General features: G+C 57.9%; 49 protein-coding genes (1 of these 49 running past the window's edge). 35 read left to right on the top strand and 14 right to left on the bottom strand.

The window, feature by feature from the left end:
* From nrdR to J4P02_RS28870, 12 genes are all read left to right on the top strand, one after another.
* On the top strand, positions 1–176 hold the final stretch of the coding sequence (nrdR, locus tag J4P02_RS28925) for a transcriptional regulator NrdR (RefSeq protein ID WP_426196836.1). The gene continues 289 nt to the left of window position 1, outside the view; 176 of the gene's 465 nt are visible here — the last part of the coding sequence; its start codon lies off the left edge, out of view; its stop codon occupies positions 174–176.
* Entirely contained in the window at positions 173–1,306 is a 1,134-nt protein-coding gene (gene ribD, locus J4P02_RS28920) for a bifunctional diaminohydroxyphosphoribosylaminopyrimidine deaminase/5-amino-6-(5-phosphoribosylamino)uracil reductase RibD (RefSeq protein WP_426196834.1), read from the top strand. Before nrdR ends, ribD begins: the two co-directional genes overlap by 4 nt.
* A 47-nt stretch (positions 1,307–1,353) precedes the next feature.
* Positions 1,354–2,019, top strand: coding sequence for a riboflavin synthase (locus tag J4P02_RS28915; RefSeq protein WP_426196832.1), 666 nt, complete (start codon positions 1,354–1,356; stop codon positions 2,017–2,019).
* Positions 2,020–2,035: 16 nt separating this feature from the next.
* Entirely contained in the window at positions 2,036–3,127 is a 1,092-nt protein-coding gene (ribBA, locus tag J4P02_RS28910) for a bifunctional 3,4-dihydroxy-2-butanone-4-phosphate synthase/GTP cyclohydrolase II (RefSeq protein ID WP_426196830.1), read from the top strand.
* Between the two features lie 91 nt (positions 3,128–3,218).
* The gene (gene ribH / locus J4P02_RS28905; RefSeq protein WP_011063735.1) at positions 3,219–3,695 is read left to right on the top strand and encodes a 6,7-dimethyl-8-ribityllumazine synthase; all 477 of its coding nucleotides are present in this window, start codon (positions 3,219–3,221) and stop codon (positions 3,693–3,695) included.
* Complete coding sequence (gene nusB, locus J4P02_RS28900) at positions 3,692–4,192, top strand: transcription antitermination factor NusB (protein ID WP_426196827.1); 501 nt, start codon at positions 3,692–3,694, stop codon at positions 4,190–4,192. Before ribH ends, nusB begins: the two co-directional genes overlap by 4 nt.
* 18 nt (positions 4,193–4,210) lie before the next feature.
* Entirely contained in the window at positions 4,211–5,176 is a 966-nt protein-coding gene (gene thiL / locus J4P02_RS28895; RefSeq protein WP_426196825.1) for a thiamine-phosphate kinase, read from the top strand.
* Positions 5,173–5,676 carry a phosphatidylglycerophosphatase A family protein gene (locus tag J4P02_RS28890; protein WP_426196823.1) on the top strand — a complete coding sequence of 168 codons (504 nt, stop codon included), beginning with the start codon at positions 5,173–5,175 and terminating at the stop codon, positions 5,674–5,676. The genes thiL and J4P02_RS28890 overlap by 4 nt, the downstream gene beginning before the upstream one ends.
* 10 nt (positions 5,677–5,686) lie before the next feature.
* Positions 5,687–6,436, top strand: a complete 750-nt coding sequence (locus J4P02_RS28885; RefSeq protein WP_426196821.1) for a substrate-binding periplasmic protein — start codon at positions 5,687–5,689, stop codon at positions 6,434–6,436.
* A 112-nt stretch (positions 6,437–6,548) separates the two neighbouring features.
* A complete protein-coding gene (ribA, locus tag J4P02_RS28880; protein ID WP_426196819.1) occupies positions 6,549–7,166 on the top strand; it encodes a GTP cyclohydrolase II in 618 nt (205 codons plus the stop codon).
* A complete protein-coding gene (locus J4P02_RS28875) occupies positions 7,163–7,582 on the top strand; it encodes an MFS transporter (RefSeq protein ID WP_426196817.1) in 420 nt (139 codons plus the stop codon). The genes ribA and J4P02_RS28875 overlap by 4 nt, the downstream gene beginning before the upstream one ends.
* On the top strand, positions 7,582–8,379 hold the full coding sequence (locus tag J4P02_RS28870; protein WP_426196815.1) for a cobalamin-binding protein: 798 nt from the start codon (positions 7,582–7,584) through the stop codon (positions 8,377–8,379). The genes J4P02_RS28875 and J4P02_RS28870 overlap by 1 nt, the downstream gene beginning before the upstream one ends.
* A gap of 63 nt (positions 8,380–8,442) precedes the next feature.
* Here the strand turns inward: J4P02_RS28870 and J4P02_RS28865 are convergent, their stop codons facing one another.
* From J4P02_RS28865 to J4P02_RS28845, 5 genes are all read right to left on the bottom strand, one after another.
* Positions 8,443–10,341, bottom strand: a complete 1,899-nt coding sequence (locus J4P02_RS28865) for a TonB-dependent receptor plug domain-containing protein (RefSeq protein WP_426196813.1) — start codon at positions 10,339–10,341, stop codon at positions 8,443–8,445.
* A gap of 104 nt (positions 10,342–10,445) precedes the next feature.
* A complete protein-coding gene (dxs, locus tag J4P02_RS28860) occupies positions 10,446–12,344 on the bottom strand; it encodes a 1-deoxy-D-xylulose-5-phosphate synthase (RefSeq protein WP_426196811.1) in 1,899 nt (632 codons plus the stop codon).
* A 111-nt stretch (positions 12,345–12,455) separates the two neighbouring features.
* Entirely contained in the window at positions 12,456–13,343 is an 888-nt protein-coding gene (gene ispA / locus J4P02_RS28855) for a (2E,6E)-farnesyl diphosphate synthase (protein ID WP_426196809.1), read from the bottom strand.
* A complete protein-coding gene (locus J4P02_RS28850; RefSeq protein WP_426196807.1) occupies positions 13,340–13,582 on the bottom strand; it encodes an exodeoxyribonuclease VII small subunit in 243 nt (80 codons plus the stop codon). Before J4P02_RS28850 ends, ispA begins: the two co-directional genes overlap by 4 nt.
* 108 nt (positions 13,583–13,690) lie before the next feature.
* Positions 13,691–14,854 (bottom strand): Fic family protein, encoded by a 1,164-nt coding sequence (locus tag J4P02_RS28845; protein WP_426196805.1) that lies wholly within the window; start codon positions 14,852–14,854, stop codon positions 13,691–13,693.
* 391 nt (positions 14,855–15,245) lie between these two features.
* On the opposite strand from J4P02_RS28845, the gene J4P02_RS28840 reads away from it, so the two are divergent.
* The 7 genes from J4P02_RS28840 to nirK all read left to right on the top strand — a co-directional run bounded on the left by J4P02_RS28840 (position 15,246) and on the right by nirK (position 26,668).
* On the top strand, positions 15,246–16,037 hold the full coding sequence (locus J4P02_RS28840) for a YfaP family protein (protein ID WP_426196803.1): 792 nt from the start codon (positions 15,246–15,248) through the stop codon (positions 16,035–16,037).
* 37 nt (positions 16,038–16,074) lie between these two features.
* Positions 16,075–17,787, top strand: a complete 1,713-nt coding sequence (locus tag J4P02_RS28835) for a DUF2138 domain-containing protein (RefSeq protein ID WP_426196801.1) — start codon at positions 16,075–16,077, stop codon at positions 17,785–17,787.
* Positions 17,772–18,431 (top strand): DUF1175 domain-containing protein, encoded by a 660-nt coding sequence (locus J4P02_RS28830; protein ID WP_426196799.1) that lies wholly within the window; start codon positions 17,772–17,774, stop codon positions 18,429–18,431. Before J4P02_RS28835 ends, J4P02_RS28830 begins: the two co-directional genes overlap by 16 nt.
* Positions 18,428–23,005 carry an alpha-2-macroglobulin family protein gene (locus J4P02_RS28825; protein ID WP_426196797.1) on the top strand — a complete coding sequence of 1,526 codons (4,578 nt, stop codon included), beginning with the start codon at positions 18,428–18,430 and terminating at the stop codon, positions 23,003–23,005. The genes J4P02_RS28830 and J4P02_RS28825 overlap by 4 nt, the downstream gene beginning before the upstream one ends.
* A gap of 1 nt (position 23,006) precedes the next feature.
* Entirely contained in the window at positions 23,007–24,650 is a 1,644-nt protein-coding gene (locus tag J4P02_RS28820) for a DUF2300 domain-containing protein (RefSeq protein ID WP_426196795.1), read from the top strand.
* A 3-nt stretch (positions 24,651–24,653) separates the two neighbouring features.
* A complete protein-coding gene (locus J4P02_RS28815; protein ID WP_426196793.1) occupies positions 24,654–25,472 on the top strand; it encodes a YfaP family protein in 819 nt (272 codons plus the stop codon).
* Positions 25,473–25,576: 104 nt separating this feature from the next.
* Entirely contained in the window at positions 25,577–26,668 is a 1,092-nt protein-coding gene (gene nirK / locus J4P02_RS28810) for a copper-containing nitrite reductase (protein WP_426196791.1), read from the top strand.
* A gap of 59 nt (positions 26,669–26,727) precedes the next feature.
* Here the strand turns inward: nirK and J4P02_RS28805 are convergent, their stop codons facing one another.
* From J4P02_RS28805 to J4P02_RS28795, 3 genes are all read right to left on the bottom strand, one after another.
* Complete coding sequence (locus J4P02_RS28805; protein ID WP_426196789.1) at positions 26,728–27,810, bottom strand: dienelactone hydrolase family protein; 1,083 nt, start codon at positions 27,808–27,810, stop codon at positions 26,728–26,730.
* A gap of 125 nt (positions 27,811–27,935) precedes the next feature.
* On the bottom strand, positions 27,936–28,385 hold the full coding sequence (locus J4P02_RS28800; protein ID WP_426196787.1) for a DUF3828 domain-containing protein: 450 nt from the start codon (positions 28,383–28,385) through the stop codon (positions 27,936–27,938).
* Positions 28,386–28,395: 10 nt separating this feature from the next.
* Positions 28,396–28,767, bottom strand: a complete 372-nt coding sequence (locus J4P02_RS28795; RefSeq protein ID WP_426196785.1) for a CHAP domain-containing protein — start codon at positions 28,765–28,767, stop codon at positions 28,396–28,398.
* Positions 28,768–29,334: 567 nt separating this feature from the next.
* Here J4P02_RS28795 and J4P02_RS28790 point away from each other — a divergent pair.
* The 10 genes from J4P02_RS28790 (at position 29,335) to J4P02_RS28745 (ending at position 42,942) form a co-directional block, all read left to right on the top strand.
* Positions 29,335–30,306, top strand: a complete 972-nt coding sequence (locus J4P02_RS28790; RefSeq protein ID WP_426196783.1) for a glycosyltransferase family 2 protein — start codon at positions 29,335–29,337, stop codon at positions 30,304–30,306.
* Between the two features lie 553 nt (positions 30,307–30,859).
* Positions 30,860–31,690 (top strand): ABC transporter permease, encoded by an 831-nt coding sequence (locus tag J4P02_RS28785; RefSeq protein WP_426196857.1) that lies wholly within the window; start codon positions 30,860–30,862, stop codon positions 31,688–31,690.
* Complete coding sequence (gene cysC / locus J4P02_RS28780; RefSeq protein ID WP_426196781.1) at positions 31,680–32,237, top strand: adenylyl-sulfate kinase; 558 nt, start codon at positions 31,680–31,682, stop codon at positions 32,235–32,237. The genes J4P02_RS28785 and cysC (J4P02_RS28780) overlap by 11 nt, the downstream gene beginning before the upstream one ends.
* A 104-nt stretch (positions 32,238–32,341) precedes the next feature.
* Positions 32,342–33,658: an ABC transporter ATP-binding protein gene (locus tag J4P02_RS28775; RefSeq protein ID WP_426196780.1), complete on the top strand. Its 1,317-nt coding sequence runs from the start codon at positions 32,342–32,344 to the stop codon at positions 33,656–33,658.
* On the top strand, positions 33,658–38,361 hold the full coding sequence (locus J4P02_RS28770) for a glycosyltransferase (protein WP_426196778.1): 4,704 nt from the start codon (positions 33,658–33,660) through the stop codon (positions 38,359–38,361). Before J4P02_RS28775 ends, J4P02_RS28770 begins: the two co-directional genes overlap by 1 nt.
* A gap of 267 nt (positions 38,362–38,628) precedes the next feature.
* Positions 38,629–39,477 carry an NAD-dependent epimerase/dehydratase family protein gene (locus J4P02_RS28765; protein ID WP_426196776.1) on the top strand — a complete coding sequence of 283 codons (849 nt, stop codon included), beginning with the start codon at positions 38,629–38,631 and terminating at the stop codon, positions 39,475–39,477.
* 32 nt (positions 39,478–39,509) lie between these two features.
* Positions 39,510–40,541, top strand: coding sequence for a GDP-mannose 4,6-dehydratase (locus J4P02_RS28760; RefSeq protein WP_426196774.1), 1,032 nt, complete (start codon positions 39,510–39,512; stop codon positions 40,539–40,541).
* 58 nt (positions 40,542–40,599) lie between these two features.
* A complete protein-coding gene (locus tag J4P02_RS28755; RefSeq protein WP_426196772.1) occupies positions 40,600–41,625 on the top strand; it encodes a dehydrogenase in 1,026 nt (341 codons plus the stop codon).
* Positions 41,626–41,668: 43 nt separating this feature from the next.
* The gene (locus tag J4P02_RS28750; RefSeq protein ID WP_426196770.1) at positions 41,669–42,253 is read left to right on the top strand and encodes a D-sedoheptulose 7-phosphate isomerase; all 585 of its coding nucleotides are present in this window, start codon (positions 41,669–41,671) and stop codon (positions 42,251–42,253) included.
* The gene (locus tag J4P02_RS28745) at positions 42,253–42,942 is read left to right on the top strand and encodes a nucleotidyltransferase family protein (protein ID WP_426196768.1); all 690 of its coding nucleotides are present in this window, start codon (positions 42,253–42,255) and stop codon (positions 42,940–42,942) included. The genes J4P02_RS28750 and J4P02_RS28745 overlap by 1 nt, the downstream gene beginning before the upstream one ends.
* A gap of 219 nt (positions 42,943–43,161) precedes the next feature.
* On the opposite strand, the gene cysC (J4P02_RS28740) is transcribed toward J4P02_RS28745, so the two are convergent.
* The 6 genes from cysC (J4P02_RS28740) to J4P02_RS28715 all read right to left on the bottom strand — a co-directional run bounded on the left by cysC (J4P02_RS28740) (position 43,162) and on the right by J4P02_RS28715 (position 50,911).
* Positions 43,162–45,051, bottom strand: a complete 1,890-nt coding sequence (gene cysC, locus J4P02_RS28740) for an adenylyl-sulfate kinase (protein ID WP_426196766.1) — start codon at positions 45,049–45,051, stop codon at positions 43,162–43,164.
* Positions 45,052–45,053: 2 nt separating this feature from the next.
* The gene (locus J4P02_RS28735; protein ID WP_426196764.1) at positions 45,054–46,475 is read right to left on the bottom strand and encodes an FAD/NAD(P)-binding protein; all 1,422 of its coding nucleotides are present in this window, start codon (positions 46,473–46,475) and stop codon (positions 45,054–45,056) included.
* Positions 46,475–47,926 (bottom strand): sulfate adenylyltransferase subunit CysD, encoded by a 1,452-nt coding sequence (gene cysD, locus J4P02_RS28730; RefSeq protein ID WP_426196762.1) that lies wholly within the window; start codon positions 47,924–47,926, stop codon positions 46,475–46,477. Before cysD ends, J4P02_RS28735 begins: the two co-directional genes overlap by 1 nt.
* Positions 47,927–48,101: 175 nt before the next feature.
* A complete protein-coding gene (locus tag J4P02_RS28725; RefSeq protein ID WP_426196760.1) occupies positions 48,102–49,277 on the bottom strand; it encodes a diguanylate cyclase domain-containing protein in 1,176 nt (391 codons plus the stop codon).
* A 155-nt stretch (positions 49,278–49,432) separates the two neighbouring features.
* Positions 49,433–49,906 (bottom strand): hypothetical protein, encoded by a 474-nt coding sequence (locus tag J4P02_RS28720; protein ID WP_426196758.1) that lies wholly within the window; start codon positions 49,904–49,906, stop codon positions 49,433–49,435.
* Positions 49,907–50,050: 144 nt separating this feature from the next.
* A complete protein-coding gene (locus tag J4P02_RS28715) occupies positions 50,051–50,911 on the bottom strand; it encodes a LysR substrate-binding domain-containing protein (protein WP_426196756.1) in 861 nt (286 codons plus the stop codon).
* A 113-nt stretch (positions 50,912–51,024) separates the two neighbouring features.
* Between J4P02_RS28715 and J4P02_RS28710 the strand changes: the two genes are divergently transcribed.
* From J4P02_RS28710 to J4P02_RS28685, 6 genes are all read left to right on the top strand, one after another.
* Complete coding sequence (locus tag J4P02_RS28710) at positions 51,025–51,438, top strand: VOC family protein (RefSeq protein WP_426196754.1); 414 nt, start codon at positions 51,025–51,027, stop codon at positions 51,436–51,438.
* A 205-nt stretch (positions 51,439–51,643) separates the two neighbouring features.
* The gene (locus J4P02_RS28705) at positions 51,644–52,630 is read left to right on the top strand and encodes an amino acid ABC transporter substrate-binding protein (protein WP_426196855.1); all 987 of its coding nucleotides are present in this window, start codon (positions 51,644–51,646) and stop codon (positions 52,628–52,630) included.
* Positions 52,631–52,695: 65 nt separating this feature from the next.
* On the top strand, positions 52,696–53,877 hold the full coding sequence (locus J4P02_RS28700; RefSeq protein WP_426196751.1) for an amino acid ABC transporter permease: 1,182 nt from the start codon (positions 52,696–52,698) through the stop codon (positions 53,875–53,877).
* A 10-nt stretch (positions 53,878–53,887) separates the two neighbouring features.
* The gene (locus J4P02_RS28695) at positions 53,888–54,985 is read left to right on the top strand and encodes an amino acid ABC transporter permease (protein ID WP_426196749.1); all 1,098 of its coding nucleotides are present in this window, start codon (positions 53,888–53,890) and stop codon (positions 54,983–54,985) included.
* 13 nt (positions 54,986–54,998) lie between these two features.
* Positions 54,999–55,763, top strand: a complete 765-nt coding sequence (locus tag J4P02_RS28690; protein WP_426196747.1) for an amino acid ABC transporter ATP-binding protein — start codon at positions 54,999–55,001, stop codon at positions 55,761–55,763.
* A gap of 138 nt (positions 55,764–55,901) precedes the next feature.
* Positions 55,902–57,185, top strand: coding sequence for an amidase (locus J4P02_RS28685; RefSeq protein WP_426196745.1), 1,284 nt, complete (start codon positions 55,902–55,904; stop codon positions 57,183–57,185).
* Positions 57,186–57,671: the final 486 nt, after the last annotated feature.

Here is a 57,671-nt window from a genome sequence, read left to right as displayed (position 1 = left end):
CCACCGGCGAGCGCGAGGTGAAGTCCCTGGTTGTGGGTGAACTGGTGATGGGCGAGCTGCAGAAGCTCGATGAAGTCGCCTACATCCGCTTCGCCTCGGTCTATCGGCGCTTCCAGGACCTCAACGAATTCCGCGAAGAGATCGACCGTCTCGCTCGCGAGCCGGTCAAGCCATGAACCAGTCTGCAGAGCAAGTGGTACTCGACGCGCATTACATGGCCCGGGCCCTGGAACTGGCGCGCAAGGGCCGCTACAGCACCCATCCCAACCCCCGTGTCGGTTGCGTCATCGTGCGCGACGGCCAGGTGGTGGGCGAGGGCTGGCATGTGCGGGCCGGCGAACCCCACGCCGAAGTGCATGCCCTGCGCATGGCCGGCGAGCAGGCCCGGGGTGCCACGGCATATGTGACCCTGGAACCCTGCAGCCATCACGGGCGCACGCCGCCCTGCGCTGATGCCCTGGTGAGTGCCGGGGTGGCGCGGGTGGTGGCGGCGATGCAGGACCCCAACCCGCAAGTGGCCGGCCGTGGCCTGCAGCGTCTGGCCGAGGCCGGTATCGCCACCCACAGCGGGGTGCTGGAGGGCGAAGCGCGGGCCATCAACCAGGGCTTCCTCAAACGCATGGAGCAAGGCCTGCCTTATGTGCGGGTCAAGCTGGCGATGAGCCTCGATGGGCGCACCGCCATGGCCAGCGGCGAGAGCCAGTGGATCACCGGGCCCGCCGCGCGTTCCGCGGTGCAGCGCTTGCGGGCCGAGTCCAGCGTGGTGCTGACCGGTGCCGACACGGTGCTGGCGGATGACGCCCGCTTGACCGTGCGCGCCGCCGAGCTGGGCCTGGATGCCGAGCAGACCGCCCTGGCCATCAGCCGTCCGCCATTGCGGGTGTTGATCGACGGGCGCCTGCGGGTGCCCCTTGATGCACCGTTCTTCCAGGCTGGCCCGGCCCTGGTGGCCACCTGCGCCGCGGTGGAAGAGCAGCATGCCAATGGTCCGGAGTGCCTGGTGGTGCCCGGCGCCGATGGCCAGGTAGATCTGCACCGCTTGCTGCTGGAACTTGCTGCCCGGGGCGTCAACGAGGTGCTGGTGGAAGCCGGCCCGCGACTGGCCGGAGCTTTTGCCCAGCAGGGCCTGGTGGACGAGTACCAGATTTTCATTGCCGGCAAGTTCCTTGGCTCCTCGGCGCGGCCCCTGCTGGACTGGCCGTTGGCGCAGATGAGCGAGGCGCCATTGCTCAAGATCATTGAAATGCGCGCGGTGGGCGATGACTGGCGAGTCACTGCCATCCCCGCTCCAGCCACGAGCGTATAATTCCCGACTTTCGCCTACCCGGCGGCCCTGTTCTCGAGGAGGACTCCATGTTCACCGGCATCATCGAATCCATCGGCAGCATTCGCGCATTGACCCCAAAAGGCGGAGATGTGCGGGTCTATGTAGAAACCGCCAAGCTCGATCTGGCCGACGTCAAACTGGGCGACAGCATTGCGGTGAACGGCGTCTGCCTGACTGCGGTTGAACTGCCCGGGGATGGTTTCTGGGCCGATGTCAGCCGCGAGACCCTGGATTGCACGGCGTTCCATCAGTTGAAGGCCGGCAGCCGGGTCAACCTGGAGAAAGCCCTGACCCCGACCACCCGCCTGGGCGGTCACCTGGTCAGCGGCCACGTCGATGGCGTCGGCGAGGTGGTGGCGCGGGAAGATAATGCCCGGGCCATTCAGTTTCGCGTCCGCGCACCGAAGGAACTGGCCAAGTACATCGCCCACAAGGGCTCGATCACCGTCGACGGCACCAGCCTGACGGTGAATGCGGTGAACGGCGCGGAGTTCGAACTGACCATCGTTCCTCACACCCTGGCGGAAACCATCATGGCCGACTACCGGCCGGGCCGGCAGGTCAACCTTGAAGTCGATCTGCTGGCGCGCTACCTGGAGCGCCTGCTGCTGGGCGACAAGGCGGCCGAAGCCACCACTGGCGGCAGCATTACCGAAAGTTTTCTGGCCGCTAACGGCTATCTCAAATCCTGACTCAAGGGGGTGCCGAGTGGCGCTCAACAGCATCGAAGAACTGGTTGAAGACATCCGCCAAGGCAAGATGGTCATCCTCATGGATGACGAAGACCGCGAGAACGAAGGCGACCTGATCATGGCCGCCGAGTGCTGCAAGCCCGAGCACATCAACTTCATGGCCAAGCACGCCCGCGGCCTGATCTGCATGCCCATGAGCCGCGAGCGCTGCGAGCTGCTCAAGCTGCCGCTGATGGCGCCGCGCAACGGTTCCGGTTTCGGCACCAAGTTCACTGTGTCCATCGAGGCCACCGAAGGCGTGACCACCGGCATCTCCGCCGCCGACCGTGCGCGTACCGTGCAGGCCGCCGCGGCCAAGGATGCCAAGGCCGAGGACATCGTCAGCCCGGGCCACATCTTCCCGCTGATGGCCCAGCCCGGTGGCACCCTGGCTCGCGCCGGCCACACCGAGGCGGCCTGCGACCTGGCGCGCATGGCCGGGTTCGAACCCAGCGGGGTGATCTGCGAGGTGATGAACGACGACGGCACCATGTCCCGGCGTGCCGAGCTGGAAGCCTTCGCGGCCGAGCACAACATCAAGATCGGCACCATCGCCGACCTGATCCACTACCGGATGATCCACGAACGTACCGTTCAGCGGATTGCCGAGCAGCCCCTGGACAGCGAACTGGGCCAGTTCAACCTGGTGACCTATCGTGATTCCGTGGAAGGCGACGTGCACATGGCCCTGACCCTGGGGAACATCTGCGCCGAAGAACCGACCCTGGTGCGGGTGCACAACATGGACCCGCTGCGCGACCTGCTGATGGTCAAGCAACCGGGCCGCTGGAGCCTGCGTGCCGCCATGGCCACCGTGGCCGAGGCGGGCAGCGGCGTGGTGCTGTTGCTCGGTCACCCGCTGGATGGCGACGTGCTGCTGGCGCATATCCGCGAGACCGCCGAACATCAGCCGCCGAAGAAACCGACTACCTACAGCATCGTCGGTGCCGGTTCGCAGATCCTGCGCGACCTGGGCGTGCGCAAGATGCGCCTGATGAGTGCGCCGATGAAGTTCAATGCGATATCCGGTTTCGACCTGGAAGTTGTAGAATACGTGCCCTCCGAATAAAAGCCGGTCGTTTCCAGCTTGAAATTCGCGGCTAAAACATCACTCAAGAGCGTGTGCTAGACACGCTCTGGCTCTTTAAGAGAATTGTCGAATGACCCTGAAGACCATCGAAGGTACCTTCATCGCCCCTAAAGGCCGCTATGCCCTGGTGGTCGGCCGTTTCAACAGCTTCGTCGTCGAAAGCCTGGTCAGCGGCGCAGTCGATGCCCTGGTTCGCCACGGTGTGAGCGAAAGCGACATCACCATCATCCGCGCACCTGGCGCCTTCGAGATTCCGCTGGTTGCGCAGAAAGTCGCGCAGAAAGGCGAGTTCGCGGCGATCGTCGCCCTGGGCGCGGTCATTCGTGGCGGTACCCCGCACTTCGAATACGTGGCTGGCGAGTGCACCAAGGGCCTGGCCCAGGTGTCCATGGAGTTCGGCGTGCCAGTGGCCTTCGGCGTACTGACCGTCGACTCGATCGAACAAGCCATCGAACGTTCCGGCACCAAGGCCGGCAACAAAGGGGCTGAAGCTGCCTTGTCCGCCCTGGAAATGGTCAGCCTGCTGGCGCAGTTGGAGGCCAAGTGATTAGCGACGATAGCGATCGTTTCAACCCGCGCGATCCCAAGCCTGCCGATGCCGGCAAGCCATCCAAGAGCGCCAAGCGCCGCGAAGCCCGTCAGCTCGCGACTCAGGCTCTCTACCAATGGCACATGGCCAAGCATTCGCTGAACGAGATCGAAGCGCAGTTTCGGGTCGACAACGATTTCACCGACATCGACGGTGCTTACTTCCGCGAGATCCTGCACGGGGTTCCGGCCAACAAGAACGAGATCGACAACGCGCTCGTGCCTTGCCTGGACCTGGCCATCGATGAGCTGGACCCAGTGGAGCTGGCGGTGCTGCGCCTGTCCACCTGGGAGCTGCTCAAGCGTGCCGACGTGCCGTACCGCGTGGTGATCAACGAGGGTATCGAACTGGCCAAGGTCTTCGGTTCCACCGATGGCCACAAGTTCGTCAACGGTGTTCTCGACAAGCTGGCCCCGCGTCTGCGCGAAGCTGAAGTCAAGGCGTTCAAGCGCTGATCCGCGCTTGCAGCTGCCATGGGCGAGTTTGAGCTGATCCGTAACTTCTTCGCTGCCGCGCCCTGTGCGCAAGGCGGCGAGGGCGTTGCCCTGGGGATCGGCGACGACTGCGCCCTGCTGGCGGTTGCCCCCGGCGAGCAACTGGCGATTTCCACCGACACCCTGGTGGCCGGTGTGCATTTCGCCGACCCTTGCGAGCCCTTTCTTCTTGGCCAACGCTCCCTGGCGGTGGCTGTCAGCGACCTGGCGGCGATGGGCGCCAAGCCGCTGGCCTTTACCCTGGCCCTGACCCTGCCGACGGTGCATGCCGATTGGCTGCAGGCCTATGCCCGCGGTCTCAATGCCATGGCCCAGAGTTGCGGCGTGCGCCTGATCGGCGGCGATACCACCCGTGGGCCACTGACCCTGACCCTGACCGTGTTCGGCAGCGTGCCGGCCGGCCAGGCCCTGACCCGCAGCGGCGCCCGCGAAGGCGACCTGCTGTGTGTTGGCGGCGAGCTGGGCAATGCCGCCGGTGCCCTGCCGCTGGTACTGGGCCAGCGCAGCGCCGAGGCGACAGTGGCCGAGCCGCTGCTGGCCCATTATTGGTCGCCGCAACCGCAGCTGGCCCTGGGCCAGGCGCTGCGGGGCAAGGCCAGTGCGGCCCTGGATATCTCCGATGGCCTGCTGGCCGATTGCGGGCATATTGCTGCCGCCTCGGCGGTGGCCTTGCAGGTGGAGCTCGAAAAGCTGCCCCTGTCCCCGGCGTTGCTGGGCTTGCTTGGGTTGCAGGGCGCCCGTGCTGCCGCCTTGAGCGGTGGTGACGACTATGTACTGGCCTTCACCCTGCCACCGGCCGAGTTGGCGCCATTGCTGGCGGCAGGCTGGCCGGTGCAGGTGGTGGGGCGAGTGGTGGCCGGGCAGGGGGTGACCCTGCTGGACGCCGATGGCCAGGACATCACCCCCGGCATCCGGGGTTATCAACACTTTCCGGAGACACAGTGACAGATCATCCGAAACAGGTCCCGGCGGAGTTCGTACCGCCGTCGGTCTGGCGCAATCCCTGGCATTTCCTGGCCTTCGGTTTTGGTTCCGGCACCTTGCCCAAGGCACCGGGCACCTGGGGCTCGCTGGTTGCGCTACCCTTTATCCCGCTGTGGCAGATGTTGCCGGACTGGGGCTACTGGCTGATGCTCGGCGTGACCATGCTGTTCGGCTTCTGGCTGTGCGGCAAGGTCGCCGACGATCTGCGGGTGCATGACCATGAAGGCATCGTCTGGGACGAGATGGTCGGCATGTGGATCACTCTGTGGCTGGTGCCCGAAGGCTGGTACTGGCTGCTGGCGGGATTCCTGGTGTTTCGCTTCTTCGACATACTCAAGCCCTGGCCGATCCGCTGGGTCGACCGGCATGTGCATGGCGGGGTCGGCATCATGCTCGACGATGTGCTGGCCGGTGTCTTTGCCTGGCTGACCATGCAGGGGCTGGTGTGGTGTTTCCATTGAGGGATTAGGCATGGCGGTCAGCCGCGCGCTGCTGATATTGCTGGTGCTCTTGAGTTGCAGCGGCGCCCGTGCCGGTGAGCTGCCGCAGCAGGTCCGTATCGCCAGCGAAGAGTGGAGCCAGTACACCGAGGCCGATGGCCAGGGCCTGGCCTGGGACATCCTGCGGCAAGTGTTCGAGCCGCAGGGGATCAAGGTCGAGCGCAGCAGCATGCCCTACACCCGTTCTGTGGGGCTGGTGCAGCGCGGCGAGGTGGATGCGCAAGTGGGGGCCTACCGCGACGAGTCCGTGGGGGTGCTGTACCCGCACTGGAATTACGACACCGACCACATCTATGCCCTGGGCCTGGCCGACAGCCCTGAGCTGACCCTGGTGAATATCGGCAACTACCGGTTGGTCTGGGTCCGCGGCTACCAGTACCAGGAATACCTGCCCAATGTTCGGCGCTACAACGAAATTCGCCGTCGCGTCGGCATCTTGCCGATGTTGCTGCACGGTCGCGCCGACTATTACATCGATGCCCAGACCGAGATCGACTACGTGCTCGGTGAGGCGTCCAACCCCTCCCAGTTCAAGCGCTCCCACCTGGCCGAACTGCCACTGTACCTGGGCTTTGCCGACAATCCCCGAGGTCGCGCGCTGCTGGCGTTTTACGACCGACGCATGGAGCAGCTGGTGAAGGAGGGCAGCCTGCGGGCAATTTTCCAGCGCTGGCAGCAGCCCTATCCCTTTGATGCCAGCTCGCAGCCGGCCCTGCGCTAATCTAACTTTTCGATCCATATCTCCGAAAATTCAGCCTAAGCGCCCCGGGGAGGCTGCTGTTACAATGCCGCCCCAGTGAATCTCCCGTCCTCATACAGATCAGGAGCACACAGTGCCCGTCGTTTTTGTTGCCGCTTGCAAGCTGCCCACGCCTTTTGCGCAATTCACCATGCATGGTTTTCTCGATGAAGCCACCGGCCGCGAGCATGTGGTGCTCAGCCTGGGGGATATCGCCGATGGCGCCCCGGTTCTCGGTCGCCTGCACTCCGAATGCCTGACCGGCGACGCCCTGTTCAGCCAGCGCTGCGACTGTGGCTCGCAGCTGGAAGCAGCGATGCAGGCTGTGGCCCGTGAAGGCCGTGGGGTGATCCTCTACCTGCGTCAGGAAGGTCGTGGCATCGGCCTGTTGAACAAGGTCCGCGCCTACGAGCTGCAGGATGGCGGTGCCGATACCGTGGAAGCCAACGAGCGCCTGGGCTTTGCCGCCGACCAGCGTGACTATGCCATGTGCCTGCCAATGCTCGAGCATCTGGGGGTCAAGTCGCTGCGGCTGATGACCAACAACCCGCGCAAGGTCAAGGCCCTGACCGGCATGGGCATCCAGGTCGCCGAGCGCGTGCCGCTGCACACCGGTCACAACCCGCACAACAAGCTGTACCTGGCGACCAAAGCCAGTAAGCTCGACCACATGATGGGCAACGAGCACCAGGGCGAGGTCGACCGCGCGTGACCCGGGGCCAAGTGCGACGGCGCCTGGCCGTGAGTTGGTGGCAGTACCTGGCCCTGGCCTTGCTGCCGCTGTTGGTGATCAACCTGGTGTTCGGCCAAGGCGAGGCGATCATGCCGGTAATGGCGATGCCGATTTTTATCGCCGGCACGGCCTCGATGTTCGTCAGTCTGCGTTTCTTCAACGGCTACAAGCATGCCTTGATCGCCACTGGCAAAGCCCTGGATACCCCTGACGAACCGGCGGCCTGGATCACCCTGGCGGCGCGGCGTCGGCAGGCCTTCCTGGCGGCCTCGTTACCGGCCTGGATCGGCGCCTTGGCAGTATTCGTCGGCCTGGAAGCGGTGCCACTGGTGTTGCTGGCGCTGTCCAGCGCGGTGCTGTTCTACCTCTACCGTATCCCGCGTCAACTCGCCTGATGCGGCGTTGGCTGGCGCTGCTGTGCCTGCTGGCCAGCGTCCCCGCACTGGCGGCGCAGCGGGTGGTCAGCCTGGCGCCATCGCTCTCGGAAATCGTTGTCGAACTGGGCGCCGCCGAGCAGTTGGTAGGCGTGCTGGATGCCGGCGAGCGTCCGCCACAGCTGGCGGCGCTGCCGTCGGTGGGGCATTACGGCCAGCTGGATATGGAGCGCTTGCTCAGCCTCAAGCCCGACCTGCTGTTGCTCTGGCCCGCCAGCGTCGGCCCGGCCCAGCGTGATCAGCTGAAACGTCTGGGCATTGCCACCTATGTCGCCGAACCCCATGACCTGCAGCAGTTACTGGCGCAGATCGCCGAACTCGGCGAGCGCCTGGGCCGGCCTGTGGCCGGACGGCAACTGGCCGCGCAGTTGGGCGAGGAACTGGCGCAGTTGCGCCAGCGCTATCGGCGCCAGCCGCCGTTGCCGGTGTTCTATCAGGTGTGGGATCGGCCGCTGTACACCCTGGGCGGCGGGCAGATCATCAGCGATGCCTTGGCCGTCTGTGGGGCCCGCAATGTATTTGCCGACCAACAGTTGCCAGCCCCCCAGGTGAGTGTCGAGTCGGTGTTGCAGCGCAATCCGCAGGCCATCCTGGCCACGGTCCAGGAACAGTTGGAGGCCTGGAAGGCCTGGCCGCAGATCGCCGCGGTGCAGCAGGGGCGCTTGCTGCTGGTGCAGGACAAGGGTCTGGAGCGGCCCAGCGGGCAGATGATCGCGGCCACCGCCAAGCTCTGTGCGCTGATTGCGCCCGAGCGCTGAGCCGGTAAGCCGGTTCCTTCGGGAAGGCTGTAGGAGCCGGCTTGCCGGCGCAGGCGCCTGGCCTTAGAGCTCAGGTGTCCAGGTCACGCCGAGCATCCAGGTGCGGCCTTCTTCGCGGTAGTTGTAGTTGTTCTGGTATCCAGGGTCCAAGTGGCTGTACCGCGTGCGGGCGTAGGCTTTATCCAGCACATTGTCGACTTTCAGGGACAGCTCCAGCTCGGAAGCCACTGCCCAACTGCTGCGCAGGCCGAGCAATCCATAGCCACCCAGGCGCTTGTTGTTGTCCCTCTCTCCATAGCTGCTGCTCGCTGCCTGCCAGCTAGCCCCTAGGGCGAGGCGATCGAAGCGTCGGTCCAGGTCGAGGCTCAGGGTTCGGCGTGCTCGCTGTTGCAGGGTTTTCCCGGTCTTGCGGTCGCGGGGATCAATGACCGACAGCCCTAGACTGCTCTGCCAGCCGAACAGCTCCTGCTTCAATGCCGCTTCAAAACCATTGATGCGGGCCGAGGCGATGTTCTCTGGGCGTCGTGCTTCATTGTTGTAGAGAATTGCCTGTTCGATGTCGGTGCGATACAGCGAGGTTTCCAGACGGCTGCTTGCTGTCAGTTGGCTGCGCCATTGCAGCTCATAGCTTTTGGAGTGTTCGGGCTTGAGATCGGGATTGCCGTTTTCCGGGAAGTACAGGTCAGTGAAGGTAGGCGCACGGAAACCTTCGCTGTAGGACAGCAGCAGGTCGTTGTCCGGATTCAGCGGCAGGGTCAGGGTGCCGCTCCAGGTGTTCTGGCTGCCATATTGCTGGTTCTGGTCACGGCGCAGGCCCAGTTCCGTGGAGAAGTTGTCGCCTTGGTAGCGGTGCTGGATAAAGGCTGCCCGGTTCCAGCGGCTGTCCTCGTCATAGGCGCTGCTGGCATTGACCCGGTCCTGATACCAGTCCGTACCCAGGATCAGGCTGTTGTGTTCATTCAGGGTCAGGTCGTTTTGCCAGCTCAACGAGTCGCGGTAGGTGTTGAAGGTGGCGCGCTCGTCGCTGAGTTTGTCGTACTTGAAGTCGCGGTTCTCGGCGTGGCCGATTTCCACACGGGATTGCCAGCGCTCGTTGATCCGCGCGTCGATAAAGCTGCTGGTACTGCTGACGGTGAAATCGGTATAGGGCTGCTGCTCGACGGTTTGCCTGGTGCTGCTGATGTAGCGCCCGAATGGGCTGTCGTATTCGCTCCGCCCGCGATTATCCAGGAGGTTCAGGCCGGCCTCGAGATCATCGTTGAAGGCGTGACTCAGGCTCAGGCTCAGGGATTGATTGCGATAGGCATCATGGTCCTGGTCGCTGGGATAGGACTCCCGGGTTGAATCAATTCCCGCCGTTTCATCCAGGCTGGCACCGAGGCTGAATCGAGTCTGCCCGTTGCCGCCGGAAAGCCCCAAGCTGCGTTCCCAGGTCTGATTGCTGCCGAATCCCAGGTGCATGCGTCCCTGCAGGCCTTGCTGCGCGCCGCGGCGGGTGAAGATCTGGATCACCCCGCCAATGGCGTCGCTGCCGTAGATCACCGAACGCGAGCCGCGCAGCACTTCCACCCGTTCGATTTGCTGGATATTCAGGTACTGCAAGTTGCTGTCGCCGGAGGAAGAACTGCTGATGCGCTGGCCGTCCACTAGCACCAGGCTCTGGGCCGAACCAGTGCCGCGCAGATAGATGCCCGGGAGGCTACCGCGGCCGCCGCTGCGTGCGACCTGTACCCCGGGCACCCGTTGCAGCAGGTCGGTAAGGCTGGTGGGCTGCAGGCGGTCGATGTCTTCCCGGGTAAATACCGTGTTGGCGGCACTGCTGTCGTTGCGCGCTTCGACCTGGCGGTTGGCACTGATCAGCATTTCGGGCAGTTTCAGCGCCTGGTCGCGGTCGAGGGTATCGGCCAGCAGTTCGCAGCAGGGCAGGAGGCAAAGGGGTAGGACAAGGCGGGCGACTTGCATGGCTATTCCATTAGCACGGTGCGGCCTTGGCCGCAGACGGTAAAGGGACTGGGCGGGGTGCTGCGGACGCCCGGGTGATGGGCGTCCGTAGTTACGTGTGGCGGTTACAGGCCCAGCAGTTGCAGGCGCTGGCGTACCGAGGCTTCGATACCGGCCTCGTCGAGGCCGCATTCGGCGAGCATCTGCGCCGGCTTGGCGTGCTCGACGTAGGCGTCCGGCAAGCCCAGGTGCAGGATCGGCTTGAGGATGTTCTCGCGAGCCAGGAATTCGCTGACCGCGCCACCGGCGCCACCCATGATGGCGTTTTCCTCGACGGTCACCAGCAATTCGTGGTTGGCGGCGATCTCGCGTACCAGGGCTTCATCCAGTGGCTTGACGAAGCGCATGTCGACCACCGTGGCGTCGAGCTTCTCGGCCACCTTCAGGGCTTCGGCCAGTTGCACGCCGAACACCAGCAGGGCCACTTGCTTGCCCTGGCGACGGACTATGCCCTTGCCGATCTCGATCGGTTCCAGGTCCTTGTCGATCGGCGCGTTGGGGCCGCTGCCCCGTGGGTAGCGCACCGCCGCCGGGCCGTTGTACAGGTGCCCGGTGCTGAGCATCTTGCGCAGCTCGTTCTCGTCGCTCGGGGTCATCACCAGCATGCCGGGGATGCAGCGCAGGTAGGACAGGTCGAAGCTGCCGGCGTGGGTCGGGCCGTCTTCGCCCACCAGGCCGGCGCGGTCGATGGCGAACAGCACATCGAGGTTCTGCACCGCCACATCGTGGATCAGCTGGTCATAGCCGCGCTGGAGGAAGGTCGAATAGATCGCCACCACCGGCTTGGCACCTTCGCAGGCCATGCCGGCCGCCAGGGTGACTGCGTGCTGTTCGGCAATCGCCACATCGAAGTAGCGCAGCGGGAAGCGCTCGCTGAAGGCCACCAGGTCGGAACCTTCCTTCATCGCCGGGGTGATGCCCACCAGGCGCGGGTCGGCGGCGGCCATGTCGCACAGCCATTCGCCGAATACTCCGGAGTACTTGGGGCCACCGGCCTTTTTCGGCGCGGCTGCCGGAGCGTCCAGGGGCTCCAGCTTGGTGATGGCGTGGTAGCCGATCGGGTCGACTTCCGCCGGGGCGAAGCCCTTGCCCTTCTTGGTCACCACATGCAGGAACTGCGGGCCCTTGAGGTCACGCATATTGCGCAGGGTGGCGATCAGGGTCGGCAGGTCATGGCCGTCGATGGGGCCGATGTAGTTCCAGCCCAGTTCCTCGAACAGGGTGCCGGGCACCAGCATGCCCTTGGCGTATTCTTCGGTGCGGCGGGCGATTTCCCAGGCACCCGGCAGGCGCGACAGCACTTTCTTGCTGCCTTCGCGCATGCTGGCGTAGGTGCGGCTGGAGAGAATCTTGGCCAGGTAGTTGGACAGGCCGCCGACATTGCGCGAGATCGACATGTCGTTGTCGTTGAGCACCACCAGCATGTTGGCGTCCACTTCCGGCGCGTGGTTCAGCGCCTCGAAGGCCATGCCCGCGGTCAGGGCGCCGTCGCCGATCACCGCGATCGCCTTGCGCTCGCTGTGCTGCAAGCGGGCGGCGATGGCCATGCCCAGGGCGGCGCTGATGGAGGTGCTGGAGTGGCCGACGCCAAAGGTGTCGTACTCGCTCTCGGAACGCCGGGGGAACGCTGCCAGGCCGTCTTTCTGGCGCAGGCTGGCCATCTGCTCGCGGCGGCCGGTGAGGATCTTGTGCGGATAGGCCTGGTGACCCACGTCCCACACCAGCCGGTCGTCCGGGGTGTCGAATACGTAATGCAACGCGATGGTCAGCTCGACCACGCCAAGACCTGCACCGAAATGCCCACCGGTCTGGCCGACCGTGTAGAGCAATTCCAGGCGCAATTCATCGGCCAGGGTTTCCAGCTCGGCTTCGCCTAACCGGCGCAGGCCGTCCGGCGTCTGGGCACGGTCGAGCAGCGGCGTGGTCGGGCGTTTGCGGGGAATCTCATGAAACGTCGTGGGCATCAGGCGAATCGTTATAGGTATAGAAAGAGGCGGCAGTTTACCTTAAGCATCGCAAGCTGCCCACGCGGAGCGCCGAACTTGGCCGATATGCGGCCGCTTATCGGCGCCCCGTCAGTTGCGGCGCTCGACGATATACCGCGCCAGCTCGCGCAGTGGCTCGGCCGCTGCGTCAAACGGCCGCAGGGCATGCAGCGCCTGGTCGCGCAGCTCCAGGGCGTACTCCTTGGCGGCGTCCAGGCCCAGCAAAGACGGGTAGGTCGGCTTGTCTCGGGCAATATCGGCGCCCTGGCGTTTGCCCAGGGTTGCGGTATCGCTTTCAACGTCGAGAATGTCGTCCTGCACCTGGAACGCCAGGCCAATGGCCTGGGCATAGGTTTGCAGGGCCTTGAGCTCGTCCTTCTCGGCCCGGCCGCTGGCCAGGGCACCGAGGATCACGCTGGCCTCGATCAGGGCACCGGTCTTGTGCCGGTGCATGTATTCCAGGGCTTGCTGGTCGAGCTTGAGGCCTACCGAACCCAGGTCGATGGCTTGGCCACCAACCATGCCCGCCGGGCCTGCGGCCTGGGCCAGGGTGGTGACCATGCGCAGGCGGATCTCGGCGCTGGCGTCGCTCAGGTGTGGCGCCAGCAGGGCGCTGAAGGCCAGGCTCTGCAGGCCGTCGCCGGCAAGAATCGCGCAGGCTTCGTCGAAGGCCTTGTGGGTGGTGGGCTGGCCGCGGCGCAGGTCGTCGTCGTCCATCGCCGGCAGGTCGTCATGCACCAGGGAATAGGCATGAATCAGTTCCACTGCGCAGGCCGCGCCGTTGGCCTGCTCGGGCTGGCCGCCCAGGGCCTGGCAGGCGGCGTAGGCCAGCAGCGGGCGCACCCGCTTGCCGCCGTTCATCACGCTGTAGCGCATGGCTTCATACAGGCGCGCCAGCTCCGGGCTCGGGGCGTTGAACAGGGTCTGCATGGCAGCATCGACGCGGGCCTGACAGGCGGCCTGGTAGGCGGCGATCATTCTGCCGGTTCCGCGTCGAAGGGTTGTTCCGCCAGTTCGCCATCGCGCTCCAGCAGGATCTGCACCTTCTGCTCGGCCTGGGCCAGGGCGGCCTGGCAATCACGGGTCAGGCCGATGCCTTGTTCAAAGGCGGTCAACGAGTCTTCCAGCGACAGCTCGCCGTTCTCCAGACGCTCGACCAGGGTTTGCAGGTCGGCGAGGGATTGTTCGAAATCTAAGGCAGCTTTTTTGCGGGCCATGGCGGCTATCCCGGGTGACGTTAAACCGGCGCGACACTAGCAGACAGCGGGTTTCGGGGCAAATGACAAGCGTTTGCCGGCGGTCCTTGCAGGCGCTGGCGAGAGCCTTTAGCCAGGGCCTCGCCAGGGGCTTGAAGGGGGCGGGAGATTCAGCGCATAGCGGGTACTGCGACCGCCACCGGGCAGGCGGCTGAGGCAACCCTTTTCCAATAGGTCGCTCAGGTGTCGGGTGGCTGTAGCCTTGGATACTTTCGCCAGCGCTTGGTATTGGGCAGCGCTGATGCCATGGCTAAAGCCGTGTTCATCTGCATCCAGCAAGCGGTTGAGTACCTTGACCTGCTCTGCGCTGAGCGCCTGGCTACGGTGGTGCTGCCAGAAACGCGCCTTGCCCAGTACCTGTTCGATACGTGACATTGCTTGATGCAGGCTGCGCAGCAGAGTCTGCAGGAACCACTCAAGCCAGGGGCTGATATCCAGGCCGCCTTTCTGGCTGCTCTCCAGCACCCGGTAGTAACCGGCACGGTCATCGAGAATACTGGCGGACATGGCGTAGAAGCGGATGGCCTGGTGTTCCGCCTGGGCCAGGGCCAGATCGGTAACGGCCCGCGCCAATCGCCCGTTGCCATCGTCGAAGGGATGCAGGGTGATGAACCAGAAATGCGCGATCCCGGCCCGCAGCAGCGGATCGAGCCCGGGTTGGTAGCGACTGGATTCAAACCAGTCGAGAAACTGCTGCAACTGTTGTTCAAGCCCAGCCCTGGGTGGGGCCTCGAAGTGCACAGTGGGTCGCTCGATACGCCCGGAAACCACCTGCATCGGTGCCTCACCGCGAAGTTCACCGACACGGATCGGCATGCTCATCAGGCTTTGGTCCTGAGACGGAAACAGCCAGTGATGCCAGCGCATCAGGCGGGCCAGCGTCAGGGGTTGGGCAAAGTGCTGGGCGGCATCCAGAGTCAGTTCCGCCAGCCCCTCGCTGCGTGGATTGGGGCGGTTTGCCGGCGGCGATTCCAGGCCCAGGCGCCGGGCCAGGGATGAACGGACCGAGCCGACGTTCAGCCGTTCGCCTTCGATGGCGGATGAGGTGAGGATGTTCTGCAGCAGGGCATCAAGCTCGCTCTGGCTGCTGAGTTCCTGATCCACCACTGCCGACATGCCCAGCAAGCGTCCTTGAGCCTGAGCGCATTCGCGAAGCAAAGGCGCAACACGTTCGACCTGCCAATCGAAGCTGTGCCAGGTCGAGTGTTGCCAGATCCAGCGAGGATGATCCATGGGTGGAACTCCGTCGTGAGCCGAATAAATGGTTTATTCGGCTCATTGAATGAGCTGATTGTGCGATTTATTCGGCTCGGCTTCCAGTGCAGTTATCAGGTCCGGAGTTGCCTCGATTCCAGTCGGGCAGCTAATAGGCGGGCCTGTGATGCCGTTGTCGCGCTGGCGGTTATGAAATCCGTGATGTCGCCGTAATAGCACTGTCTGCGGGGGTTTCAGGCCATTGCCGATTGCCTCGCAAAATCCCTGTCGGACAATTGTGCAACGCTTGCCAAGTCGCTAATCTGCGGCCTTTGCGACGGCCCTTGCGGCGTGTCCGTTTCTTTCTCTATCGACAGCCGCGCCGAGGATCTGGCGCCAGGGTTTCCCCATGCATGGCAGGACGCAATACATGCGCGCTTTCTTCGCTCTGGCGCTTGCCTGGTTGCTGCTCGATACGGCGCAGGCCGAACCTGGCGCAGAGCTTCAGGAGCCCCTGGCCGGCTGGCGCTATTCCGGGCTGCTGGACCGTACCGAGCAAGATCGGGCGGCCTATCCGACGCCGCCCATCGACCGTGGTATCCAGCGCAACCGCACCATGATCGAGGGCCGGCTCAAGGCCATCGGCCATTTGCGTCAGCCCCACAGCCTGTCGGTCAATGGCAATCCGCTGAACCTCTACACCGACGAGCAGGGCCGCTTCGGCCGGCCCTATGCCTTTGGCGCCGGGTCCAACAGCGTCGAGGTACGTAGCTCCGAGGGCAAGTCGCTCAAGCGCGTGCAGTTCTATGAAGCCAACCCCGACAAGACCCCGCCGCGAATCCGCGTGGTGCTGGGCTGGGACGACCCCAAGGCCGAGCTGGACATGCACATCATCACCCCCGACGGCCAGCACGCCTTCTTCGGTCACCCCGGCCTGAGCAATGGCGGCGGCCTGGACCCGGACGGCGTCGATGGCCCGGGCCCGGAAATGTTCACCATGACCGCGCCGCTGCGTGGCACCTACCTGATCTACGTGAACTACTGGGGCAACTACGGCAGCGGCGGCTACAACTTCGACGAGGGCAGCAATCAGAACGAGGTGATCACCTCGCAGATCAATCTGATCCTTAACGAAAACACCGTCGATGAGAAACGCGAGACCTTTATCGTGCCCATGCGGGCCATCGGCGACCTGTTGCTGGTCAAGTCTTTCAACTATTGAACATCCCGCACCACGGATGAATTGGGCTTTGTGAATCATGAGCGAAAACACCGCATCCCCGGCGACCGGCGTTCCCGGCACTGAACAACCCGGCAGCCAGCGGCGCTGGCCGATCCTGGCCGCGGGCCTGTGCCTGGTGGCGCTGGCCGTCACCGGCGTGGGCTGCAAGCCCAAGACCACGGCGCTGGAACTGACCGGCGACAAGCTGGGCCTGAGCCGCCCCGACGGGCTGCTGGAAACCCATTCCCTGACCCAGTTGCCCAAGGACCTGCTGGCGGTGCCTTTCCTCAAGGAAACCCTGACCGAGGACTTTGTCTTCTATTACCAGGCCCATGCCGACCGCCTGGGGCTGATCGGCAGCCTGCGGCGGATCATCTACGAGCATGACCTGAAATTGCAGGACAACCTGATCGAGCAGCTGTTCGACCAGCCGGCCGACGTGGCCCTGTGGCGCGGTGCCGATGGGCGCCTGAAGGATTTCCTGCTGGTGATGGACCGCGGCGGCCTGGCCAAGCTGCTGGAGCCCCTGGCCAAGGTGGCCCTGGACGATACCCAGTTGAGCAAGCTGGCGGAGCTCAAGGTCGGCGGCGACGCGGTGACCCTATATCAGCTGAACTACAACGCCAGCAAATCCCTGGCGTTCGCCTCCCATGGCGACAAGCTGGTGGTGCTGTCCAACCCGGCCAAGCTGTACGACCCCGCCAGCGGCGCCGACGATGAGCATGGCGCGGTGTCCACCACTGCCCTGGAGGCCCTGCTCAACGGCGACAAGCTGTTCCCCGAAGCCTTCGGCCTGGAAGCGCGCAAGCCTGAGGTGCAGCAGCGGCTGGCGGTCAACGCCGGCGTGCTGGCCATGGGTTACCAGCGTTTTATCCCCAACTTCGCCGGCCTGCGTTTCGATATGGACGACAAGGGCTGGCACAGCTACCTGGCCCTGGAAGAGCAGGACAACCAGCCGGACTTCGACTTCAAGCCGATCTGGCAGGCCATGCCCATGGGCGCCAGTGCCTGCGTGGCGTTGCCGGTGGCGGCGCAGCAGCAGAAGCCGCTGCTGGTCAAGCTCGGCGCCGAGGAGTCGGTGGCCCAGGCCCTGACCGAACACATGGCCGGCACCGCCGGGCTGTGCTGGTACGCCGATTCGCGGCTGTATACACCGCTGCTGGTGGCCAGCCTGAAAGACCAGGACAGCGCCAAGCTCGATGCCGACCTGGGCAAGCTGTTCGGTTCCATGGTGGGCTCCCGCGAGGCCAAGGTGGCAGAGAAGATCTTCCCGGTGGTGGAGCAGCAGAACGGCGATGTGCACCAGTGGCAGCGCCAGGTCAGCTCGAACTTCGGCCCGTACCCGGCCAAGCAAGCCAAGGACCCGCAGGCCATCACCGGTCGCGCGTTCATGCAGGTCAGCCTGGCGCGCCACGGCTCGACCCTGGTGTTCTCCCTGGATGACAAACTGGTGGACAAGGCCCTGGGCACCCTGGACAAACGTTTCCCGCCCCTGGCCGATGTCGTGCCCAAGGATGCGCTGATGCCGGTGTATCTGGGCCCGCAATCCCTGGCACAACTGATCCAGCAGGAAACCTTCGACAGCCTGCCCCAGGACATGGAACCGGTGTTCAACAACGCCGCGCAGACCTACCTGGTGCCCAAGCTGCGCACCCTTGGCGGTTATGGCAAATATGCCCTGACCCTGCCCGAGGGCAGCGAGCCCAATGGCCACTGGCAATGGTTGCCCCTGCAATGGCGCGCGCTGTGAGTGCACTGCGCAGAAGCCTGAGCGGGCTTGGCCTGCTGGCCCTGCTGCTGAGCGGCGCCGTGGCCGCGAACCCGGTACCGGCACTGGACGTGCAGCAGTCCCAGGTGTTCCGCGCCTGGTTCGTGCGTATCGCCCAGGAGCAACTGAGCCAGGGCCCGAGCCCGCGTTGGTACCAGCAGGATTGCGCCGGGCTGGTGCGCTTTGCCGCCAACGAGGCGCTCAAGGTTCACGACAGCAAATGGCTGCGGGCCAATGGCCTGTCCAACCGCTACCTGCCGCCGGAGTTGCAACTGAGTGAGGGCCAGCGCGCCCTGGCCCAGCAGTGGCAGCAGGGCGGCGGCAAGCAGGGGCCCTATGTCAATGCGATCAAGCTGATCCAGTTCAACAGCCAGCTGGTCAGCCGCGACCTGGGCCAGGCGCGCCCCGGCGACCTGCTGTTCTTCGATCAGGGCGACGACCAGCACCTGATGATCTGGATGGGCCGCAACATCGCCTATCACACCGGCACCACCACCCCCACCGATAACGGCATGCGCTCGGCCAGCGTGCAGCAACTGATGACATGGAAGGACACCCGATGGATACCCGACCCCGCCAACCCCAACTTCATCGGCATCTATCGACTGAACTTCCTCACCCAATGAGCGAATCGCGTATGTGGCGTTTTCTGTTTCGACTGACTGTTGTTCTGACCCTCGTGGCCCCCATGAGCCTGGTCAATGCCGAAGACTCGGTGCCCTCCAGCGATTACGCGGCGGTGTCCGGCGAGAGTTTCTTCCTCCTGGCCGACAGCAGCTTTGCCAGCGACGAGCAGGCCATGGTGCGCCTGGAAGCCCCCGGTCGCGACTACCGGCGCTTTCGCATGGAGCCTTATGGCGGTGCCGATATCCGGGTGTACCGGATCAACCAGCCGCTGGATTTCCTCAAGCGCCAGAAGAACCTGCACCGAGTGGTCAGCGATGGTCAGTTCAAGGGCGAGGGCCTGTCCAACACCCTGGCCTACCTGTGGGACAACTGGTACCGCAAGTCGCGGCGGGTGATGCAGCGCGCCTTCTCCTACGAGTCACGCAAGCAGGTCACCGAAGAGGTGCCGGAACTGAAGGTCGGCAACGCGCTGCTGGCACCCACGCCGTATGACGCCCAGCCACAGTTCGCGCTGATTCCGGGGCTGCCGCTGGTGACCCAATTCCGCTACCCGCTGTGGCAGGCCAAGCCGATCCAGCCGCCGGCCGGGGTCGATCTGTCCGGTTCTTCCAGCCAGTTCATCAATGTTGCGCCGGGCAACGTCTATATCCCGCTGGGGCAGCTCAAGCCGGGCCTGTACCTGGTGGAAGCCCTGGTGGGCAAGTACCGCGCCACCACCATGGTCTTCGTTTCCAACACCGTGGCGGTGAGCAAGATCGCCGGCGACGAACTGCTGGTGTGGGCCGCGGGCAAGCATGAAGGCAACTCGGTGCCCAAGGTCAATGTGCTGTGGACCGACGGCCTGGGGGTGATGAACAGCGGCGCCACCGACGACCAGGGCCTGCTGCGGCTGAAGCACGTCAGCCCCGAACGCTCCTATGTGATCGGTGAGGACCAGGAAGGCGGGGTGTTCGTCTCCGAGAACTTCTATTACGACAGCGAAATCTACGACACCAAGCTCTATGCCTTTACCGACCGGCCGCTGTATCGCCCGGGGGACTGGGTGTCGCTGAAGATCGTCGGTCGCGAGTTCAAGAATGCCCGCGACTCGGTGCAGCCTGGCGCCGGTGCGGTGCAGGTCAGCGTGCTGGATGCCGCCGGCACCACCTTGCAGAACCTGAGCCTGAACCTGGATTCCAAGTCCGGCACCCAGGGCCGCTTCCAGTTGCCGGACAACGCCGTGGCCGGTGGTTATGAGCTGCGGTTTGGCTACAAGGACCAGGTCTACAGCAGCGCCTTCCGCGTGGCCGAGTACATCAAGCCGCACTTCGAGATCTCCCTGGCCCTGGCCAAGCCGGACTTCAAGACCGGCGAGCCGGTGAAGGGCAACCTGGTGCTGCTCTATCCGGACGGCAAGCCGGTGGCCAATGCCCGCCTGCAACTGAGCCTGCGGGCCCAGCAGCTGTCGATGGTGGATAACGAGCTGCAATACATGGGGCAGTTCCCGGTGGAACTCACCAGCGCCGAGCTCACCACCGACGCCAAGGGCAACGCCACCCTAGACTTGCCGGCGGCGAACAAGCCGAGCCGCTACATGCTCACCGTGTTCGCCAGCGATGGTGCGGCGTATCGGGTCAAGACCACCAAGGAAATCCTGATCGAGCGCGGTGCCGCAAGCTTCAGCCTCGGCGCACCGCAGCGCTTCAGCGCGGTGGGCGACAAGGTGCAGTTCAGCTACGCCAACCAGAACGCCAGCGAGCAGAGCAAGAAGGTCACGCCTAACCGCTACAGCTGGGTGCGCCTGGAAGACCAGAGCACCGGCGAGGGCAAGCTGGCCACCGGCGACAAGGGTTTCGCCCTGGCTTTCGAACGCCCCGGCACCTACAACCTGACCCTGCGCGACGAGCACGACCGGGTACTGGGCGGCACCAGCCATGCCGTTACCGGTGAAGGCGTGAAGGCCGTGCCGGGCACCGTGGAAATCGTCCTCGACAAGCCTGAATACAAGGCCGGCGACGAAGCCCTGGCGCTGATTACCTTTCCCGAGCCGATCAACGATGCGCTGCTGTCGCTGGAGCGCGACAAGGTCGAGGCCACCGCGCTGCTGTCCAAGGGCGGTGACTGGCTGAGCGTGGAAAAGCTCAGCGCCACCCAGTACCGCGCCCGGGTGCCGGTGAAGGACAGCTTCGCGCCGAACCTGACCTTCTCCGTGCTCTACACCAAGGGCGGCGAGTACAGCTTCCAGAACGCCGGGATCAAGGTGCTGACGCCGCAGATCGATGTGGCGATCCGCACCGACAAGGAAAACTACCAGCCGGGCGACACTGTGACCGTGGACCTGTCCACCCAGTTCGCCGGCAAGCCGGTGCCGGCGCACCTGACGGTGAGCGTGGTGGACGAGATGGTCTACGCCCTGCAACCGGAAGTGGCGCCGAGCATCGACCAGTTCTTCTACCACCCGCGGCGCAACAATGTGCGCACCAGCGCCAGCCTGTCGTTTATCAGCTACGACGTGGCTCTGCCGGGCAGCCCCACCGCCCCGGGCAAGGCCAACCGCAGCGAGCGCGGGGTCAAGGTACTGGAGCGGCCACGGCGTGAAGACGTCGACACCGCCGCCTGGCAGCCGGAACTGCTGACCGATGGCAGCGGCAAGGCGCGTTTCACCTTCCGCATGCCGGATTCCCTGACCCGCTGGCGTATCACCGCCCGGGCCATTGCTGACGACGGCCAAGTGGGGCAGAAGAAGCAGTTCGTGCGTTCCGACAAGGCCCTGTACCTGAAGTGGGGCGGCCCGACTCGCTTCCGCAGCGGCGACAAGCCGGAACTGGGGCTGTTCGCCTTCAGCCAGTCCGAGCAACCGGCCAAGGCCGAGCTGGTGATTCATTACGCCGGGGAGACCCAGCGCCTGCCGCTGACCCTCAACAGCGGTATCAACTATGTGGCGCTGCCGGCCATCGCCCCGGGCAATGGCCAGTGGAGCGCCGAGCTGGTACAGGGCGGCAAGACCGTGGACAGCCTGGCGGTGCGCCTGGTGAGCGACGCGGCCGGCTGGCAGTCGGTACAGACCCAGAGCCTGGACGTGGTCACCATCAGCACCCCGCTGGGCCTGCCCGCCGATGCCGGGCAGATCCGCCTGCGCCTGGACGACAGCCCGCAAGCGCTGTTCCGTTCGGCCCTGGATGACTTGCTGGAATACCCCTATGGCGGTGTCGAGCAGACCGCCAGCCAGTTGCTGCCATTGAGCGTTGCCTATCCGGCATTGGCGAGCAATCCGCAGATCCGCGACCGGCTGCGGCTGATGATGCAGAACAGCCGCCTGCGCCTGGTGCATATGGCCGGGCCGGAAGCGGCCTTCACCTGGTGGGGCGAAGACGCCGAGGCGGATGCGTTCCTCACCGCCTATGCCTATTACGCCGACTGGAACGCCAGCAAGGTGCTGGGCCTGGACCTGCCGCCGGAGCACTGGCAGCGGGTGCTGGAGGTCTATGCCAAGCAGGCCGGTAACACTCCGTTGCTGCAGCGGGCGCTGATCCTGTCGTTTGCCCGGGAAATGAAGCTGCCGATCAACACCCTGGTCAGCGGGTTGATGGACGATCTGGTCAAGGCCGGTGCCGGTCCGGCCGCCAGCATGGACGACGACAGCAGCGACAGCCTGGTGATGGAGGACCCGGATTCGGCCCTCGGCCTGGCCAGTGCGCGGGTGCTGACAGCCGCCCTGGCACGGGAAGCCAAGGTCACTCCGCCGCCAGCCTTCGTGACTCAACTGGAGGCTGCGCAACAACAGCTGGACACCAGCTCCCAGCCCTTCACCCAGGCCCTGAGCCTGTCGCTCAAGCCTTTTGACCAGGGCGCGGCGCGGGCCTTGCTGGCGCGTCTGCTGCCATCGCAATCGACCCTGGAACGGGCCCTGGCCCTGACCTGGCTGCAACGCAGCGTCGCCCAGGCGGCACCGGCCATGGCCTTGAACCCGGGGCAGGGCTGGCAAGCCCAGCAGGGCGCCAGCGGTGAAAGCTACTGGCAGTGGCAGGGGGCGCAGTTGCCGACCGTACTCAACCTCAACAGCGTGCCGGAGCGTCCGCTGCGGGCTTCGTTGAGCTACCTGAGCAAGCAGGAGGCGGGCACCCCGCTGCCGGTGAATATCAGCCGGCGCCTGCTGCGCCTGGTGCCGGGTGACGAAGCCTTCACCTTCAAGCTGGAGCCGGTGGGCAACAAGCCGATCGCCAGCGATGGCCTGTACCTGGATGAAGTGATCATCGCCAATCAGGGCAGCCGGCCGCTGCTGTACGGCATGCTCGAAGTGCCGCTGCCGCCGGGCGCTGATGTCGAGCGCACCACCTGGGGCATCAAGCTGGCTGGCCCTGGCGGAACCGAAGCGGCGTCCCTGGAGAAGGCCCGTTCCGAGCCTGGGCAGATGAGCTACGCGGTGCCGCTGGATGCGCTGAACGACAACAGCGAAGTCCGTCTGCGGCACTTGGTGCGCTTCTCCCAGAAGGGCCAGTTCAACCTGCCGCCGGCGCGTTTCTATCAGGTCTATGCGCCCGAGCATCAGGCACTGGAGCGCACGCCGGCCCTGGGTCAGGTGTCGGTCAAGTAGCATGACGCGGCGTTGGGCCTGGTTGACTCTGTGTTTGCTGCCTGGGCTGGTTTCAGCCCAGGACGAGCCCCTGCGCCTGGCCTGGAAAGCCGCGCCGGACAGCGAGCTGATGAGCCTGAGCAAGACCCAGGTGCTGGCGCGCGAGCCCCTGCCCAAGGATCTGCAGGCGCCCCTGGGCAGTGTGTGGAAGCTCTTCGTCTACGCCTGGCTGGTGGACACCGGCGCCCGCGAGGCGGATTACGCTTGCCAGGGCAAGTCCAAGGACGAGGTCTATTGCTGCACCGTGGGCGGCAGCATTGCCCGGGACCAGGCCCTGGTGCGTTCCTGCGGGCTGTATTTCGAACCCCAGCGCCTGCAGTTGTCCGCCGCCGACTGGCGCCAGTACTGGCAAGCCCGCAATGCCCCGAACTGGTTGCAGGACCTGAACCAGTTACAACCCCAGACCCGGGTGCCGGTGGCTGAGCTGTTGCAGGTGCTGGCGCTGTTGCCGGCCCGGGATACGGCGCGGCGGGTGCTGTTGGATGTGGTGCTGAATGCCGCTGACGGTGCCGTGGTGGGGGAAGTGGGGGCACGCCTGCGTGTCAAGACCTGGAGCTGGCTGGCGGACCGCGACCCGCAGTCGCGCCAGGGCGGTTTTGCTGGTTGGCTGGTGGACGGCACGCCGCTGTGGGTGGGCGGTCGTGGTACCAGCCAACGGGTGCTGAAGGACTATGCCCAGGCCCTCAACCAGGTGCTGCCGGATAATCCGCCTGTGGATAAAGGCCGTTGCGTGGAAGTCAGCCTGTTTTCCCGCTACCCGCTGCAAAGCCTCAGCCAGAACGCTCAGCCGGTAAAACCGGGGGCCCTGCAAGGGGATTACCGGGTGACGTTCGCCAATGGCAATCAGCTGGATATCCACAGCGGTGGCGAACTTTTCCTGCTCGGCGACGCCTCCGGGCAACGCCTGGTGGCGCGCCTGGACCGCGAGGAATACGTGGCCCGGGTGCTGCAGCGCGAAGCCAGCGCCGAGCCTGTGGAAGCGGCCAAGGCCCTGGCCGTGGCCATTCGCACCTACCTGCTGCAGAACGCCGGGCGCAGCGGCGAATGCCTGAGCATCGACGACAGCAGCAATCGCCAGCGGGTGGCGCCGCGTCCGGCCACTGCCGAGGCCCGGGCGATTGCCGCCTGGACCAGCGACCTGGTGCTGGCCGGCACCCAGGTGACCTACCACTCGGACCTGCGCGCGCCGGACAAGCTGTCCTGGCAACAGGCGGTGGAACAGGCCCAGGCTGGGCAGCGCTACGATGCGATCCTGCTGCATGCCTATCCACGGGCCAGCCTCAGTCGCTGGGACAACCCGGTGGCTTCCTGCGAACCCTTGCCCGCGGCCCAGGACTGGCTGCTGAAGCAACGTCGGCGCTGGCGCCAGCCTTTGCAGCAGGAGGTTGGCTATAACGAGATCAGCCAGTTCGCTGTCTGCCGCCTGGGCTTTGGCCGGCCTTACGTCGACCGCGAGCGGCAACGCATCTATGTGCGCGGTGTGCTGTCGCTGCAAGACCGCCTCGACCTGACTCACGAATACCTGCACCTGGCCTTTGAAGCTCATCCCAATGGCCAGGATGAAACCTACATCGAAGGGCTTGCCCGCCACCTTTTATTGGAATAGGCCATGAAATTTCCTGCTCCCCCGGTTCTCCTGTTCCTTTGTGGAATCTTCAGCCTGCCCATGGCCCTGGCCGACAGCGGCATCCAGCTCGACACGCCCAAGGGCGGCTGGCGTACCCGTGCCGTTGATGGCGAGCAGTTCCGCCAGGAGGTCAACTACCCGGCGTCCTCGGTGAATACCCCACAGGGCCAGGCCGACACCGCGCGGATTCGCGGGCAGATCAAGGGTGTGCCCAAGGCGAACAAGGCGCCGGGCAAGCTGATCGTCAATGGCGTCAGCATGCCGCTCAAGGTCGATGAGCAAGGTGGCTTCGACCGGCCTTACTCCTTTCCCAATGGCAGCAACAGCGTCGAGGTGCGCAGCCCCGATGGCCAGCAACGCAAGCGCGTGCAGTTTCTCAATACCGGCGGTGGCGTGACCCCGCCGAAGCTGCGGGTGCTGCTGTCCTGGGACAGCGACAACACCGACCTGGACCTGCACCTGGTGACCCCCGACGGCGCCCATATCTGGTACGGCGACCGGGTGGCGCCCAATGGCGCGGCCCTGGATGTGGACGTGACCACCGGTTATGGCCCGGAAATCTTCTCCATGCCGGCACCGCTCAAGGGCCAGTACCTGGTGTATGTGAACTACTACGGCGGTGGTTTTCGCAGCGATGAGGATGACGACGGCGGCCAGGAAAATGCCGTGCAGCCATTGACCACGGCCCAGGTGACGGTGATCACCGAAGAGGGCACGCCGAATGAGAAGAGTGAATCCTTCATCGTGCCGATGCGTGCGCCAGGGGAGCTGACACTGGTGCGCAGTTTCAGTTATCCGTGATCGATTCCGGCCTGGTGCTTGTAAGTTTATTGCCTTGAGACAATACGAAGCCCCGGCGTTTGCCTTGCAATGAATCACCATTCATAGGCAGGGAAACGCAGAGCATGGGTGCTTTTCAATCGTGGTTGAGGTGTTGTGTGGTAGCCGGCGGCTGTGCTTCCGGCCTGGCGTTGGCGGCGGGTGCGGATGGCCTGCAGCGGGTCAAGGTGGAACTGGCGACGCCGCCCCTGGTGCATGCGCATGAGCAGGTGGTCAGTGGGCCGCCGAAAGTGATGCAGTTCCATATGCGCGTCGAAGAGAAAAAGATGGTGGTGGACGACCAGGGCACCACCCTGCAAGCCATGACCTTCAACGGCTCCATGCCCGGCCCGACCCTGGTGGTGCATGAGGGCGACTACGTCGAGCTGACCCTGAGCAATCCGGCCAGCAACAGCATGCCCCACAACATCGATTTCCATGCGGCTACCGGCGCCCTCGGCGGGGCGGCGCTGACCCAGGTCACCCCGGGCCAGGAGGTGGTATTGCGCTTCAAGGCCGACCGCAGCGGCACCTTCGTCTACCACTGCGCCCCTTCGGGCATGGTGCCCTGGCATGTGGTCTCGGGCATGAGCGGGACCCTGATGGTACTGCCCCGCGATGGCCTGAAGGACCCGGCCGGCAAGCCGCTGCACTATGACCGGGCCTACACCATCGGTGAGTTCGATCTCTACATTCCCAAGGACAAGGACGGCCAGTACAAGAAGTATCCGGACCTGGCATCCAGCTACCAGGACACCCGCGAGGTGATGCGTACCCTGACCCCGAGCCATGTGGTGTTCAACGGTCGGGTGGGCGCCCTGACCGGCGCCAATGCACTGACCGCCAAGGTCGGCGAAAGCGTGCTGTTCATTCATTCCCAGGCCAATCGTGACAGCCGGCCGCACCTGATCGGCGGCCATGGCGACTGGGTGTGGACCACCGGCAAGTTCGCCAATGCCCCGCAACGCAATCTGGAGACCTGGTTCATCCCCGGCGGTTCGGCGCTGGCGGCGCTCTACACCTTCAAGCAGCCGGGTACCTATGTGTACCTCAGCCACAACCTGATCGAGGCCATGGAGCTCGGGGCCCTGGCGCAGGTCAAGGTGGAAGGGCAGTGGGATGACGATTTGATGACCCAGGTCAAGGCGCCGGGGCCGATAGCGCCGGCCAAGCCATAGCCTGAGGTGGATGCTGCGCCGGGGCCCGAGCTATCGAGCCGCGGCGCGGTGGTTCGCCATCAGAGGTTGAGGGCGAACTTGAGGTAGCCCGGATACACCTGGAGCCAGTCGTCCTGGAAACGGTGGCCCTGATCGTGTTCATGGCTCTGCAACTGATTGCCGGGCTCCAGGGCCTGTTGCGTGGCGGCGGTGAGCTTCTGGTTGCTTTCATGCTCCTGGGCGCCGTGGACGATGACGATGCGCTTGTCCCGAGCCTTGGACTCGGCGAAAGGAATCCGGTAGCCACCGGGCGACAGCAACAGCGCGCCGCTGTAGTGCTGCGGGTATTCGGCGATCAGGTGCGATGCATGCTCGGCGCCCTGGGAGAAGCCCATCAGGGCGATGCGCGAGCGATCGATGCGGGTCTGCTTTTCCAGCTTGTTCAGCGCCGCGCTGACCGCTTCCTGGGTCGGCGCCACCGACTTCTGCTTCCACATGAACTGATGCTCGTCGCGCTTGAGGGTGCCGTTGATGCCCACCAGCACGGCTTTTTCTCCCAGCAGGCTGGCGCGCATATCCAGGTCGTCGCTGCCTTCGGTGCCCAACCCCGACAACCAGACCACCACTGGCCAGCCCGCGGCCGGGGCCTTGCCCTGGGGGATGCTGAAGGCCGCCAAGCCAGCATCCTTGGCCTTGGCCGGGTAATTTTTCTCGGCGGCTTGCAGCAGCTTCTTGTAGGCCGGGCTCTGCTGCAGGCCTTGCAGTTCGTCGTCCTCCTTGAGAATCACCAGTTGCCAGAAACCCCTCTCGCGGGCCTGGTCGAGAAGCTCGGCGGCGCGCTGGTTCTTGTTCATGGCCGCCAGGCTGCCAGCGGCCTGATAGGAAGCGAAGGCATTCTTGGGGTCGAGGCGGGCGGCGGTCAGGTAGTAGGCCAGGGCACCGGCGTAGTTGTCGTGCTGGCTCTTTTCATTGTCCCCGGCGTCGATGAAGTCCTGGGGCGAGGCGTCGTCCAGGTACAGATTGGCCATGGCCGCCATGCCCTGCCAGCGGCCCTTGGCAACCTCTTGCGAGTCTTCTGCGTGGGCGCCGATGCTGCTCAGGGTGAGGATGGAAACAACGGAGAGAAACGACAGGGGCAGGCGTACTGCGGCCGGCAACGACATGACTGGAAGTCCTTTTTCAGAGAGATACGCCCCGGGAGCCTGCCCGGGGCGGCGCGCAGCTTAGCATGGCTTTATGCCGGCTTCGATGGCCGGCAAGTCGAGCAGGCTCGCTGGTTGCTGCGGGTTCAGTCGCTCTGGTCGGCGGTGGAGATCACTTCGTCGATCTTCCAGCAGCCCTTGTCCTTGATCATGCGCACGTCGACCACCTGGGTGGTGTCCGGGGTGCTGCCCAGGGTCACCTGTTCCTTGGCACTGGAGCCCTGGATCTGTGGTTCGCTGACCTTGATCTGGGTCAGCCACTCGTCCATGTAGTCCTGGGCCTTGAGGAAGTAGTCTTCTTCCAGGCCGTCGGGGCTGGCCATCTGCTTCTTGATCTTGGCGATCAGCGACTCCGAGACGTACTGCTTCATCTGCGGGGCGTTGTCGGTGATAGGGTCCTTGTCCTGGCTGTAGCTTTGCAGGTACCAGCTGTAGAACGCCTGGGTCGCGGGCTTGGGCGAGCTGGCGCAATCGGCCAGGGCGAGCGGCTGGTGCAGGGCGAGCGCGGCCAGCAGCGAGCAGAAAAGCATTCTCATGGGGAACCCCTTACGGATGGCGATAGATTTTGTAGTCGGGCTTCTGCACCCGGTAGGAGTGACCCGGGTAGAAACCATGCAACTGCTTGAAGTCTGACACCCAGAGCTTGCCGTTGAACATCGCCATATGGCCGTGAGGGTGGCCGGGAATCGGCTGGATGATCACCACGTCGCCCGATTGGGGCGCCTGGCCAGCCGGCTGCTCGACAAAGCCGGCGGAGGTCAGGGAGGAGCCGAAGTCCTTGGCCGAGTGCTTGCGGTGCAGAATCACGCCACCGCCACCGGCTTCGATCGCCTGTCGGGTGTAGGCCGCACAACGGCCGGTACTGCCCGCGTGGGCGTGGCTGTTCAAGTGATCGATTGCGGCTTCTTTATTCCACATGCCTGGTCATCCGTGAGTCCTGAAGAGCGGCGATTTTATTCTCGTGCAGGCTAGGCGGAAATACTGGCTAAATGCCCTGTTATGAGATCCAAGGGAAATGCACTAAGGTACTTCCAGAGTCGATGAGGTGTGACGACTTGGCAGGGCGGAGAGGTGTTGCTTGCATTGTCCGATGCGGCTCATTGCCGTATATCGTCGTGTTGCTAGCACCACATGTTCATTTTTTTTGAAATCTGTAACATATTGTCGCTCAACATGTCTCGGTAGACTGCGGCTCTATCGAATAGCGTAAAAAATTAGCAGTTTATAGGTGATTTTTAGACGCTTAGCATGGGTTGCTAAAATTTATGAGAAACAACCCTGTTACGAAAGAGAAATTGGAGTAAATAAGAAATCATCTTATTAGGCGGAGGGACGAAGAATGAAATGGGTCAGATGAATTATTTGTCTCGCGAACGTTAAATGACGAAGTGTTCAAGTGTGGCTTGTCGTAATGGTCGTTGTACATGCTCTGGGTGTTTTAATGTATTCATGGATTAAAGCCAAAAGTAGTGAAAAAGGAGACTTGTGAATAATCATTCTCTGCATTCTTTCGATGAGCTTCGCGAGGCTTCGTCTAGCGATTGCGATGGTGCAAAGGTCGCTATAATGATGTGTTCTTTTAATGGTGTTTCATTTTTAAAAGAGCAACTCGATTCATTTGAGCGGCAGCATCATCGGAATTGGGAATTGTATGTGTCAGATGACGGCTCTCAGGATGATACCTTAGAGCTTATTAAGAGGTGGGGTTGCGAGCGAGTTAAGATTTTTGACGGGCCCAGGAAAGGGTTCTCTGCAAACTTTCTTTCTCTGACCTGTCGGGAAGAAATTAATGCGGACTATTATGCTTGGTCCGATCAGGATGATATATGGAGGCAGGAGAAGCTTCAGAGAGCACTGAGTTATCTGCAAAAGGTTCCTGCAAATGTACCGGCTCTGTATTGCGGACGTACTGAACTAGTTTCTGAAACTGGCTTACATGTTGGTTACTCTCCAAATTTTTCTCTTGCGCCACACTTTAATAATGCACTGGTTCAAAACATTGGTGGTGGTAACACTATGGTGTTCAATCAGGCTGCGCGTCTTCTTCTTCAGAAAGCCGGGGGAGATGTAATCGTCCCTTCCCACGATTGGTGGGCTTATCAACTAGTCTCCGGTTCCGGAGGGGTCGTTCTATATGATTCGGAACCTATGGTGCTGTACAGGCAGCACGGCGATAACTTAATTGGTGCCAACTCGAGTTGGCTCGCAAGGCTTCGGCGCTTGCGCATGATATTTAAAGGCCGTTTTTACGAGTGGAATGGACAAAATATTATTGCACTTGAGTCAATGTTTTCTTGTTTAAAAGATGAGCATCGAGCGACCCTGTCTCGGTTCAAGAATTTGCGCAATAAGTCACTTTTTGCCAGGGTGTTTGGCTTTTTTCGCCTCGGCTTGTACAGGCAGACACTGATGGGGAATTTGGGTTTGGTTCTTGCGGTGTTGCTGAAAAAAATATGAAAGCATCAAAGTGAGTTGTTGGTGTCTGAGTTTTCTGGAAGGTGCAACTGTATGGAGGCGTTCAATGCAGGTGTTTAGTTGTCTTTCTGCAGCTTTTGGCTTATTGTCGGGGCATACATTGTGCTGGAGATTTAAAAAGTGAGATCGTTGGTTTCTTGTTTACGCTTTAGGCGTTTCTTGGCTTCTGACTTTTCTCTTGAAGTTTATGGCGCTTTTGGAGTTAGAAAATACTCAGGTTTTGGTGGCGTCTCGCAGGGCTCCATTGTTCGAGTGGCAGGTGCTTCGCATTCTTTCTAAAGAGACATGTTTATATGCGTGGTCGTCTTGTGCATAGCGTTATGATTTTTTCGTGTATTATTCTATGTCTGTATAGTAGGTTCGGTGTCAAGGTAGGCTTGGGTCAAAGTATCCTCTGGTACATTTCGGTGCTTGGTAGTCAGTTGCCTATTAGGGCTTTACCGGTATTTTCTGCCAGAAACCCACAAGTCGGTTCATTTGCCAGGACGGAGCACTTCATATGATTCCAGGTCCACAATCATCTATAAGGCGGGAAATCAGCCCTGATACTGTTCCTTCTGGATCCTTAGCAGCATTGATAAAAAGTCTGTGGCTTCATCGGCAGTTGATCGGGCAAATGACCAAGCGCGAGGTGCTTGGACGCTATAAAGGTTCGGTTATGGGGTTGGCGTGGTCTTTTATAAACCCTATTTTTATGCTTGCGGTGTATACATTTGTCTTTTCTGTGGTGTTCAAGGCTCGTTGGGGAGGGGGAGGGGGAGAAAGCAAAACCCAATTTGCGTTAGTGCTTTTCACAGGGATGATTGTGCATGGTTTGTTTGCTGAGGTGCTCAATCGAGCGCCCAGCCTGATTCTTTCTAATGTGAATTATGTAAAGAAAGTCGTTTTTCCATTGGAGATTCTGCCCGTCGTCAGTATGGCAGCAGCTCTGTTTCACAGCCTAATTAGTTTGGGTGTGCTGCTGGTCGCCTTTACCTTATTCAATGGCTTTCTGCATTGGACTGCCATTTTTATCCCCTTGGTATTACTACCTTTGGTCATCCTTACTCTTGGCCTGGCTTGGATACTGGCATCCTTGGGGGTATTTTTACGTGATGTGGGCCAAACCATTGGTCTTCTAATGACAGTGATGTTGTTCCTCGCTCCAGTTTTCTATCCGATAACGGCTTTGCCGGAAGACATGCGGTCTTGGATCCTGCTAAACCCAATCACTTTTATTATCGAGCAGACAAGAGAAGTGCTTATATGGGGGAAGGGGCCAAGCTGGGCTGGGCTATTTATCTACACGGTAATAGCTAGCGCTATAGCATGGATAGGTTATATGTGGTTTCAGAAAACTAGAAAAGGTTTTGCTGATGTCCTCTAAGATTGATAAGTCCACTATATCGGAGTTATCTCTTACTTTATCCAATCTAGTGTGGCATCAAGCTAGTGTCACTCGCGCTCGCCGTGAAGCAAAAAATGGGCATCGTGGTGCGATCATTTGGTTTGCTGGGTTATTTGGTTCGGGGAAACCTACATTGGCCCATGCTATTGAGGAGTTTCTGCACCTACATGGTTGTCAGACCTTTGTCTTGGATGGTGACAATGTGCGCCATGGACTCTGTAGTGATTTGAGTTTTTCAATGCAGGACCGTCAAGGAAATATACGTCGAATTGGCGAGATGGCGAAACTTTTTATAGAGACGGGAACTGTTGTTCTGACAGAGTTAATTTCTCCCTGCCGAGCTGATCGTGTTAGAGGAATGGTTGAACGTAATAACTTTATTGAGGTTTATTGTAATGCACCAATTGAAGTCTGTGGGTCGCGCGACTTAAAGGTGATGTATAAGAAAGCGCGTGCCGGAGAGGTTTTGGGTTTACGGATGTCTCAGCTTCAATTGAAATTCCTATGGGGCCGGAAATTGTTGTGAGTAGCGGAGCGCTCGAACTTGATGCATGTGTGCATCAAGTTATCGATAAGATAACTTGGTGTTTTTTTCTTTAGAAAATTAAAGAATTACAACTGGCATAAAATATGAACGATATCGCCATAAGCGTTAGTAATCTCAGTAAATGCTATCAGATCTACGATTCGCCACGTGACCGCTTAAAGCAATTTTTTATACCTCGGTTGGGCAGGTTTGTTGGCTGCGCAGCTAAACAGTATTTTCGTGAATTTTGGGCGCTAAAAGACGTCTCGTTTGAAGTAAAAAGAGGCGAAACGATTGGTATCGTTGGTCGTAATGGAAGTGGCAAGTCAACCTTGTTGCAAATGATCTGTGGTACGCTCAGTCCGGAAGTCGGAACTATACAGACCTATGGGCGGATTGCTGCCCTGTTAGAGCTTGGCTCGGGTTTCAATCCTGAGTTTTCTGGACGCGAGAACGTCTATATGAACGCCTCGGTACTTGGTCTGACAAGAGATGAGATAAATTTACGTTTTGACGAGATTGCTGCATTTGCTGATATTGGGGAGTTCATAGAGCAGCCTGTTAGGTCGTACTCAAGCGGAATGATGGTGCGCTTGGCATTTGCAGTTGCAATAAATGTTGAACCCGATATTTTGATTGTTGATGAGGCGCTTGCAGTTGGTGATGCTGCGTTTCAGCGCAAATGTATGAGAAAAATTAATGAGCTGAGCGACAGCGGCGTTACGCTTTTGTTTGTTAGTCACGATATAGAAACAGTAAGAAAAATATGTAGCCGAGCAATTTATTTTAATCGCGGTGTGATGCTTGGTATAGGTTCAGCTAAAGACATTTGCATTGAGTATGAGCGTGACTTGTTTGGCGCTGCGAAGGGAGTTGATGCATCCTCAGCCAACGACGTTGATAAAGGCGAGCCGTCTGAATGTGGTGCGCTAGATCCGGAGCTGCTTTCGGTTAGCGAAAAAGTTTATGGAGATGGTCGTGCTCAAATATTTGATATTGAAATAACGAATGAATACAAACAAAGAGTAAATGTACTAGAGTCAGGTATCGATGTGTTTATATCATATCGTGCAAGATTTCTCGAAGCTTCAGAGTTTCCTGTATTTGGAATGATGCTGACCAATCGAGAAGGTGTGTGCGTATTTGGTACCAATACGCAAGGGCAAATACTCTCGGCGCGCCGTTATTCTGCTGGCGATGAGCTTGTAGTTAAGTTTCACCTTACCAATAATCTTGGGCCAGGAATTTACTACCTAACGTGTGGGATTCATTCTGGTGAAGGTGACGAAGGCTTGATTTACTTGCAGCGACGCATGGACGTGTTGATGCTGAAAAGTATAGTGTCCGAAGGTTTGAGTATTGGAGGAACCTCTAATCTTTATCCTAGAATTGAAGGGTTTTATGCTGGGGGCGGTTTGTAATGACGGAGATGAAAGTGGAAGGCTCAGTTGTGAAACAACCCGTTATCTTCGTGCATTCGTTGTTTCGCTCGGGCAGCACATATCTATACAACGTGCTTAAGCGTACTGGAAAGCTTCATGTCTATCACGAGCCGATGCATGAGATGATAGAAACTCTTCATGAGTCCTGGGAGGCGTTGGCCGATCGAAGAGATGAGTTGAAGAGTATTTTGCGTCACGGTTTTTTGGTTGGAGGATATTTTGATGAATTTTCTCATCTGCTACCAGAAATCAAAAAAACGTTTGACTCGAGCTTAAGCTTTGGTAGTTATTTTATTGGGCAAGATGATTCTGATTCTAAACTAAAAGCATATATAGACCTCCTGCTTGAAGGCGCGCTTAATGCTCCGGTGCTACAGTGTACTAGAACTGTGGGGCGAATCGGTTGGTTAAGAAAAAACTACGATTCAAGGCATGTTTTCTTGCTTCGGAATCCCTGGTGCCAATGGTACTCATACAAGTCAGATCCATATATTTCGGTTACTCCGCGATTGATTTATTCGCAAGAGAGAATTCCGGCGGTTCTGAGTGATGTATTGAATGTTAGGGGGATTTTGCCGTTAAAGGGTGATAGCGTACAGGCGAAAGTTGCTTTTGCGTTTGAGAATCCAATTTCTCCGGCTGACGATTATTTCCTTTTCTTTGCTATTTGGCTTCATTCTTTTTTGTCCGGAACACAAGAAAGTGAAGTTGTTATTGATATGGATGCATTGAACTCAAATGTGACCTATCGAGAACAAACAATCAATAACTTGGCGGGTGTGGGTATTACATCTGTCGATTTCTCAGATGTCAATTTGCATCGTATTGTTTTTTCTCTTCGGGAATTAGCTACCTATAGCGTCATTGAAGATCAGGTTATTGAGATTTTTAGGAGGCATGAATACAGCGCTGAGGTTTTGGCTAAAGTATCTGGGTATCTAGCAATAGAGCGTCGTGTGACGTTCATATCTGATAAGGCGCTTAGTGAGCCTGCTTCCGGAGTCCTCGAGGACGCATATAGGATGCGGGAAGCGCTGTTTGCACGCGACGAGCAGAGCTCTAAGTTGATAGCCCGGCTTAATTTGGCCCTGAATCAGGGTAATTTACAGGTCGATATGCTGAGTCAGTTTGTGACCGAGCGTGACTTGGAAATTCAGCGCCTTAGTCAGACTGTTGCTGAGCGTGATCTAAAAATTATTGGTTTTAATGAAGCCTTGGCTGGTCGAGGCTTAGAGATCATTAGTCTTAATCAAGCTATTGTTGAGCGTGATCTGCAGATCAATGATCTCAATGGTATGGTAAGCGAACTAAGTTTAGAGATTGACAATCTCAGTCGTGCTCTGGTAGAACAAGTCGATATTGTCAATGCATTTAAACGAAACTCTTCAGGGAAAGATAAAGGCCTCCTTTCGAAAATGAATAGCCTATTAGCAAGCGCAGGGAGTAATGGCATGGTGCAGGAATTAAGTTCTGTGGCCGGAGCTGAAGCGTTTTTTACTATTTGCTCTAAGAATTTTTTAGCTCATGCGCGAGTGCTCTATAATTCAGTACGCCCGCATTATCCTGACGCTAGATTTTTTGTCGTGCTGTGTGACCGTGTTGATGGGATGTTCGATCCGGCAAAAGAACCTTTTGAATTTATCTTTCTTGAAGATTTGAATCTTCCAAATCTTTCCGATATGGCGGCGCGCTATAATATTACCGAGTTTAATACGGCGGTCAAACCTTTTGCTTTCACGCATCTATTGAAAAACTTCGGTTTCGGTTCGGTGGTATATCTCGATCCGGATTTATATTTTGTAAATAAAATGGAGGAGTTAGATCTACTACTTCATGATGGCGCCGAAGCAGTATTGACACCACACATATTGCAGCCAGCCGAGAATGACGAAGTTCATGATGGAAAGATGCTTCTGTTCGGTATCTACAATCTTGGCTTTCTAGCTTTGAGGAACACTCCTGCTGTACTCACTTTTCTTGCTTGGTGGGGAAGGCGCCTGGAACGTGATTGTGTGATCCGTTTGGAGGAGGGGCTGTTTGTCGATCAGAAATGGGCAGACTTGTTACCTGCCTTTGTCCCTGGAACAAAAGTCATTCATCATCCAGGTTATAATGTTGCATATTGGAACCTTCCACAGCGGAAAATTGTACGGGATGGCGAACGTTGGCTGGCAAATGGTGAGGCGTTACGTTTCGTGCACTTTAGTGGCAATAAACTTGACGACCTGAAGGTATTCTCGCGCCATAGTCAGCAAGTTACGATAAATAGCATTGGCGATTTGCGCCATTTACTTGATACCTACCGTGAGGAGGTTTATGCACAGGGCCATGCGTTTTATCGTAAGTTTCCATATGCTTACAGCTGGAATGGAGAGGCAGGCGTTAACCTGCATACGCCATCGCAGCTAGATTTAGCCGCATCAACTGTCAGTGCAGAAGTTTCATCGCCGCCTATACATAAAGAGCCTCAAGGTACCTTGAGTCATTTCATGCGGCGTGTGACCCTCATTAAGCAAGCAGCACCAATAGCCAAACAGCTTTCAGGTGGTTGGGGCCCCTTTGCCCAACGGGCTTGGCGTGCTTATAGATTGCATGGCTGGCATCACGTTAAGGTGAAGGCTCTTGAGCTTACCAGATATAGAGTGCCGCCGACTCTTAGGAATAATGACGTTATACGTGCTGAGCAGATTGGTTCCGTATCTCCTCGTCTGTTATATCTCGACTGGGCAATTCCCAAACCTGATCAAGATGCCGCTTCAGTAACTGCAAAGTTGCTGATGGAGATTTTCGACTCCCTGGGTTATAGGGTGACTTTTATTCCTTGTGGACTTAAGTATGAAGAAGGGTACTTTGAGGAGTTGGTCGCTGCTAACGTTGAAGTGATTGTTTATCCTGAAATTACTTCTGTTCGAGATTGGCTGGCAGAGAATGCCCGTAATTTTGACGTTTGTGTACTTGCTCGGGGGCCAGTTGTCTGGCCTTATTTTGAAACAATCAAGACTCATGCTCCGAATGCGCGGTTGATCTTTAATACGGTTGATCTCCATTATCTAAGAGAGCAGCGACAGGCAGAGTTGACAGGAAATAAGAGTGCGTTCGAGGCCGCACTCAAAACTCGTGATCAAGAATTCGAGCTGATCGAAAAGTGCGACCTGACGATACTTTTAAGTCAAGAAGAAATGTATACCGTACGTGAGGTCGCTCCTGAGGCTTCGGTAGTGAACTTGCCAGTTATTTTTAGCGATATACCTGGATCAAAATCATCATATTCCGAACGAAGTGATATTTTGTTCATAGGTAGTTTTCCTCATCAACCTAATATTGATGCGGTTCTGTATTTTGTCGAGTTCGTATTTCCTATTGTTCGTCAAAACATCCCAGATATACGCTTCAAGGTGATTGGTGCTAATCCTCCCGAGTCTATTCGACATCTTGCTGAAGTACCTGGTGTCGAAATTCTTGGTTTTGTGAAGGATCTTGAACCGATCTTCTCGGAGATTCGCCTTTCTGTAGCGCCGTTGAGATACGGTGCAGGTATCAAGGGCAAGATTGGTACCAGTCTCTGTTACGGGGTTCCTTGCATGGCCACTCCTATTGCCTTGGAGGGAATGGGGCTGGTTAATGGCAAAAACGTGCTTGTGGGAGAAACCCATGAGGAACTTGCTGAGGCTATTTGCAGAGCCTACTCGAATGAAGAGTTGTGGAATGAACTGAGCCGGGAAGGACATCTTTTTGCGCTGAATAATTATTCTGTTTCAGTCATTCGAGACCGGGTTGAGAGTTTGCTATCGGCTACAACCAAAGGCTGGAAGCAGATCCAGTCTGCCGTAGAACTAGACGGCTGGGATGCTTTCCAGAAACACTCGAAACGGCTGGAGAAAGAATACCAGCAACGTGAACTGGTTGAGCAGTCTCTGCTTCCAACAGACGGTTCCGCGTTTTTTAGATCCCCCGGGTTCTGCTGCACTTGCGGTAGAGCAACAAACTTCCTTACAAGTTTTATGTACTCGACTGGGAAAACTCCTGATGGTCGAGAAATGCCGAATTGGCGAGAGCACATGCAATGCGAACACTGCGGTTTGGTCAATCGCATGCGTGCAGCATTGAATGTCATGCACACATATGCCACGCCTTCTTCAAGCAGCAGGATTTATATTACAGAAAGGCTGACAGCGACATATCGCTGGCTGGAGGAGCGCTATGAGAACCTGCAAGGCAGTGAGTACTTCGGGCATGAGCACGTACCCGGAACGGAGGTGAATGGGATAAGGCATGAAGATGTGATGAACTTGAGTTTCAAAGAGGGTTCATTTGATTTGGTGCTCTCATTTGATGTCTTGGAGCATGTCCCTGATCCTGACAAGGCGTTTGTGAGGATCTATAGCGTGCTTGATCAGGGAGGGATGTTTATTTTCTCGGTACCGTTCTCTTCTGAGTGCAAAGCAGATTTGATACGAGCAACCCTTCAAGATGACGGAACTATTGAACACCATTTACCTCCGGAGTATCACGGTAATCCTGTCGATCCCGAGGGTGGGGCACTATGCTTCCGATACTTTGGGTGGGACATGCTTGAAAGGCTAAGGGGTATTGGATTCAAGAATGTTCGTTGCCTTGCCTATTGGTCTCAAGAACAGGGATATCTTGGGAAGGAGCAATACCTGTTTTTAGCGGTTAAGTAAATTACTAGCGCCGCTTACTAAATAGGTTGCTGTAGCGGTGGTTTATTTGTCGATGAGGCTCTAGTGGTGCTGTCGTCTGATCTCTTGCTTTTCGGGGCAGCACCAGGAAGTTTATATTCTAATAAATAGTAACCACCGCTATTTTAGGATCTTGATGTCGCTGACTTTCTTCTGTTTATTTTTAGGAGCTTTGCAAGAGTTTTCATACTAATAAACAGTGCTGGAGTTTCAGGGGCTGATGTAGTGCAAGAACTCGAGAGATAAGATATGACCCTAAGAATATTTGTTGTTGGTGCCTCAGGATATATAGGTAAGGCTTTGCACCAGGCTGCAAGCGCAGAGTTTGAGGTGTACGGAACGTCATCTTCTAAGTCCGGAGAAATGCTTGAATTAAGCTTGGGCGCACCTGATGATTTTGACTACGAAGTTATTGGGTCCAATGACATTGTATTCCTGACTGCTGCAATATCGGCACCGGATATTTGTGCGCGAGAGTATGAGTATGCGCGATCAGTGAATGTGGTTGGTACCTCTGAGTTTATACGCAGAGTTATTGCGCGCGGTGCGCGTCTAGTTTTCTTCTCCAGCGATACTGTTTATGGTGAACAGGATTTTGTTTTTGATGAAAAAACAGAAACTCGGCCTGCCGGAGAGTATGCCGAGATGAAGTGTGAGGTGGAAAACCTTTTCTTGGCTGACCCGCTTTTCAAGTCGGTTAGGCTTTCTTATGTTTTTTCAAGAGAAGACAAATTTACAAAATACCTGACAAACTGCGCCAAAAAGGGAGAAGAAGCAGAGTTGTTTCATCCTTTTTATAGAGCGGTTGTTCATCGTGATGATGTTGTTGAGGGCGCTCTGGCTCTTGCTCGGCGTTGGAGTGAACTTTCTTATCCTATTATTAATTTTGCTGGTCCGGAGATTATTTCCAGAGTGGAGTTTGCGGAACGCTTGAAATCATCTTCACTGCCAGAGCTGGAGTATAAGGTTGTTGAGCCAGACAGCGTTTTTTTTAAAAATAGACCTAGAATGATTTCTATGTCATCAGGGATTTTTTGCCAACTCCTTGGGCGCCCTGCCCGCAGCCTGTCTGAGGCTGCGGAAGTTGAGTTTTCATAATTTTAAACTTTTTGAATTTTCAGGGGCAGTAAATGACTAAGAAGATACTGATCACAGGTGTTACTGGGCAAGTGGGCTCCCAGTTAGCTGATTATGTTCTGGAAAATACAGATTATGATGTAGTTGGTATGATGCGGTGGCAGGAGCCAATAGATAACCTGTCCCATCTGGTAACTCGAATCAATAATAAAGATAGAATCAGTCTAGTTTATTCTGATCTGAACGACTATGCCTCTATTGCAAGAGCGCTTTCTGATCTAAGGCCGGATTTTATTTCTCATCTGGCCGCTCAGTCATATCCCAAAACGTCCTTCAATATTCCTATTGAAACACTGCAGACCAATATTATTGGTACGGCAAATCTTCTTGAAGTAATTCGGCAGCTTAAAGAAACTGATGGGTATAACCCAGTGGTTCATGTCTGCTCTTCAAGTGAAGTTTATGGCAAAGCTAAACCTGGGGTTCCTTTAGCAGAAGATACTCCTTTTCATGGTGCTAGCCCCTATAGCATCAGTAAAATAGGTACGGATTATCTGGGGCGGTTTTATGGCGAAGCTTATGGAATTCGAACCTTCGTAACCAGGATGGGGACTCACTCCGGTCCGCGCAGAAGTGATGTCTTTTTTGAAAGTACAGTTGCAAAGCAAATAGCATTAATCGAGGCCGGGTATCAAAAGCCGTTCATTAAGGTTGGGAACCTTTCCAGTACACGAACCTTTCAAGATGCTCGTGATGCGGTTAGGGCTTACTTTCTACTGCTTGAAGCTAGTGAGCGCGGTGGGGTTTCTCCTGGCGACTATTTCAATATCGCGGGAGAAGAGGTGTTCAAGCTACCTGAGGTTATTGAGTTGCTATTAGGGATGAGTACTAGAAATGATATCGCGGTTGTTACTGATGAAGATCGGTTACGACCGATTGATGCGGACTATCAGATGTTCGATAACTCGAAGATCAGATCTGTAATTGATTGGAAACCGGAAATTCCAGCTCGACAGATGTTTAGTGATTTATTGAATCATTGGCGGAATGAGGTGAGTAAAGGAAAAATACCTTTGAACAGATAGTCTGGCTATTTGTTTTGGATTGATTTTAAATTGTTTTAATGTTTGCTGAGCATTATTTATGATTATAAGAGCAAGGGCACCTCTTCGACTTGGTTTGGCCGGAGGAGGCACGGATGTTTCCCCTTATTGCGATATCCATGGTGGCTATGTTTTGAATGCTACTATTGATCGCTACGCTTATTCTGTGATCAAACTACTGGATGAGCCTGTCGTTCGCTTTCTTGCTTCTGATCTGCAAACCGAGAAGGTCAAGAGTATTTCTGAACCTTTGGTTCTTAATGGGAAATTGGATCTACACAAGGCTGTCTATAACCATATGGTGCAGCACCATAACGGTGGTAGACCTATTCCTATGGAATTAAGCACCTACTGTGATGCACCAGCAGGTTCTGGCTTAGGCTCCTCTTCTACACTAGTTGTCGTAATGATTCGTGCATTTGTAGAGTTGTTGAACCTGCCTCTGGATGACTACGCCATTGCGCAACTCGCTTATAAGCTAGAACGTGTCGATTGTGGGTTGCAAGGTGGGAGGCAGGATCAATACTCTGCGACTTTTGGCGGATTCAACTTCATGGAGTTTTATGCCGGCGGCAGCACAATTGTCAATCCATTGAGAATTAAGAACTGGGTGATCTGTGAGTTGGAGGCATCACTTGTACTATTTTTCACTGGTGTCTCGCGTGAGTCAGCTAAGATCATTGCTGACCAAAGCGCTAGTGTCAATTCTGGAAGTATTGATGCGTTAGAGGCAATGCACGGAATAAAAGCCGAAGCACTGGTTATGAAAGAGTGCTTGTTGCGGGGGGATTTCGAAGGACTGGTCGAATCTATGCGCTTAGGGTGGGAGAATAAGAAACGCTCGGCGAAAACTGTATCTAACCCCCATATTGATGAAGTTTACAATACAGCCATGAGAGCAGGTGCGCTGGCTGGCAAGGTATCAGGTGCTGGAGGGGGAGGTTTCATGCTTTTCTTTGTGCCTACAGAAAAGCGTATGGAAGTAATTAGGGCGTTGAAAGAATTCGATGGGCAGATTAGCAACTGTCATTTTACAAAACATGGAACACAAGCTTGGCGGGTCTAGCAGATATATTTTTCCTAGGCTGGCCATTGCGTTGGAGTAGATGATGCGAAGCTATATCGTTAAAGAGATAAATGAAGCCCTGAGAGTCCAGCAGACTATGCTGGAAAATACCTTGCTGTTGGAAACTTTGGAATATGCTGCTTCAGCCTGTATAAAGTCTTTTCAACAGGGAGGGAAGATAATTCTTGCAGGTAATGGTGGTAGTGCAGCTGATGCTCAGCATATCGCTGGAGAATTTGTTAGTCGTTTTGCCTTTGATCGCCCGGGTTTGCCTGCGATCGCCCTGACCACCGACACTTCTATATTGACGGCTATTGGCAATGATTATGGCTACGAAAAGCTCTTTGCCCGGCAAGTGCAAGCTCATGGTCAAAAAGGCGACGTATTTATTGCTTATTCGACATCAGGTAAGTCTCCAAACATTGTATTGGCGCTAGAGGAGGCTCGTGCACGAGGGTTGGTTTGCATTGGGTTGACGGGCAATCGCGGCGGTCCAATGCATGAACTTTGCGATCACCTCTTGGAGGTTCCAAGCCCAGATACACCTAAGATCCAAGAGGGGCATTTGGTCTTGGGTCATATACTGTGTGGTTTGGTAGAACAAGAACTTTTCAAGGTGGTTGGGTGATGGACGCAATAGTATTGGCTGGTGGTTTCGGTACTCGGTTGCGGGAAGTTATACCCGATGTTCCCAAGCCTATGGCACCTATTGCAGGAAGGCCGTTTCTCGAAATTCTGCTGAGTACTCTTTCTCGCAAAGGATTTAAGCGTGTAGTTTTATCGCTGGGATTTATGGCCGATAAGATTTCGGGTCACTTCGGCGAGAAGTTTGCAGGCATGGATTTGACCTATGTCGTCGAAGAAAAACCGCTAGGTACGGGGGGAGCAGTACGTCTTTCACTTACCCAATGTCATCAGGATCATGTTTACATTTTCAATGGTGACACCTTTCTGGATTTAGATATTGGTGCGCTTGAACAGCACTGGCAACGGCATAAACTCCCGATTATTGTTGGGCGAAAGGTTGCCGATACGGGGCGTTACGGGCGTTTGTTAGTAGTTGAAGATCGGGTTCAAGGCTTCACTGAAAAAGGACAAGCAGGACCAGGCCTGATTAACGCTGGGTGTTATGTGCTCAACCGAGGTCAACTAGACCATTTTCCGTTGAATACTCAATTTTCGCTTGAAGCTGATTATCTGGCTAGTGCGGTGACTATTCAGCCATTTGATTTGTTCAGTACTGATGGGCAATTTATTGATATTGGTATTCCAGAAGACTTCAAGCTTGCGCAGAGCCTGCTTGCGGGAATAGTCTGAATTTTGGTTTGACGATAAATTCCGGGCATCTTCAGATGCTTAAGCGGTTTTTGTCTTTGAGTGTATAGCGGTGCAGATCAGGGCGGTGTGATTAAATTACAAGAAGGTGGTTGCTACTCGCCCTGCTTATTTTTCGGTAGTTGGTTTTGGGTATGCACATTTTTCCGAGAAAAAATGGCTGGGGTTACCAATGCGGCTGCCCAGCTCTTGGCTATTTCATTATGTATTAATGCGCAGCATCAACTGTGCAACTGCATCGTCGAGTTTGATTTTTCCAGTATTGATTTCGAGATCCGATGCCTCTGGAGCTTCATAAGGACTTCCTACCCCCGATAAATTCGGTAGTTGCCCAGCCCTCGCCTTTTTGTACAGTCCTTTTACATCACGTTGTTCGCAGACCTCCAGCGGCGTGCTAACAAATACCTCTATAAAGTTGGTTTCGCCAATCAGCTCTCGCGCCATCTGACGTTCCTGTCGGAACGGAGAAATGAATGCGGTCATGACTATCAGCCCCGCATCCATCATCAACTTGGCCACTTCGGCAATGCGTCGAATGTTTTCTACCCTGTCTGCGTCTGTAAAACCTAGGTCCTTGTTCAGTCCCTGGCGCACGTTGTCACCGTCAAGGAGGTAGGTTCTATAACCACTGGCGTGCAGCTCGATTTCCAGTGCGTTGGCAAGTGTCGATTTGCCTGAGCCGGACAGGCCGGTAAACCAGATGACCTTACCTTGGTGACCATTGAGTTTTTCGCGGTCCTGACGATTGATGGACAGAGCTTGCTTATGCACATTTTGCGCGCGTCGCAGGCTGTGGTTGATCATCCCCGCCGCCACCGTGGCGTTGCTGATGCGGTCCACGAGTATAAAGCTGCCGAGCGTCCTGTTGTGCTGGTAGCTGTCGAAGACCAGGGGAGTGTTGAGTGCAAGCGTGCACACGCTGATGTCATTGAGTTGCAGCTGTTTGCAGGCGTGGTGGGCGAGGGTATTCGTATCGACCCGGTACTTGATGTTGGTAATCGAGGCTGATGCCCATTGGGTGGCCAGTTTGATGTAGTAGCTGCGGCCGTTCAGGCCCTTTTCTTTGTTCATCCACACCAATGTTGCTTCGAATTGGTCGGTGCTCTCCAGAGGGTGTTGCCCTAGAGCAATTACATCGCCTCGGGAAACTTCAATTTCCTTGTTGAGTTTCAAGGTGACTGCATCGCCACTAAACGCTTTTTCAACTGCTCCATGGGTGCTGATGATGTCAGTCACCGCTGCGGTTTGACCGGACAGGGTTACGCGGACTTCGTCGCCAACGCTGAGTGTGCCTTGCGCCACATAGCCGCTAAGTCCGCATAACGAAGCCTGCGGACGGTTGACCCATTGCACCGGGAATACCAGGCGCTCGGACTCAGGAGCGATGATTTCGAGCCTTTCCAGGTACTCGACAAGCGTCGCTCCGCAATACCACGGAGTGTTAACGGAGATCTGCGTAACATTGTCGCCCTTCAACGCGCTGACGGGGATCGCGGTTACTTCTTCAAAACCCAGCGTTGAAGTGAATCCCCGGAAAATTTCAACAGAGCGTTGAAAGGCCTCAGGCGCAAAGCCCACCAAATCCATCTTGTTGACCACAAGCAGCAGTTGCCGAATGCCAATCAGCGATGCCAGATAAATCGGCCGTGGAGTTTGTTTCGGCACGCCTTGGCTGGCATCGACCAGGACAACAGCCAACTCAGCAGTTGAAGCACCCATGAACAGCTTGTGTGTGTACTGCTCGTGACCCGGAGCATCGGCCACAATGAACTTGCGTGTTTGTGTCGAGAGATGGTGATAGGTCACTTCGGAGCCTTGCGCTTGCTCGGCGGCCAACTCGTCTACCCATAACGCAAAGCCCTTGTCTTGGGTGTTGTTGTGTTTAGAGGCTGTCTGCAAACCGCCCAACTCAAGGGCTTGCCGGGACCCCCAGAGCAATCGGCTAATCAAGGTACTTTTGCCGGTATTTTCATTACCGCAGGCAATTACACGCAGCAAATCTTGACGAGATTGCTGTTCAAGAAAGTCGCACAGACTCTGCGGCTCTGATGCTGGTAGGGGCTTGCGGCGGCGAGGAATGATCTTGGTCATGCTCAGACTAAATTGGCTTGAATAGGGTGCGTGGGACAGGTGGCCAGTTGCCTGGCCAGTTCCTGGGCGAGTTGTTGCGTATGCACGCGTAGTTCGGGAGCGGCAATGGCTTCCCAATCGCGAGCCTTGAGCATAGGGCCTACGTACCATAGGCCTTGAATTGCATGCCCCGGTGTATCGCAGGGTTGATACTTATCGTTGATGAGCAGGCCTTGGCCACAGGGAGCTGGAGTTAAGAGTTTGTTTTTGGCCAGTTGTTGAAGCAATGGATGCGAGCCCGAGTCGATGGTCATGCTAGGGCCGGTGCAATTGATGATGGCCGCTGCCTTCAGGGTTTCTGAACTCTGCTGGGCACGTGGCTTGAGTTCGATCTCTAGCCCGTCGGTGTTGCTATTGCGGATCGCCAGTAGTCGTGCTGCCATTACATGCACTTGGCCTGTCATTAGCAAGGACTGTAGTCGGTCGGCCGCCAGTGGGGCCAGTCGGTGGCGGTGAATGTCCCAGAAGGCCACTACATGGCGTAGAAAACGCTGTCGTTCGCCCAATGCAAGCTCTTGCCAGAGTCGAGGTGTATGAGGACGAAGCTGGTTCAGCACATCCCGCCAGTCGCTGCCCAGGCTTGTCTGCCGGCGCACTTCCTGTCGCAGTTGGCGCATCAGGCTGCGCATTTGCAGCGGTCCTTCACTTACATAGTCGGGAAACTGGCTGCCAGGAGGTGGGTTGGGATTGGGCCGGTGTGGGTGAGGTAATAGCCCATGGCGAGACACCATCCATACCTTACGCGGCTGGGTTTGTTGGGTCAGGTGAAAAAGAGCATCCACGGCCGTGTGGCCCGTTCCTAGAATCAGAACGGGTGCATTGGCTGGTAGCCGGTTCATGCTATCGAAATCCCAAGCCTCTATTACCTGGGCGCGCTCGGCGGGGCCGAGCGGTAATGGAAAGCGTGGTAGTTGATGTCCCAATGCTAGAATCACCTGGCGTGCTGTCAGGCATTGATCCGATATCAGTCGAACCCTGAATCCGCCCGCAACGGCAAGAGCATCAATTTCATACGCTTCGCCAACCAGCACTTGGAGTCGCCCGGGGTACTGCGCCACGGCGTCTTGCAGGCATTGTTCTAAATAGCGGCCATAAAGGCGGCGCGACACGAAGCTGCCAGTATTGATCGACGAATCAATATGCTGGCAAAAGTCCACGAAATGCGAGGGCTTATCGGCAAATGCACTCATGTTGCCGGCGGGCACGTTGAGTAGCAGGTTGTCATCGTTGCTGCGGTAGGCCAGGCCACGACCAAGCACTGGCGTGGGGTTGAGTAGCGTGACTCTTGTACGTTGTCCGCAGGTCGACCGCAGCAGATGAATCGCCGTGAGGGTGCCGCTGAGCCCACCCCCTACAATTAGTACTGGAATCAAGTCTGTAGACATCAGAAGTACCCCTGCTGGTCTTGCTTTTCCATGGAACAGACGTTGTCGCTATCGAGCGTGCGGCTTTGTTGCCCGGATTGCTGTGAGTTGATGATTTCCAACAGGATGTCATCCACTGTTTCGGCATCGGATTCGACTGCGCCAGTGAGTGGGTAGCATCCGAGAGAGTGCAAGCGTACTTTTTTGATTTGGATTTCTTCACTCGGCTGCAGGCGGCAACGTTCGTCATCAACCACCATGATCATTCCCGCTCGCACCGCTACCGGACGCAGCTTGGCAAAATACAGAGGCACAACAGGGATGTTTTCCTGGCGAATGTATTGCCAGATGTCGAGCTCGGTCCAATGGGCGAGCGGTAACGCGCTGATACGTTCATCCCGGTTCTTGCGGGTGTTGTACAGGTTCCAGAGCTCCGGCCGCTGGTTCTCCGGGCCCCAGTGGCGGTGGGCAGTGCTGAGCGAAAATATCCGCTCCTTGGCGCCGAATTTTTTTTCATCGCGACGGTTCCCCCCCAGGATTACATCGAACTTGTAATGCTCCAGCGCCTGCTTGAGGCCTTCGCTCTTGATGATCGCGGTGAACTGGGCCGAGTCGGGGTCACCGGGGAAGAAGTTCTTTTCGAACGCATGCGGATTGCTGTGTACCAGTAGCTGCATTCTGCTTTCGCGGGCAATGGAGTCATGAAACCAATTCATCTCCTGGAGTTTCCAGCGAGTGTCGATGTGCAGCAGTGGAAAAGGCGGGGGCGCCGGGGCAAAGGCCTTGGACGCCAAGTGCAGCATGACACTGCTCTCCTTGCCGCAGGAGTACAGCATGACGGGATTCTGCGCCTCGGCTACGGCCTCACGGATAATGTGGATGCTCTCCGCCTCCAGGCGTTTCAGGTACAAGGCGCGGCTAACGTCAGGGGAGGAAGGTGTGCGCAGAGCTGGAGGCAGGGCTGGTGGGTACACCGACTGGCAGAGCTGGATATCGGTGGTGCTGCTCATCGACCGCGTCGCGGCAACCAGTGATCCGTGGGGAAACAGAGCGATGGGCTTGCCTAGGTGTTGGTGCAGTGCAACCAGGGCATTTTGCAGTATTTGTTCTGTAGTACCTGGCAGCGGTATCCAGAAGCGTGCACCTCGCGCATCGTTGGCATGCAGAGCTGGCTGGCCACTGGGTAGTGGCCAGAGCCGGGCAAACAGTATACGGTCTCGTCGTTTTCGCGCTTGTTCAATGGCCCAATCCAGAATCAGTCGATTTGGAGGGCGATCGCACTCGTCCAGCAGATTGTGCTCCGACAGTTCCTCGGGCCGCAGCCCCAGGGTATGCAGTCGTCGTTCGGCTGTGCGCCTAGTGTCTACATCACCTCGGGCTTTGAGGTGTGCGAAGGCGAGTTCGGTATCCCAGACCTGTTCCTGGTCCAGGCCAAGCAATGCAGGTGTGGTGCTTGTCGCAAAATGCGCCATTTTTCGCTTTCCAATGCGTAGTTTCCATTGGAATGTAAATTACGCTATTTTTGGGCTCGGAAAAACAATATGCGACAACATCGCCTGAGTCATTTTTGAGCAGGCGTTGTGCGTGAGTTCAGCGGGCGCTTCTTATGAAGGTTTGCTTATAGTCCGTACCCGCGGCAGTCACCACTCAACCGAACTGTGCCAGAGCTGTGTCCGAACTGACGCTGCGCACCTGGTTGCGGCCTCGATGCTTGGCGCCGTATAGCGCTTCGTCGGCCAGGGACAGCAGGCGCGACACTTCATAGCCCGCGGTGGCACTGGTCACCACACCGATGCTCACGCTGAGCAGCCCCGGTTCCAGCAACGGCAGGCGAGCGAAGGCCTGGCGAATCTGCTCGGCCACTTGCACCGCTGTTGCCTCATCGACGTTGGCCAGCAGGCAGGCAAATTCTTCACCGCCGATGCGTGCGAACACATCCTTGTTGCCCAGGGTTTGCGTGAGCACCTGGCTGAAGGCGATCAGGGCCTGGTCGCCGGTCTGATGACCAAAGGCGTCGTTGAGTCGTTTGAAATGATCCAGGTCGCACAGCAGCAAGGCCACCGGTTGCTGTCGACGCCGGCATTCAGCGAGCATTCGTTCGCCGTGCGCCATAAAGGCTCGGCGGTTGCCGATGCCGGTCAGGGCATCGCAGAAGGCCGCCGCCTTGAAGCGCCGCTCGATCCGTTCCTTGACCATGGACAGGGTCACGTAGGCGATGCCGATGACGTAGAGCATCGACTCGAACAGCATGAAAGAGAAGAAGGGCACTCCGGCGCCATGTCCCTGAAAGGCCTCTTTCAGGCCCAGGCCCTGATCGATGACCGCGCGCACGCTGTAGAAACCCGTATGCAACAAGGTCAGGACCAGGGCCGGCATATAGGCGACTTCCAGGCTGTGGCGGCTGCGCCAGAACTCCAGGGTAGTCAGCAGGCCGTAACCCACCACCAGCAGCGAATACACCGAGACCCGCACGGTCATCGACTGATAGAAGGCCGGGATCAGGCACAGCGTCAACCACACCACCGCGCCGGCCAGCATGCCGGGAAGGTGGGGGGCGCGTCCGGCAAAGGCACGCATCGCCGTCCAGTTCAGGGCGGCACTGAGCAGCAAGGTGACGTTGCCGAGTACCTTGGGAATGAAGTCCACGCCCTGGTCACGCAGGCTCACCAGCACCATGCCGGCTGCGGCCAACAGCATCATCGCGCCCAGATAGGCCAGCGGCCGCTCACGGGTTTCCCGCAGCCAGGCGTGGAAGGTCAGCAGCCCCATCAGGAAGAAAATGAAGATCGACACCACGAGCAGGGTGGGGATGTGCAGGGCCATTTCCTGGGTTCTCGTTTTTATCGTGCTCAAGGGTCGGAGAGTCGAGACCTGCCGTGCTAGAAGGAGCGAAGCGGCAGGCCAAGTGCCATCAGTGGCCGCGATTGTAACGAGAACTGGTTAATTCTGGTGGACGTTCGTGCAAGAAATGCCCGGGCCTAACGGAAGCTCCCGCAGAGCGCGTTGCCCTGGTAGCTGTGCATCAGGGGGGCGAGGAACATGAAGGGGCCGCAGGCGTAGAAGTCCGAATCGATCTTCTGGCTCGAATACAGCAGTGGGGTTTCCACCCCGTCGATGTCTTTGCCATAGGCCGCGGCTCTGTCATAGGACTCGCACACAGGCAGTTTCAGGGGAATGGGCACTATCACCGCCCAGAGGGTGGTGCCGCACCATTGCCGCTGGGGGGCAGCCTTTTCCGTGCGGGTGATGACCGGGAGCCTGGAGTGCTCGATGAGCTGCTGGTGCGCGGCGGTTTTCGACTCTTGCTTGACCGGCATATCGACCCAAGCACCCACACAGCCACCCAGGCCAAGCAGCATGGGCAGCAGCGTGGCCTTCAGGGGCGGCCCGAGGTGCTTGATGGTCCTGTGCTTGAGGGTGAAAGGGGCTTTGGGCTTGATTGGATCGTGCATCCTGCACCTGCTGTTGGAATAAAGGAGTATCTGGGAGCTGGGCATCAAGAATGCCGACTTGTAGTGGGTGAAATCACCCATCGAGGTGTCCGGAGTTGGTTGAACGCTACATTCACCAGCGCTATCACCGCCGCTTGGGATGCCTTAACTTGCTGAGAGTGCCTTGAACAACACACTCAACATGTTGGGGCGGTCAGTCTGAACAGGACTGATCAGCACTATCTCTCGGTCATACTTTTCAATGCCTACAGGCTCCACAGCGCACTTATGGCCCCAATGTTCAAAACCGGACCAATACGGCACAAGGCTGACGCCGAGGCCTTCGGCTACCAGCATGGCAATGGTTTCTAGTGCGTCCAGATCCACCAGCGGCGTCGGCATCAAGCCATTGTCCGCCAAGTAACTCTCTGCATGGCGTCCGCCCCACGAGTTGGGATCGTATCGAATGTAGGGATGGGTTTGCAGCTGGCTAAGGATACTGCCCGAGGACTTTTCCTTCGACAGGAAAATCAGGGGTTCCTTGCGCAGTGACTCCATATGTAACGCTTTTGGTAGTTCAAAGGGGGGAACTACCAATATGGCGGCGTCCAGTTCGCCGGACAGCAGGGCTTGATACAACGAGCGCGATGTACCCGGCACTATGACCGGTTTGAGGCCCGGCGCTAACTCGGTCAGGGCCCGTAATGCGCTGGGTAGCAGGCCGGTCAGAACGGTCGAAACCGCACCTATTCTGAACTGTCCCGTAAGCCCCTCCACATCGGCGTCTCCCGCCAGTAACGCCACTTCGCGAACGATGCGCTTGGCTCTGGGCAATAGCCCAAGGCAGGCTTCGCTCGGCTTGGCTGCATGCCCGACGCGAGACAGGAGTTCAAAGCCGAGTTGCCGTTCGAGCGCGAGGATACGCTGACTGACCGCTGCTGCCGTCAGCCCTTCCAAGCGTGCGGCATGGGCTATGGAGCCGCATTCCACGACAGTGATGAGGCTTCTCAGGTAACGCGTATCCATAAGAAATACTTTCGATGGCAGTAAGAATTACATGCTATCTCTTTTCATGAAACAAGCACAAGATTTGTCCAGTCCAGCCATTTCCGCCTTCCTGCGATACTTAGGAGACCCTTATGCAGTCGATTTTTCATTTTGCTTATCACGTTCGCGATTTGCAGCTTTCCCGCCAGTTCTACTGCAACTTGCTGGGGTGTGAGGAGGGTCGTAGTACCGATACTTGGGTCGACATCAATTTCTTCGGGCATCAGCTTTCGCTGCACTTGGGTGAACCATTTCCCGTGACTAATACAGGAAAGGTCGGCGAGCACATGGTGCCGATGCCCCATCTAGGCGTGATATTGAAAATGTCCGACTGGATTGTTTTAAGAGACCGTTTGATCAAGAGCCAGATGAAGTTTGTCCTCGCACCCAGCATTCGTTTTCCAGGGGCCCCCGGCGAACAAGCCACAATGTTCTTCCTTGATCCCGCCGGGAACCCTATCGAGATAAAGGGGTTTACTGATCTGCAATCGGTCTACGCGATTTGAAGTGGCTTCTGGCGGTGTGATTCCCATAAGTGTCGATCCTCCAAGGGATGACAACCTTCAGATAAGTTCACAAGGTTAATTCGTCGAATACGCACTCGTACTTGATGACACTCAAGCGCCTGATAAAAACAACAACGATATACAAACTTGAGGTATTGGAATGAATAGTTTCAAACTCGCCTGTGTTGCACTCACTGCTGTTTCCATGATTGGAGTTAGCGGAATAGCGCTGGCTGGTTCCACGCTGGACGCCATTCAGAAGAAAGGTTTCATTCAGTGCGGTGTCTCCGATGGGTTGCCGGGTTTCTCCGTTCCGGATTCCACGGGCAAGATTGTCGGTATAGACGCCGACGTCTGTCGTGCCGTAGCCGCTGCCGTGTTCGGCGACGCAACCAAGGTCAAGTTCAGCCAGTTGAACGCCAAGGAGCGCTTCACCGCGCTGCAATCCGGCGAAATCGACATCCTTTCGCGCAACACCACCATGACCAGCTCTCGTGACGCCGGCATGGGCCTGTTTTTCCCGGGCTTCATCACCTACTACGATGGCGTCGGCTTTCTGGCCAACAGCAAGCTGGGCGTGAAGAGTGCCAAGGAACTGGATGGCGCCACTATTTGTATTCAGGCCGGTACTACTACCGAGCTGAACGTGTCGGACTACTTCCGCGCCAATGGCCTGAAGTACACCCCGATCACCTTCGACACTTCCGACGAAAGCGCCAAGTCACTGGAGTCCGGCCGTTGCGACGTGCTGACCTCGGACAAATCCCAGCTCTACGCACAACGCAGCAAACTGGCTTCGCCGAAAGACTACGTCGTTCTGCCAGAAACCATTTCCAAGGAGCCTCTGGGGCCAGTGGTGCGTAATGGCGATGACGAGTGGAACAAGATTGTCCGCTGGGTCGGCTACGCGCTGCTCAACGCCGAAGAGGCGGGTGTCACTTCGAAAAATGTCCTGGGAGAAGCCAAGTCCACCAAGAACCCGGATATTGCGCGCTTGCTGGGGGGCGACGGTGAATACGGCAAGGACCTGAAGTTGCCGAAGGACTGGGTCGTCAAGGTCGTCAGCCAGGTCGGCAACTATGGCGAAATGTTCGAGAGGAACCTTGGCAAGAGCTCTCCGCTGGAAATCGACCGCGGCCTGAATGCGCTGTGGAACAACGGCGGCATCCAATACGCACCACCTGTGCGCTGATGGTTCTATTACCCGGCGGGCCAACCGCCGGGTGATGTTCTGTTCCATTATTCCTGGGGCACTTCATGCAAAATTCTATCGGCGCACCTACGCAGAGGTTCTCCCTCAGCGATCCGCGAGTGCGTGCATGGTTATTCCAGATCATCACGGTCGTCGCGGTGATCGCAATGGGCTGGTTTCTGTTCAACAACACCCAGACCAACCTTCAACACCGGGGCATTACCTCGGGTTTCGACTTTCTCGAGCGCAGCGCCGGCTTCGGCATAGCTCAACATCTGATCGACTACAGCGAATCGGACAGCTATGTCCGCGTATTCGTCATCGGCTTGCTCAATACCCTGCTGGTGACCTTTATCGGCGTGATCCTGGCCACCTTGCTGGGCTTCATCATCGGTGTGGCGCGGCTGTCGTCGAACTGGGTGCTCAACAAGCTGGCCACTGTCTATATCGAGGTTTTCCGTAACATCCCGCCGCTGCTGCAGATCCTGTTCTGGTACTTCGCGGTGTTCCTGACCATGCCGGGGCCGCGCAACAGCCATAACTTCGGCGACACCTTCTTCGTCAGCAGCCGCGGCCTGAACATGCCCGCCGCCATTGCCTCCCCAGGTTTCTGGCCGTTTGTGATCAGCGTCGTGCTGGCTATCGTGGCGATCGTGCTGATGTGCCGTTGGGCCACCAAGCGCTTTGAGCAAACCGGTGTGCCGTTCCACAAGTTCTGGGCTGGCCTGGCGCTGTTCCTGGTGATCCCGACGTTGTGCACCCTGGTCTTCGGCGCCCCGGTGCACTGGGATCTTCCCACGCTGCAAGGCTTCAACTTCGTGGGCGGCTGGGTGCTGATTCCCGAGCTGCTGGCCCTGACCCTGGCCCTGACCGTCTACACCGCGGCGTTTATTGCCGAGATCGTGCGTTCCGGGATCAAGTCGGTAAGCCATGGCCAGACCGAAGCGGCGCACTCCCTGGGGCTGCGCAACGGTCCGACCCTGCGCAAGGTGATCATTCCCCAGGCCCTGCGGGTGATCATTCCGCCGTTGACCAGCCAATACCTGAACCTGGCGAAGAACTCGTCCCTGGCCGCCGGTATCGGTTACCCGGAAATGGTCTCGCTGTTTGCCGGCACCGTGCTCAACCAGACCGGCCAGGCGATCGAGGTGATTGCCATCACCATGAGCGTGTACTTGGCGATCAGCATCAGCATTTCCCTGCTGATGAACGGGTACAACAAGCGCATTGCGCTGATCGAGCGGTGAGGAAGCGCCCATGACGACTCATATCTTCAAGCCCGATATGCCGCCGCCCGGCAGCAGTATCGGTGCCCTGGCGTGGATCCGCGCCAACATGTTCTCCAGCTGGCTCAACACCCTGCTGACCCTGTTCGCCTTCTACCTGATCTACCTGGTGCTGCCACCGCTGCTGCATTGGGCGATTTTCGACGCCAACTGGGTGGGCACCACGCGCGCCGACTGCACCCAGGACGGCGCCTGCTGGGTGTTTATCCAGCAGCGTTTCGGCCAGTTCATGTACGGCTACTTTCCGGTGGAACTGCGCTGGCGTGTGGACCTGACCGTGTGGCTGGCGGTGATTGGCGTGGCGCCGTTGTTTATCGCGCGTTTCCCGCGCAAGGCGATCTACGGGCTGGCCTTTCTGGTCTGGTATCCGCTGGTTGCCTACACCCTGCTGCATGGCGGTTACCTGGGCTTGAGCAATGTTGCCACCAGCCAGTGGGGCGGCCTGATGCTGACCCTGGTGATTGCCACGGTGGGCATTGCCGGGGCTTTGCCGCTGGGGATAGTGCTGGCGCTGGGGCGTCGCTCGCGGCTGCCGGCGGTGAAGATGGTGTGCGTGACCTTCATCGAACTCTGGCGCGGGGTGCCGTTGATCACCGTGCTGTTCATGTCCTCGGTGATGCTGCCGCTGTTCCTGCCCGAGGGCATGAACTTCGACAAGCTGCTGCGGGCGCTGATCGGGGTGATCCTGTTCCAGTCGGCCTATGTGGCCGAGGTGGTGCGCGGTGGCCTGCAGGCGATTCCCAAGGGCCAGTACGAAGCGGCCGCGGCCATGGGCCTGGGCTACTGGCGGGCGATGGGCCTGGTGATTCTGCCGCAAGCCCTGAAGCTGGTGATTCCCGGCATCGTCAATACCTTTATCGCCCTGTTCAAGGACACCAGCCTGGTGATCATCATTGGCCTGTTCGACCTGCTCAACAGCGTCAAGCAAGCCGCCGCCGATACGGTATGGCTGGGCATGGCCACCGAAGGCTATGTCTTCGCGGCCCTGGTGTTCTGGATTTTCTGTTTCGGTATGTCCCGCTACTCCATGCATCTGGAGCGTAAGTTGGACACAGGCCACAAGCGTTAGGAGTTCTCTTTAAATGAGCGAAGCAATCAAACAGCCTGTGGGCCCTGAAGGCATTATTCAGATGCAGGGCGTGAACAAGTGGTACGGCCAGTTCCATGTGTTGAAAGACATCAACCTGAATGTCAAACAGGGCGAGCGCATCGTGCTGTGCGGGCCTTCGGGCTCGGGCAAGTCCACCACCATCCGTTGCCTCAACCGCCTGGAGGAACACCAGCAGGGCCGTATCGTGGTGGACGGCGTGGAACTGACCAACGACCTCAAGCAGATCGAGGCCATTCGTCGTGAAGTGGGCATGGTGTTCCAGCACTTCAACCTGTTCCCGCACCTGACCATCTTGCAGAACTGCACCCTGGCACCGATGTGGGTGCGCAAGATGCCCAAGCGCAAGGCCGAGGAAATCGCCATGCACTACCTGGAGCGGGTGCGCATTCCGGAGCAGGCCAACAAGTACCCGGGGCAGCTGTCCGGTGGCCAGCAGCAGCGGGTGGCGATTGCCCGGGCGCTGTGCATGAAGCCCAAGATCATGCTGTTCGACGAGCCGACCTCGGCCCTCGATCCGGAGATGGTGAAAGAAGTACTGGACACCATGATCGGCCTGGCCGAAGACGGCATGACCATGCTCTGCGTGACCCACGAAATGGGCTTTGCCCGCACCGTGGCCAACCGGGTGATCTTCATGGACAAGGGCGAGATCGTCGAACAGGCGGCGCCGAACGACTTCTTCGACAACCCGCAGAACGATCGCACCAAGCTGTTCTTGAGCCAGATCCTGCACTGAATAGCTGAATGCAGTTGCTGGTTCCGTTGGGTGCTCTTGGGTGTGCACCCATTGGAGATGGAGCTCGAAAGTCCAACCGTTGGCTGTAAGGCCGCCGTGTAATTAGTTGTCGGGTTATCAATGGCCCAAAGGAACGATATGCGCAATTTTAGTAATGCTGATGCCACTGCCATTTCGGAACTGGTGCGTTCGGATGCGGTGAGTCCTGAGACAGTAAGCGAACACTTTCTTGAGTGTATTGAATCGCGGGAGCCGACCATAAAGGCATTCGCATCTTTCGACCCGAATTGGGTGCGCACTCAAGCGGGCCAGTTAACAAAGGCTCAAGCGAAAGGTCTTCTGGCGGGCGTTCCAGTGGGTATCAAGGACAATTACGATACCGCCGACCACCCCACTCGGTTTTACTCCTGGATCTATGATGACAACTGCCCGACGCGAGACGCGCATGTGGTCTCGCTTCTGCGCTTGGCCGGGGCAGTTGTCATGGGCAAGACCCATACCACCGAATTCGCTTACATGCACACCGGCCCCACCCGCAATCCCCATGATCTCGACAGAACTCCCGGAAGTTCCAGTGCCGGATCGGCGGCGGGGATGGCCGCTGGTTTTTTCCCTATCGCGTTGGGAACACAGACCGCCGGATCATTGATCAAACCCGCGTCCTATTGCGGGCTTTACGCCTTCAAGCCTTCGTATGGCCTGGTTTCTCTTGAGGGGGTCAAGCCATTAGCGCCGAGCTTTGACACGGTGGGGTGGTACGGCCGCTCCGTTCGTGACCTGGACCTGATGGCTCAAGTCTTGATCCCCGGCTTCCCGGAGGGCACTGATGAACGGCATCTGCGTTCGTTCGGTTTTTGTCGTACGGCCCGATGGGATCAGGTGGACGAGAACGTCGCCATGTCACTGGAGGCCGCAGTGCAAGCCCTGCGCTCGGCAGGGCACCAAGTGACCGAGGTGCGGCTGCCCGAGGAGTTTTCTACTGTCTTTGATGACCATCTCTTGATCAATGATTGCGAGGGCGCTCGATCATTCTCCAAAGAGCTACAAATGCATCCGGACAAACTGAGCGTAGAGTTTTTGGCCATGATTGAGCGCGCCCGCTCAACGACTTGGGAGCAAGAGTCCGCGGCGAAAAGGCGTTTGGCAAAGTTGGCCCCTGTGCTTGAAGAGATCTTCAAGCCTTTTGATGCCATCTTGGGTGCCAGTTGTGGGATCGTCGCCCCGTTAGGCCTTGAGGCCACGGGACCTTCCGATTTCATCAAGTTCTGGATGGCTTTTGGACTGCCGCAAGTCAATATCCCTCTGCTTCGGAACAACGGGGCGCTTCCTGTTGGCCTGCAAATGATCGGGGGATTTAGAAGTGACAGGGCTCTTCTGATAGCAGCGGAACAGGTTGCTGCAGTGCTGAGGGAGAGCAACTAAGGACGGGCTGAAAAGCTGACCTTTGTATTCCCGGATGGGCTTATTTCGGGCATTAAAAAGCCGGCTTGTGGCCGGCTTCTCGGGGACTGGCTTGGTTCATTTTTGGTAAACCGCACCAGCCTGCAAAACGTACACCCAGCTCTTGCGGCTGGCTGTGGGACTGGGCGGGAAAGTCATCCGCTTCGTCGGGCGCTGCGACCACAAGAAGGTCGATGCGCAAAGGTGGGGCGCAGCATACGCACATTCGCCGGGAATTCCCAGTGCAAAGCGCGATCCAGAGGGCTCAAGGGCGAAAACTCTGCGGAGTATATGTTGCAGAGTGCGTGCTTGGCCTTGGCTGGCGCCCGTACAGCAGGTACAAAAAAGGTTCTTCACGGAATCCCGGGAAACTCAGAAACAAAAACGCCGATTTGATAGATGATGTTCGTGCGAGCAAACAGATCTAAAAAACCGGCGTTCTTATGCGTGATATTAATACTTTCCTTC

The organism is Pseudomonas sp. NFXW11 (assembly GCF_049887815.1).
Classification (GTDB): Bacteria; Pseudomonadota; Gammaproteobacteria; order Pseudomonadales; family Pseudomonadaceae; genus Aquipseudomonas.
The sequence above is the reverse complement of the archived record's forward strand: the minus strand, read 5'-3'. Positions and strand labels throughout refer to the sequence as shown.

Bases quoted from the DNA above. Each gene is read 5' to 3' on its own strand.
- J4P02_RS28865 (WP_426196813.1), bottom strand. From the start codon at position 10,341: ATGCAAGTCGCCCGCCTTGTCCTACCCCTTTGCCTCCTGCCCTGCTGC.
- J4P02_RS28745 (WP_426196768.1), top strand. From the start codon at position 42,253: ATGGACGCAATAGTATTGGCTGGTGGTTTCGGTACTCGGTTGCGGGAA.
- J4P02_RS28690 (WP_426196747.1), top strand. From the start codon at position 54,999: ATGAGCGAAGCAATCAAACAGCCTGTGGGCCCTGAAGGCATTATTCAG.
- J4P02_RS28835 (WP_426196801.1), top strand. From the start codon at position 16,075: ATGAGCGAAAACACCGCATCCCCGGCGACCGGCGTTCCCGGCACTGAA.
- J4P02_RS28840 (WP_426196803.1), top strand. From the start codon at position 15,246: ATGCGCGCTTTCTTCGCTCTGGCGCTTGCCTGGTTGCTGCTCGATACG.
- J4P02_RS28720 (WP_426196758.1), bottom strand. From the start codon at position 49,906: ATGCACGATCCAATCAAGCCCAAAGCCCCTTTCACCCTCAAGCACAGG.
- J4P02_RS28805 (WP_426196789.1), bottom strand. From the start codon at position 27,810: ATGTCGTTGCCGGCCGCAGTACGCCTGCCCCTGTCGTTTCTCTCCGTT.
- cysC (WP_426196766.1), bottom strand. From the start codon at position 45,051: ATGACCAAGATCATTCCTCGCCGCCGCAAGCCCCTACCAGCATCAGAG.
- thiL (WP_426196825.1), top strand. From the start codon at position 4,211: ATGGGCGAGTTTGAGCTGATCCGTAACTTCTTCGCTGCCGCGCCCTGT.
- J4P02_RS28795 (WP_426196785.1), bottom strand. From the start codon at position 28,767: ATGTGGAATAAAGAAGCCGCAATCGATCACTTGAACAGCCACGCCCAC.
- dxs (WP_426196811.1), bottom strand. From the start codon at position 12,344: ATGCCCACGACGTTTCATGAGATTCCCCGCAAACGCCCGACCACGCCG.
- J4P02_RS28760 (WP_426196774.1), top strand. From the start codon at position 39,510: ATGACTAAGAAGATACTGATCACAGGTGTTACTGGGCAAGTGGGCTCC.
- J4P02_RS28710 (WP_426196754.1), top strand. From the start codon at position 51,025: ATGCAGTCGATTTTTCATTTTGCTTATCACGTTCGCGATTTGCAGCTT.
- J4P02_RS28800 (WP_426196787.1), bottom strand. From the start codon at position 28,385: ATGAGAATGCTTTTCTGCTCGCTGCTGGCCGCGCTCGCCCTGCACCAG.
- J4P02_RS28820 (WP_426196795.1), top strand. From the start codon at position 23,007: ATGACGCGGCGTTGGGCCTGGTTGACTCTGTGTTTGCTGCCTGGGCTG.
- J4P02_RS28735 (WP_426196764.1), bottom strand. From the start codon at position 46,475: ATGTCTACAGACTTGATTCCAGTACTAATTGTAGGGGGTGGGCTCAGC.
- cysD (WP_426196762.1), bottom strand. From the start codon at position 47,926: ATGGCGCATTTTGCGACAAGCACCACACCTGCATTGCTTGGCCTGGAC.
- J4P02_RS28915 (WP_426196832.1), top strand. From the start codon at position 1,354: ATGTTCACCGGCATCATCGAATCCATCGGCAGCATTCGCGCATTGACC.
- J4P02_RS28825 (WP_426196797.1), top strand. From the start codon at position 18,428: ATGAGCGAATCGCGTATGTGGCGTTTTCTGTTTCGACTGACTGTTGTT.
- J4P02_RS28775 (WP_426196780.1), top strand. From the start codon at position 32,342: ATGAACGATATCGCCATAAGCGTTAGTAATCTCAGTAAATGCTATCAG.
- J4P02_RS28770 (WP_426196778.1), top strand. From the start codon at position 33,658: ATGACGGAGATGAAAGTGGAAGGCTCAGTTGTGAAACAACCCGTTATC.
- J4P02_RS28765 (WP_426196776.1), top strand. From the start codon at position 38,629: ATGACCCTAAGAATATTTGTTGTTGGTGCCTCAGGATATATAGGTAAG.
- ribD (WP_426196834.1), top strand. From the start codon at position 173: ATGAACCAGTCTGCAGAGCAAGTGGTACTCGACGCGCATTACATGGCC.
- cysC (WP_426196781.1), top strand. From the start codon at position 31,680: ATGTCCTCTAAGATTGATAAGTCCACTATATCGGAGTTATCTCTTACT.
- J4P02_RS28750 (WP_426196770.1), top strand. From the start codon at position 41,669: ATGCGAAGCTATATCGTTAAAGAGATAAATGAAGCCCTGAGAGTCCAG.
- J4P02_RS28755 (WP_426196772.1), top strand. From the start codon at position 40,600: ATGATTATAAGAGCAAGGGCACCTCTTCGACTTGGTTTGGCCGGAGGA.
- J4P02_RS28870 (WP_426196815.1), top strand. From the start codon at position 7,582: ATGCGGCGTTGGCTGGCGCTGCTGTGCCTGCTGGCCAGCGTCCCCGCA.
- J4P02_RS28705 (WP_426196855.1), top strand. From the start codon at position 51,644: ATGATTGGAGTTAGCGGAATAGCGCTGGCTGGTTCCACGCTGGACGCC.
- J4P02_RS28830 (WP_426196799.1), top strand. From the start codon at position 17,772: ATGGCGCGCGCTGTGAGTGCACTGCGCAGAAGCCTGAGCGGGCTTGGC.
- J4P02_RS28685 (WP_426196745.1), top strand. From the start codon at position 55,902: ATGCGCAATTTTAGTAATGCTGATGCCACTGCCATTTCGGAACTGGTG.
- J4P02_RS28815 (WP_426196793.1), top strand. From the start codon at position 24,654: ATGAAATTTCCTGCTCCCCCGGTTCTCCTGTTCCTTTGTGGAATCTTC.
- ribH (WP_011063735.1), top strand. From the start codon at position 3,219: ATGACCCTGAAGACCATCGAAGGTACCTTCATCGCCCCTAAAGGCCGC.
- J4P02_RS28695 (WP_426196749.1), top strand. From the start codon at position 53,888: ATGACGACTCATATCTTCAAGCCCGATATGCCGCCGCCCGGCAGCAGT.
- J4P02_RS28715 (WP_426196756.1), bottom strand. From the start codon at position 50,911: ATGGATACGCGTTACCTGAGAAGCCTCATCACTGTCGTGGAATGCGGC.
- nirK (WP_426196791.1), top strand. From the start codon at position 25,577: ATGGGTGCTTTTCAATCGTGGTTGAGGTGTTGTGTGGTAGCCGGCGGC.
- J4P02_RS28885 (WP_426196821.1), top strand. From the start codon at position 5,687: ATGGCGGTCAGCCGCGCGCTGCTGATATTGCTGGTGCTCTTGAGTTGC.
- J4P02_RS28725 (WP_426196760.1), bottom strand. From the start codon at position 49,277: ATGGCCCTGCACATCCCCACCCTGCTCGTGGTGTCGATCTTCATTTTC.
- J4P02_RS28700 (WP_426196751.1), top strand. From the start codon at position 52,696: ATGCAAAATTCTATCGGCGCACCTACGCAGAGGTTCTCCCTCAGCGAT.
- J4P02_RS28845 (WP_426196805.1), bottom strand. From the start codon at position 14,854: ATGGATCATCCTCGCTGGATCTGGCAACACTCGACCTGGCACAGCTTC.
- J4P02_RS28850 (WP_426196807.1), bottom strand. From the start codon at position 13,582: ATGGCCCGCAAAAAAGCTGCCTTAGATTTCGAACAATCCCTCGCCGAC.
- ispA (WP_426196809.1), bottom strand. From the start codon at position 13,343: ATGATCGCCGCCTACCAGGCCGCCTGTCAGGCCCGCGTCGATGCTGCC.